Source organism: Aquimarina sp. Aq107 (assembly GCF_943733665.1).
GTDB lineage: Bacteria > Bacteroidota > Bacteroidia > Flavobacteriales > Flavobacteriaceae > Aquimarina.
The window spans coordinates 2767843-2825513 of the sequence record NZ_OX030782.1; the positions used below are offsets into that span (position 1 = coordinate 2767843).

General features: G+C 31.1%; 62 protein-coding genes (1 of these 62 running past the window's edge). 47 read left to right on the forward strand and 15 right to left on the reverse strand.

Annotated elements, in window-relative coordinates; translation table 11 throughout:
* The first annotated feature begins 30 nt into the window (after positions 1-30).
* From NMK29_RS11775 to NMK29_RS11840, 15 genes are all read left to right on the forward strand, one after another.
* A complete protein-coding gene (locus tag NMK29_RS11775; RefSeq protein ID WP_108805593.1) occupies positions 31-675 on the forward strand; it encodes a hypothetical protein in 645 nt (214 codons plus the stop codon).
* Positions 676-697: 22 nt separating this feature from the next.
* Positions 698-1153 carry a DoxX family protein gene (locus NMK29_RS11780; RefSeq protein ID WP_108805594.1) on the forward strand — a complete coding sequence of 152 codons (456 nt, stop codon included), beginning with the start codon at positions 698-700 and terminating at the stop codon, positions 1151-1153.
* Between the two features lie 2 nt (positions 1154-1155).
* Positions 1156-1698 carry an NADPH-dependent FMN reductase gene (locus tag NMK29_RS11785; protein WP_108805595.1) on the forward strand — a complete coding sequence of 181 codons (543 nt, stop codon included), beginning with the start codon at positions 1156-1158 and terminating at the stop codon, positions 1696-1698.
* A gap of 261 nt (positions 1699-1959) precedes the next feature.
* A complete protein-coding gene (locus NMK29_RS11790) occupies positions 1960-2949 on the forward strand; it encodes an AraC family transcriptional regulator (RefSeq protein WP_108805596.1) in 990 nt (329 codons plus the stop codon).
* A 106-nt stretch (positions 2950-3055) separates the two neighbouring features.
* Complete coding sequence (locus tag NMK29_RS11795; protein ID WP_159092373.1) at positions 3056-3424, forward strand: hypothetical protein; 369 nt, start codon at positions 3056-3058, stop codon at positions 3422-3424.
* Positions 3414-3905 carry a DUF1772 domain-containing protein gene (locus tag NMK29_RS11800; RefSeq protein ID WP_108805598.1) on the forward strand — a complete coding sequence of 164 codons (492 nt, stop codon included), beginning with the start codon at positions 3414-3416 and terminating at the stop codon, positions 3903-3905. Before NMK29_RS11795 ends, NMK29_RS11800 begins: the two co-directional genes overlap by 11 nt.
* Before the next feature lie 50 nt (positions 3906-3955).
* Positions 3956-4360, forward strand: coding sequence for a DUF5367 family protein (locus NMK29_RS11805; RefSeq protein ID WP_108805599.1), 405 nt, complete (start codon positions 3956-3958; stop codon positions 4358-4360).
* 63 nt (positions 4361-4423) lie between these two features.
* Positions 4424-5269, forward strand: a complete 846-nt coding sequence (locus NMK29_RS11810; RefSeq protein WP_108805600.1) for an NmrA family NAD(P)-binding protein — start codon at positions 4424-4426, stop codon at positions 5267-5269.
* Positions 5270-5330: 61 nt separating this feature from the next.
* Positions 5331-5495 carry a hypothetical protein gene (locus tag NMK29_RS11815; protein ID WP_159092374.1) on the forward strand — a complete coding sequence of 55 codons (165 nt, stop codon included), beginning with the start codon at positions 5331-5333 and terminating at the stop codon, positions 5493-5495.
* Positions 5496-5497: 2 nt separating this feature from the next.
* On the forward strand, positions 5498-6766 hold the full coding sequence (locus NMK29_RS11820; RefSeq protein WP_108805602.1) for a serine hydrolase: 1269 nt from the start codon (positions 5498-5500) through the stop codon (positions 6764-6766).
* A 37-nt stretch (positions 6767-6803) separates the two neighbouring features.
* A complete protein-coding gene (locus NMK29_RS23800; RefSeq protein ID WP_255411850.1) occupies positions 6804-6929 on the forward strand; it encodes a hypothetical protein in 126 nt (41 codons plus the stop codon).
* 51 nt (positions 6930-6980) lie between these two features.
* On the forward strand, positions 6981-7892 hold the full coding sequence (locus NMK29_RS11825) for an AraC family transcriptional regulator (RefSeq protein ID WP_108805603.1): 912 nt from the start codon (positions 6981-6983) through the stop codon (positions 7890-7892).
* Between the two features lie 3 nt (positions 7893-7895).
* Positions 7896-9068 (forward strand): YHYH protein, encoded by a 1173-nt coding sequence (locus tag NMK29_RS11830; protein ID WP_108805604.1) that lies wholly within the window; start codon positions 7896-7898, stop codon positions 9066-9068.
* A 100-nt stretch (positions 9069-9168) separates the two neighbouring features.
* On the forward strand, positions 9169-9903 hold the full coding sequence (locus tag NMK29_RS11835; RefSeq protein WP_108805605.1) for a class I SAM-dependent methyltransferase: 735 nt from the start codon (positions 9169-9171) through the stop codon (positions 9901-9903).
* Positions 9904-10105: 202 nt separating this feature from the next.
* Positions 10106-11680 (forward strand): beta-1,3-glucanase family protein, encoded by a 1575-nt coding sequence (locus NMK29_RS11840; protein ID WP_108805606.1) that lies wholly within the window; start codon positions 10106-10108, stop codon positions 11678-11680.
* Positions 11681-11948: 268 nt separating this feature from the next.
* Here the strand turns inward: NMK29_RS11840 and NMK29_RS11845 are convergent, their stop codons facing one another.
* Together NMK29_RS11845 and NMK29_RS11850 are read right to left on the reverse strand one after the other, a co-directional pair.
* Positions 11949-12812: an AraC family transcriptional regulator gene (locus NMK29_RS11845; protein ID WP_108805607.1), complete on the reverse strand. Its 864-nt coding sequence runs from the start codon at positions 12810-12812 to the stop codon at positions 11949-11951.
* A 76-nt stretch (positions 12813-12888) separates the two neighbouring features.
* Positions 12889-13515 (reverse strand): putative quinol monooxygenase, encoded by a 627-nt coding sequence (locus tag NMK29_RS11850; protein ID WP_234424352.1) that lies wholly within the window; start codon positions 13513-13515, stop codon positions 12889-12891.
* Between the two features lie 465 nt (positions 13516-13980).
* On the opposite strand from NMK29_RS11850, the gene NMK29_RS11855 reads away from it, so the two are divergent.
* From NMK29_RS11855 to NMK29_RS11905, 11 genes are all read left to right on the forward strand, one after another.
* On the forward strand, positions 13981-15804 hold the full coding sequence (locus NMK29_RS11855) for a glycoside hydrolase family 2 protein (RefSeq protein WP_108805608.1): 1824 nt from the start codon (positions 13981-13983) through the stop codon (positions 15802-15804).
* An 8-nt stretch (positions 15805-15812) separates the two neighbouring features.
* Positions 15813-16328 carry a GNAT family N-acetyltransferase gene (locus tag NMK29_RS11860; protein WP_108805609.1) on the forward strand — a complete coding sequence of 172 codons (516 nt, stop codon included), beginning with the start codon at positions 15813-15815 and terminating at the stop codon, positions 16326-16328.
* Between the two features lie 184 nt (positions 16329-16512).
* Entirely contained in the window at positions 16513-16848 is a 336-nt protein-coding gene (locus NMK29_RS11865; protein ID WP_108805610.1) for a helix-turn-helix domain-containing protein, read from the forward strand.
* The gene (gene nudC, locus NMK29_RS11870) at positions 16841-17746 is read left to right on the forward strand and encodes an NAD(+) diphosphatase (protein ID WP_108805611.1); all 906 of its coding nucleotides are present in this window, start codon (positions 16841-16843) and stop codon (positions 17744-17746) included. The genes NMK29_RS11865 and nudC overlap by 8 nt, the downstream gene beginning before the upstream one ends.
* A 20-nt stretch (positions 17747-17766) precedes the next feature.
* Positions 17767-18060 carry a DUF1330 domain-containing protein gene (locus NMK29_RS11875; RefSeq protein ID WP_108805612.1) on the forward strand — a complete coding sequence of 98 codons (294 nt, stop codon included), beginning with the start codon at positions 17767-17769 and terminating at the stop codon, positions 18058-18060.
* A gap of 61 nt (positions 18061-18121) precedes the next feature.
* Entirely contained in the window at positions 18122-18658 is a 537-nt protein-coding gene (locus NMK29_RS11880) for a GNAT family N-acetyltransferase (RefSeq protein WP_108805613.1), read from the forward strand.
* 67 nt (positions 18659-18725) lie between these two features.
* Positions 18726-19157, forward strand: coding sequence for a VOC family protein (locus NMK29_RS11885; protein ID WP_108805614.1), 432 nt, complete (start codon positions 18726-18728; stop codon positions 19155-19157).
* A gap of 78 nt (positions 19158-19235) precedes the next feature.
* Complete coding sequence (locus tag NMK29_RS11890; protein WP_159092375.1) at positions 19236-19682, forward strand: VOC family protein; 447 nt, start codon at positions 19236-19238, stop codon at positions 19680-19682.
* Positions 19675-19911: a hypothetical protein gene (locus NMK29_RS11895; protein WP_159092376.1), complete on the forward strand. Its 237-nt coding sequence runs from the start codon at positions 19675-19677 to the stop codon at positions 19909-19911. Before NMK29_RS11890 ends, NMK29_RS11895 begins: the two co-directional genes overlap by 8 nt.
* 144 nt (positions 19912-20055) lie before the next feature.
* Positions 20056-20685 carry a hypothetical protein gene (locus tag NMK29_RS11900; protein ID WP_234424353.1) on the forward strand — a complete coding sequence of 210 codons (630 nt, stop codon included), beginning with the start codon at positions 20056-20058 and terminating at the stop codon, positions 20683-20685.
* Positions 20686-20760: 75 nt separating this feature from the next.
* A complete protein-coding gene (locus NMK29_RS11905) occupies positions 20761-21093 on the forward strand; it encodes a hypothetical protein (RefSeq protein ID WP_234424354.1) in 333 nt (110 codons plus the stop codon).
* A gap of 13 nt (positions 21094-21106) precedes the next feature.
* Here NMK29_RS11905 and NMK29_RS11910 read toward each other — a convergent pair whose 3' ends face one another.
* On the reverse strand, positions 21107-21763 hold the full coding sequence (locus NMK29_RS11910) for a class I SAM-dependent methyltransferase (protein WP_108805617.1): 657 nt from the start codon (positions 21761-21763) through the stop codon (positions 21107-21109).
* Between the two features lie 245 nt (positions 21764-22008).
* Here NMK29_RS11910 and NMK29_RS11915 point away from each other — a divergent pair, with 245 nt between their 5' ends.
* The 6 genes from NMK29_RS11915 to NMK29_RS11940 all read left to right on the forward strand — a co-directional run bounded on the left by NMK29_RS11915 (position 22009) and on the right by NMK29_RS11940 (position 26725).
* On the forward strand, positions 22009-22362 hold the full coding sequence (locus NMK29_RS11915; RefSeq protein WP_108805618.1) for a hypothetical protein: 354 nt from the start codon (positions 22009-22011) through the stop codon (positions 22360-22362).
* Positions 22363-22396: 34 nt separating this feature from the next.
* Positions 22397-22867 carry a YHS domain-containing (seleno)protein gene (locus NMK29_RS11920; protein WP_108805619.1) on the forward strand — a complete coding sequence of 157 codons (471 nt, stop codon included), beginning with the start codon at positions 22397-22399 and terminating at the stop codon, positions 22865-22867.
* Between the two features lie 28 nt (positions 22868-22895).
* Positions 22896-23249 (forward strand): hypothetical protein, encoded by a 354-nt coding sequence (locus NMK29_RS11925; protein ID WP_108805620.1) that lies wholly within the window; start codon positions 22896-22898, stop codon positions 23247-23249.
* A gap of 240 nt (positions 23250-23489) precedes the next feature.
* Positions 23490-24539, forward strand: a complete 1050-nt coding sequence (locus NMK29_RS11930; protein WP_108805621.1) for an AraC family transcriptional regulator — start codon at positions 23490-23492, stop codon at positions 24537-24539.
* Between the two features lie 92 nt (positions 24540-24631).
* Positions 24632-26113, forward strand: coding sequence for a serine hydrolase (locus tag NMK29_RS11935; RefSeq protein WP_108805622.1), 1482 nt, complete (start codon positions 24632-24634; stop codon positions 26111-26113).
* A gap of 102 nt (positions 26114-26215) precedes the next feature.
* The gene (locus tag NMK29_RS11940) at positions 26216-26725 is read left to right on the forward strand and encodes a DUF2306 domain-containing protein (RefSeq protein ID WP_108805623.1); all 510 of its coding nucleotides are present in this window, start codon (positions 26216-26218) and stop codon (positions 26723-26725) included.
* A 41-nt stretch (positions 26726-26766) separates the two neighbouring features.
* Here the strand turns inward: NMK29_RS11940 and NMK29_RS11945 are convergent, their stop codons facing one another.
* Positions 26767-27285: a fasciclin domain-containing protein gene (locus tag NMK29_RS11945; RefSeq protein WP_027391861.1), complete on the reverse strand. Its 519-nt coding sequence runs from the start codon at positions 27283-27285 to the stop codon at positions 26767-26769.
* Positions 27286-27406: 121 nt separating this feature from the next.
* On the opposite strand from NMK29_RS11945, the gene NMK29_RS11950 reads away from it, so the two are divergent.
* From NMK29_RS11950 to NMK29_RS11995, 10 genes are all read left to right on the forward strand, one after another.
* The gene (locus NMK29_RS11950) at positions 27407-27961 is read left to right on the forward strand and encodes an RNA polymerase sigma factor (protein WP_108805624.1); all 555 of its coding nucleotides are present in this window, start codon (positions 27407-27409) and stop codon (positions 27959-27961) included.
* The gene (locus NMK29_RS11955) at positions 27961-28746 is read left to right on the forward strand and encodes an anti-sigma factor domain-containing protein (protein WP_159092377.1); all 786 of its coding nucleotides are present in this window, start codon (positions 27961-27963) and stop codon (positions 28744-28746) included. The genes NMK29_RS11950 and NMK29_RS11955 overlap by 1 nt, the downstream gene beginning before the upstream one ends.
* Positions 28747-28793: 47 nt before the next feature.
* The gene (locus NMK29_RS11960; RefSeq protein ID WP_108805626.1) at positions 28794-29624 is read left to right on the forward strand and encodes an AraC family transcriptional regulator; all 831 of its coding nucleotides are present in this window, start codon (positions 28794-28796) and stop codon (positions 29622-29624) included.
* Between the two features lie 57 nt (positions 29625-29681).
* A complete protein-coding gene (locus NMK29_RS11965) occupies positions 29682-30269 on the forward strand; it encodes an SRPBCC domain-containing protein (RefSeq protein WP_108805627.1) in 588 nt (195 codons plus the stop codon).
* A gap of 3 nt (positions 30270-30272) precedes the next feature.
* Complete coding sequence (locus tag NMK29_RS11970; RefSeq protein WP_108805628.1) at positions 30273-30815, forward strand: DUF4287 domain-containing protein; 543 nt, start codon at positions 30273-30275, stop codon at positions 30813-30815.
* A 172-nt stretch (positions 30816-30987) separates the two neighbouring features.
* Positions 30988-31386, forward strand: a complete 399-nt coding sequence (locus tag NMK29_RS11975; RefSeq protein WP_108805629.1) for a heme-binding protein — start codon at positions 30988-30990, stop codon at positions 31384-31386.
* 93 nt (positions 31387-31479) lie between these two features.
* A complete protein-coding gene (locus NMK29_RS11980; RefSeq protein ID WP_108805630.1) occupies positions 31480-32121 on the forward strand; it encodes a fused MFS/spermidine synthase in 642 nt (213 codons plus the stop codon).
* A 32-nt stretch (positions 32122-32153) separates the two neighbouring features.
* Positions 32154-33089: a threonine/serine dehydratase gene (locus tag NMK29_RS11985; protein WP_108805631.1), complete on the forward strand. Its 936-nt coding sequence runs from the start codon at positions 32154-32156 to the stop codon at positions 33087-33089.
* 152 nt (positions 33090-33241) lie between these two features.
* A complete protein-coding gene (locus tag NMK29_RS11990) occupies positions 33242-33601 on the forward strand; it encodes a BlaI/MecI/CopY family transcriptional regulator (protein ID WP_108805632.1) in 360 nt (119 codons plus the stop codon).
* Positions 33601-36336 carry a M56 family metallopeptidase gene (locus NMK29_RS11995; RefSeq protein ID WP_108805633.1) on the forward strand — a complete coding sequence of 912 codons (2736 nt, stop codon included), beginning with the start codon at positions 33601-33603 and terminating at the stop codon, positions 36334-36336. The genes NMK29_RS11990 and NMK29_RS11995 overlap by 1 nt, the downstream gene beginning before the upstream one ends.
* 154 nt (positions 36337-36490) lie before the next feature.
* On the opposite strand, the gene NMK29_RS12000 is transcribed toward NMK29_RS11995, so the two are convergent.
* Genes NMK29_RS12000 through NMK29_RS12015 form a run of 4 tightly spaced genes read right to left on the reverse strand, consistent with a single transcriptional unit; the run spans position 36491 to position 39958 of the window.
* Positions 36491-37399 (reverse strand): hypothetical protein, encoded by a 909-nt coding sequence (locus tag NMK29_RS12000; RefSeq protein WP_159092378.1) that lies wholly within the window; start codon positions 37397-37399, stop codon positions 36491-36493.
* A gap of 29 nt (positions 37400-37428) precedes the next feature.
* Complete coding sequence (locus tag NMK29_RS12005; protein ID WP_159092379.1) at positions 37429-37896, reverse strand: hypothetical protein; 468 nt, start codon at positions 37894-37896, stop codon at positions 37429-37431.
* A gap of 21 nt (positions 37897-37917) precedes the next feature.
* Positions 37918-38988 (reverse strand): alpha/beta hydrolase-fold protein, encoded by a 1071-nt coding sequence (locus tag NMK29_RS12010; protein WP_108805636.1) that lies wholly within the window; start codon positions 38986-38988, stop codon positions 37918-37920.
* A gap of 31 nt (positions 38989-39019) precedes the next feature.
* The gene (locus NMK29_RS12015) at positions 39020-39958 is read right to left on the reverse strand and encodes a nuclear transport factor 2 family protein (RefSeq protein ID WP_108805637.1); all 939 of its coding nucleotides are present in this window, start codon (positions 39956-39958) and stop codon (positions 39020-39022) included.
* 246 nt (positions 39959-40204) lie between these two features.
* Between NMK29_RS12015 and NMK29_RS12020 the strand changes: the two genes are divergently transcribed.
* Complete coding sequence (locus NMK29_RS12020; protein WP_108805638.1) at positions 40205-41365, forward strand: sensor histidine kinase; 1161 nt, start codon at positions 40205-40207, stop codon at positions 41363-41365.
* A gap of 11 nt (positions 41366-41376) precedes the next feature.
* Positions 41377-42111, forward strand: coding sequence for a LytTR family DNA-binding domain-containing protein (locus tag NMK29_RS12025; RefSeq protein WP_108805639.1), 735 nt, complete (start codon positions 41377-41379; stop codon positions 42109-42111).
* A gap of 87 nt (positions 42112-42198) precedes the next feature.
* Here the strand turns inward: NMK29_RS12025 and NMK29_RS12030 are convergent, their stop codons facing one another.
* Both NMK29_RS12030 and gltB read right to left on the reverse strand, forming a co-directional pair.
* Positions 42199-43662: a glutamate synthase subunit beta gene (locus NMK29_RS12030; RefSeq protein WP_108805640.1), complete on the reverse strand. Its 1464-nt coding sequence runs from the start codon at positions 43660-43662 to the stop codon at positions 42199-42201.
* 12 nt (positions 43663-43674) lie between these two features.
* Complete coding sequence (gltB, locus tag NMK29_RS12035; RefSeq protein WP_108805641.1) at positions 43675-48174, reverse strand: glutamate synthase large subunit; 4500 nt, start codon at positions 48172-48174, stop codon at positions 43675-43677.
* A 436-nt stretch (positions 48175-48610) separates the two neighbouring features.
* Between gltB and NMK29_RS12040 the strand changes: the two genes are divergently transcribed.
* Positions 48611-48949, forward strand: coding sequence for a P-II family nitrogen regulator (locus NMK29_RS12040; protein WP_108805642.1), 339 nt, complete (start codon positions 48611-48613; stop codon positions 48947-48949).
* Positions 48950-49010: 61 nt separating this feature from the next.
* Positions 49011-50264: an ammonium transporter gene (locus NMK29_RS12045; RefSeq protein ID WP_108805643.1), complete on the forward strand. Its 1254-nt coding sequence runs from the start codon at positions 49011-49013 to the stop codon at positions 50262-50264.
* 63 nt (positions 50265-50327) lie between these two features.
* On the opposite strand, the gene NMK29_RS12050 is transcribed toward NMK29_RS12045, so the two are convergent.
* The 5 genes from NMK29_RS12050 to NMK29_RS12070 all read right to left on the reverse strand — a co-directional run bounded on the left by NMK29_RS12050 (position 50328) and on the right by NMK29_RS12070 (position 56686).
* The gene (locus NMK29_RS12050) at positions 50328-50666 is read right to left on the reverse strand and encodes a DUF4870 domain-containing protein (RefSeq protein WP_108805644.1); all 339 of its coding nucleotides are present in this window, start codon (positions 50664-50666) and stop codon (positions 50328-50330) included.
* A 172-nt stretch (positions 50667-50838) separates the two neighbouring features.
* On the reverse strand, positions 50839-52020 hold the full coding sequence (locus tag NMK29_RS12055) for a TlpA disulfide reductase family protein (RefSeq protein ID WP_108805645.1): 1182 nt from the start codon (positions 52018-52020) through the stop codon (positions 50839-50841).
* Between the two features lie 47 nt (positions 52021-52067).
* Positions 52068-53615: a M56 family metallopeptidase gene (locus NMK29_RS12060; RefSeq protein ID WP_108805646.1), complete on the reverse strand. Its 1548-nt coding sequence runs from the start codon at positions 53613-53615 to the stop codon at positions 52068-52070.
* A gap of 92 nt (positions 53616-53707) precedes the next feature.
* Positions 53708-54085 carry a BlaI/MecI/CopY family transcriptional regulator gene (locus tag NMK29_RS12065; protein WP_108805647.1) on the reverse strand — a complete coding sequence of 126 codons (378 nt, stop codon included), beginning with the start codon at positions 54083-54085 and terminating at the stop codon, positions 53708-53710.
* A 174-nt stretch (positions 54086-54259) separates the two neighbouring features.
* Complete coding sequence (locus NMK29_RS12070) at positions 54260-56686, reverse strand: T9SS type A sorting domain-containing protein (protein ID WP_108805648.1); 2427 nt, start codon at positions 56684-56686, stop codon at positions 54260-54262.
* A 277-nt stretch (positions 56687-56963) separates the two neighbouring features.
* Here NMK29_RS12070 and mnmE point away from each other — a divergent pair, with 277 nt between their 5' ends.
* A protein-coding gene (mnmE, locus tag NMK29_RS12075) for a tRNA uridine-5-carboxymethylaminomethyl(34) synthesis GTPase MnmE (RefSeq protein WP_108805649.1) crosses the window boundary here: on the forward strand, positions 56964-57671 show its 5' portion. 684 nt of this gene lie beyond the right edge of the window; 708 of the gene's 1392 nt are visible here — the first part of the coding sequence; it begins with the start codon at positions 56964-56966; its stop codon lies off the right edge, out of view.

A 57671-nucleotide genomic window follows, 5' to 3' on the forward strand; every position in this document is an offset into this window, starting at 1 on the left:
TTTCAAGCGCTTCTAACGGAATTTTGAAGCATGAAAAAAATAATGCACATCACCTCTTTTTTAACTTTAAGTTTTGCTAGCTATTTACAAGCACAATTTATACAAGTAGAGTTGTTTTCTGGTTTTGATAAAACTGATTTCACGCTTTACTCTAGTTATACTATTAATAAGAGTGAGACTTTTAGTATTAATACACTGGTTTTCTTTCAGAGATTTAAAGATAAAGAAAATCAAAGCTTTGATGAGATAGGTATTCAACCAACACTATTCTGGAATATTAACAAGCATATATCATTAGGGCCATCGATATATTACAATAGTTTTTCTGGATATTCAGAACGTTTTTCAGCAAAGTTCACGCTGAAAAATCCACAAGTATCATTTGTAGCTATTCCTACAATTGCTCATTCTGAGCAAACGAATGAGAACTATGCAGAAACCTTTATACAGCTTCAATTAAACACCTTAATAAATAATAAAATTTCTCTCTGGTTAAACGGACAGTTTTTAACGGTATGGGATGAATTCGTGAGGCATTCAAGAAGTTTTCAGCAACTACGGATAGGGCTATTATTTAAGGAACATCAATTTGGTGTTGGTGCAGACTTTGACCAGTTTGGACAAAAACCTATAAAAAAATCATCTTTCGGCATGTATTACCGAAAAACTATATAAACAATTTTAAATCTTAGATAGTATGAAAACTTTAGTAAAAAAACTTTTAAAAACGCGCCCAAATATTGGGTTTAGCATTGCTCGATTAACACTTGGTTTAGTAATATTTCCGCATGGTGCACAAAAATTATTAGGATTCTTTGGCGGTTATGGTTATACGGCAACGATGGAATCATTTACTACACAAATGGGATTGCCAAGTATTCTAGCTGCCTCGATAATCATGATTGAGTTTTTCGGAGCTATCTCATTAATTATAGGATTCTTTAGTAGGTTTTGGGCAGTATCACTTACCGGAATGTTCCTAGGCATCATTTTCACTACCCAATTAGAACATGGCTTTTTTATGAATTGGTTTGGTAATCAAGCAGGTGAAGGTTACGAATATTCTCTTCTAATTATCGGTCTATCCTTAATAACAACAATACATGGTAGTGGAAAATGGTCCATTGATCATCTAATCTCTAAAAAACAATAATTATGAAAAAAATAATCACAATAGCAGGCACTAATGCTCAAAAATCTATCAATAAAAATTTACTATCCTATACCACTAGTTTATTAGAAAACGTAGAAATTATTTCAATCGACTTAAACGATTATATTTTACCAATATACGGAGTAGATTATGAAACGGAAAATGGTATACCTACTGCAATTAAAAGACTTGATGAGCTGCTAGGTACTGCCAATGGATTTATTATATCTCTTGCAGAACATAATGGATCTTATGCGGCGGTATTTAAAAATACAATAGACTGGTTGTCTCGGGTAAACATGAAAATATGGAGAGAAAAACCAATGCTTTTAATGGCGACTTCGCCTGGTGATAGAGGAGGTACAACGGTTTTGGAATCTGCTAAGACATATTTTCCATATTTAGGAGCTAGTATAATTGCAGATTTTTCTTTACCCAATTTCTATGATAATTTTTCAGAAAATGGAATTTCTGATACTAAATTAAAAGAAGAATTGAATCAAAAAATACTCCTTTTTAAACAGCATTTAAATAACCAGTTGTAATAACTAAAAAACTATTACCTCTACTAGAAACCATGGTACAAGTGCCTTTTTAAAATTGTTGCTTTTTCAGCATCAATAAGTTCTTTGAAATTATGAAAATTACTTGCTTTGATTAAAACATAGTTTTGCAACAAATTCACTGTATACAACTGGTTGTTAATTGGCAAAGTGAATTCTTAGGATTTTATTACCTTTAATCCTATGTTCGGACAAGACATTTTAAAGAATTAAGAAGTAGTAATTGTAGGTTCAGTAAGAAAGATGAAATACTTTTCTATAAGTCTATACCTCAAGATGATTAATTGCGCCATTGCAGAAGGCATGTCTAGGGATGATTTTATTGATTTATCTACTTCAATAGATGAAGCACAACATCTACAAGTTATTGCTGCAGAGGAATTTCTAGATTTACACGAGCTACTAGATGATAAACTTGGGCCGGGATTTGGGGTTCGGGTAGGCCAACAAATGGTTATTGAGGATTATGGCGTATTAGGACTATCATGGCGCACTTGTTCTAAAGTAGGAGAAATTTTTGAACGTAGTGATCGTTATTTTAAACTCCTCTCGAATACATTTGTATGGAAAATTAAAGAAGAAGGAAACATTTCTCATGTCATACTCAATAGAGAATCACATCGTAGAGGTATGGAATTATCTACAGAAGCTAGTTTATCAGCCACAGTAATCGTACTCCAAGCCATTTCTGAAAAAGATATATCTCCTACCCAAGTTAGTTTTAAACACGGACCATCGCAAGATTTAACTAGCTATAATACTGCTTTTAAATGTCCAATACTCTTTAATCAACCTTGCTATTCCTTAAGTTATAAAACGGCTGACTTAAACTTAAGAACTGCAAAGGCAGATGCAAGTATAAACAGTTACTTACTAAAACAGGTAGATGAAAACACTAAAGGCATCAAAATACTCGGTAATAAATTTGTACGCGATGTAGAATCTCTTATTAAAGATGGTCTTCCTACGGGTATCCCTGCAATTCAAAATATCAGTGAACTCTTAGCTATGAGTAACAGAACACTTACCAGAAGACTTTCTGAGGCAAGTGTCACCTATAGAGATTTAGTTAAAAAGACTCAAGAAAAAATCGCTAAAGATATGCTTCGAGATAAAAATCAAAGTATAGGCGATATAGCCTTTTTAACAGGTTTCTCTGAACAAAGTGCTTTTAATCGTGCTTTTAAAAAATGGACAAACCAAACTCCTTCAGAATTTAGGAAAAACAACTAAAAAATCCTTTTTGGCGTAAAATGTCAAGAGATTGTCTTTAAGTGTCAAAAAACTCTTTTGAACACTTGGCATCTTTGTATCATCAAATTAATAAATCGATATAATGATGATAACAATAGTAAAATTAATAATAGGATTTTTTGCAGTACTAACTATTAATTCAAAAAACACTTACCAATCGATTCAAGAGAATCCGGAATCTATTTCGGGATACACTTTAAATTATGTAGTAAAGGATTCTAAAGTTGAAGCATTTAAAATCTTAGAAAACAAATGTAATGTTTGTCATTACAAAAGGAATAAAAGACGTGTGTTTACATTAGAAAACATGAATCCTTGGGCTAATGATATCTACAAGCAAGTCTTCATAAAAAAAAGAATGCCTAAGGGTAAAAAAATAAAACTCAACTCAAAGGAATATCAAGAATTATTAACGTGGATAACGTCTACAAAAACATCAACTAATGGAATTTAAACTAAAATTTATCGTGTTAATGCTCGGTTTACTATTCACTGGTCTTACAGCTGGTTTATGTTTTACTTGGTCTAATGCTGTTACACCTGGCATTGGTCGACTAGACAACTTAACCTTCTTAAGGTCTTTTCAATCAATGAATCGAGCAATTATAAATGCCCGTTTTATGATAGTATTTTTTGGTCCTGTCATATTACTCTTTGTAAACACCTATTTATTTAAAAACAGTAGTATAAGTTTCTGGCTATTCCTTGCGGCTGCAATACTGTTTTTTGTTGGAATTGGTCTAGTAACCATTTTTGGAAACGTTCCATTAAATGAGGTTTTGGATGCCTCTAATTTAGAAACACTTTCTAAAATTGAATTGCAAGACCTTCGAAATAAATTCGAACAACCTTGGAATTATTGGCATACCATAAGAACAGTATCATCATTTAGCGCTTTTACACTTTTAATCATAGGCATGCTTTATGCAAAATAAGATAAGTCATCAAAATCTAAAACAAATAATCAATCAAAAAACGAACAGTTATGAAACATTTAAGAGCTATTAGTATTGGAATTATTATCTGGGTAATTGGAGTAAGTATTTACACAATTTCCTTCTACATTCCGATTTTAGAAGACCCAGAATTTCAGGCAAATATTTTATTGTCCTTAGGAATTCTACCAGTAGTGTGGTTAGGAGCAAAACTATATTACAGAAAAAAAAGTACTATAACAGGATACTGGTTAGGGGTAGTTTTCTTTTTAACCGCCACCATTTTAGATGCTTTAATTACGGTTCCCTATTTAATAATTCCTGATGGAGGATCCTATTATAGCTTCTTTGCTGCTGCTGGTTTTTGGCTCATTGGAATAGAGTTTATTGTAATGAGTACCACGTATTGGTATACAAAAGTTTTTAGTATAACAAATACTGCAAATTACTTATAAAAGTAAAATCAAAAAAATTAAATAATTAAAACACAATTAATATCAATTTAAAAACGAATAGAAATGAAAACAGAAAACATTTTAGTTATCGGAGGAACTGGAAAAACTGGTCGCCGAGTTGCAGAAAATTTAACAGAATTAGGCCATAATGTACGCGTTGTTGGACGAAAAACAAACCCAATGTTTGATTGGGAAAACACTGATACCTATGACGCCGCTTTAAAAGATATGGATAGAGCCTATATTGTGTATTATCCGGATTTGGCAGTACCTGGCTCTAGAGATGCCATCAGTACACTTACCAAAAAAGCTTTAGAGGCTGGTTTAGAAAAAGTAGTATTACTTTCTGGTAAAGGCGAAACTGAAGCCGAAGCCTGTGAAGAAATCGTAGCAAACTCTGGTTTAAACTATACTTTGGTTAGAGCATCGTGGTTCAATCAAAATTTTAGTGAAGGTGCTTTCTTAGAATTTGTACTCAATGGTACTGTTGCATTACCAATGCCAAATGCAGAAATTCCATTTGTAGATGTCAATGATATAGCAGATGTAGTTTCTAAAGTCATCGTAGATGATAGCTATAACGGACAAACCATAACTGTAACAGGTCCTCAAAAAAGAACTTTTAAGGAGGTGGTTGAAATTATGGCTGAAGCTAGCAACAAGCATATTCAATTTGTACCAATTTCTATTGAAGAATTTAAGGAAGGTATGAAAAAAGCAGGATTACCTGATTCTTATGTATGGTTGTTCGGTTATTTATTCCAAGAAGTATTAGGAAATCCAGAGAACCAAGAAGTTTCTGATGATGTAGCCAAAGTATTGGGCAAACCAGCCATAGATTTTGAAACATTTGCCAAACAAACTGCTGCTACTGGTCTTTGGAATCAAAATGTTACGGAAACATTATAATATAAAAAACAATCATACAATAGGGCCTTTAAGTCAATTAACAATTAAATTATTGGTCCTATTGTTAATTACAAAAAATAATATAACAAATAAAAATATAAAATCAGGTACCATTTTTGGAGCAGGGATTGGACTTTTAGCAGGAATCTTAACCGGTAATATTGCTATTGGATTAGCTCTTGGAGCTGGCGTAGGTTTGGTTTTTGGAACCGTAATTAAAAAATAACAATGAAAAAATTTCTTAAATACACCTCGTTATCAGTTGTCCTAATTGTTGTATGGACTATAATGATTTTTTTAGGTACAGACAAAGGTTGGTGGCATACACCATTCACTGAACAAAAAGAGTCTACAAAGTTTATCAAATCAGTTCACAAAGAACTCAAAAAAGAATTTGTAGGCAGTATGGCAATGGCTATATTTAAAGATGGAGCGCCAGTAACGGAATCTTTCCATTCAAAGAATACTTCAGTTAACCGAAATACCGTGTTTCAAGTAGCTTCTCTTTCAAAATTTGTCTCAGCTATTGGCGTTATGCGATTAGTTCAGGAAGGAAAGTTAGATTTGGATGTTCCCGTATCTAACTACCTTAAACGATGGCAATTACCACCTAGTTCCTTTGATAACAATAAAGTTACGGTTAGGAGGCTTCTTAGTCATACTGCAGGATTGACTGATGGTCTTGGATACTCTGGTTTCGAGAATTTAAAAGATGTGCAATCTTTAGAATCTTCACTTACCAAAGCAAAAGATGCAGACCAAGGCAGAAATGGCAGCACGCAAGTAGGCATTTTACCAGGAAGCGAATGGCGATACTCTGGAGGAGGATTTACATTGCTTCAACTTATTGTAGAGGAAGTGAGTAGGCAGTCTTTTAATCAGTATATGAGAATAGAAATTTTTGAACCCTTAGGAATGCAATCGTCTTTCTATCAATGGGATGAAAAGTTTCGTAACAGACTCTGTGATTTTTATAACGCAGATGGTTCTAAAGCACCACACTTTTATTACACCTCTCTGGCTGCAACATCGCTGTATACAACATTAACCGATTTAGAAAAACTTTTTACTCTTTTTGATGAAAAACAAAGCGCTATAAAGCCATTACAGCCAAAATATCAAAGAATGATGTGGCAAGTTGAAGCAAATAAACTTGGTGCTCCTATATACGGACTCGGCACCTTTCTTTTTGCTGAAATTGACAATGGACAATTTATAATAGGACATGATGGTCAAAGCAATCCACCTATTAATACAGCCTTTCGATATAATCCTACAAATGGAGATGGTGTTATCATTTTGACAACTGGAAACTCCGATTTTGCTACCCGAATTGCAAGTGACTGGGTATTTCTAAATACTGGAAAAGTAGATACTTTACTATTTGCGATGCAACAAAATAAGATGGTCAGTAATGTAATAATAGGTAATGTAGTAATCATACTGCTAATTATAACTATTTCCCTTTCGCGAAAGTACTATAAAAGAAAAGTATAACCCATAAACATAAAATTATATCTACGTCAAACGCGATATGACGTTTGCAGAAAGAAAACCTATAGAAAAAAATAATGCACACTCTAATGCATTTGCTGATTTTACTAATGATTATTTTAAATCTAGTAAAACACTTAATATTAAAGAATTAAAAAAAGCTTGAAATGTTTCTGATAACTAAATAAATTTTAAATGGAATTTTTAAATTAGCTAGATGAAACATTTCAAAACACTATCATCCTTCTTAAATTATATTGAACTCCCTCCTCCAGAGCATCCTATGCTCAGTGTTTTCTCTACTAAAGGTGAAGGTTTTTTACCTTGTCCGAAAGAAAGTTCGCCTCCTATTACAAATGATTGCTATTCCATTAGTTTGAAGAAAATTATTAAAGGTGATTTAAATTATGGAAGAACAAATTATGATTTTACAAATGGTGTTTTAATTTTTATTGCTCCAAGACAAGTTTTACAATGGGATAATAGTGTAATCTATGAACAAAAAGGTTTTTCTCTAAATTTTCATGAAGACTTTCTGAAAGGAACAGAGTTGGCGCAGCAAATTAAGAAATATAGCTTCTTTTCATATTCGGTGAACGAAGCGCTACACCTATCACCAAGAGAAGAAAAACAAATTGAATCCATTGTAGAAAACATTAATATTGAATACCTAAATAATCCGGATGAATTTAGTAAAGAAATTATCATTTCACAATTAAGTACACTTTTAAAATACGCCAAACGCTTTTATGAAAGACAATTTTTAAATCGCAAAGAGCTATCAAATAATCTACTAGAGCAATTTAATCAACAATTATCAAAGTATTTTAATTCGGGACAATTGCAAGAAAAAGGTATTCCAAGTATAGAACAAATTGCAGATCAACTATCCGTTTCACAACGTTACCTGAGTGATACACTCAAAAAAGAATCAGGAAAAACTTCTACTGAACATTTGCAGTTATATTTAATTGATGAAGCAAAGAATGTACTATTAAACCCTGGCAAGACAATTTCTGAAGTTGCTTATGAATTAGGTTTTGAATACCCTCCTTATTTTTCAAGATTATTTAAAAAGAAAGAAGGTATTAGCCCTAAAGAGTATAGAAAAAAACACAAAATGAATTAAAAAATGAAACATGCTTTATTTGTAATATTAACTCTTACAACTCTGATTTCTTGCAAATTAAATCAGGAAAAAAAAGAACAACAAGAACCAAATGGACAACGACCATCTTCTGCGCAATTAATTGATGAATTAGACAGTAACAAAGATGGAAAATTATCCAAAGCGGAAGTCAAAGGACCAATTGCAGATGATTTTAATAATATCGATAGTAATAATGATGGCTTTTTAACTTTAGAAGAGTTAAATAAACAGGAAGATAAACCGCCAAGAACAACAAATACGAATAAGGATTTGTCCAATGAAATTGATTCTTCTATGAAGGTAATTCCAGTAAATACAGATTACTTTATTTCGGAAAACATAATTGACGGTATTCAAAAGGAAATGGTTGAATTAAATGGTATTAAGACTCTATGTTATGTCATCAAAACAAATTCTCAAGCAACTGAACATCAAATGGGTCCTTGGTGCCCTCGACATATTGAAGATGGAATGGAGAAAGCAGGAATTTGGTTTAAAGATGATAAAGTTTATGATGTTTCGGGACACTTTATTGCCGAATTGGCCCAATTTTACAGTGATGACAAGTGGAAATTATATAGAGAAGATGGGACTATTAAAGTAACCGACACTGAAGAAGGATGTTTGGCGGCAGCAAAACCACAAGTAGAGGAAGAATATCATAACTATTGTGTAGAATGTTTGCCTGAATATTTCAAAGATCAAGTAACAACCTTTGTGATTCCGGTAACACCAAGATATATAAAAACTGCTCAAAGTTTTGGAAGAGGTGGAATAGGAATTGCTTTAAATGGAGTTAAATATGATCCACCTGCTCCAACACACGCAATATTAGCGGCACATACAATTGCTCCTTTGGATGACCACGGAGGACATGTAAACCCGCATGGAGGGTATCATTATCACGCAGTCACTGGCTCTACTAAAGAAATTACTCAAACTAATTCGCACTCCTCTATGATTGGATATGCAATTGACGGTTTCGGAATTTATGCTTTAAAAGATAAAAACGGGAATAAGTCTGGAAATTTAGATGAATGTGGTGGTCATTTTGATGATAAACTAGGATATCATTATCACGCAGGCGAACCAGGAGGAAACCAAATTATAAAATGTTTACACGGATTACCTGGGTATACCCAAACAAAAGAGTAGAAAATATAAAACAAAGGCTTTACATATGTGCATTAGATAAGGTACCGTAACCAAATCGTTAGCTGTAATGTCTAGTATCTGAAGTTAATAAAAAAAGGTAATGAACGAACTTTATACCAATTTAGCGGAAGTTTATGAAGCAATGTACTCGTCTTTTATTGATTACAAGGCCGAGTTCGAATTTTATGCAAGTATTCTTAAAAAAAACGATAAAAAGCAAGTACTTGAATTAGGAAGTGGAATCGGGCATTTGGGTAATTTCTTTCAAAAAAATGAATTTGAATATTCAGGTATTGATTTAAGTGAAGGAATGGTCAAAATTGCCAAAAGAAAATATCCAAAGTGCGAATTCTCAAAGGAAGATATACGTTCTTTTAAGTTGGATAAGCAAGTAGGAAGTATGCTAATGGTAGGCAGAACTATCAGCTATCTATTGACTAATAAAGATGTTTTATCCACTTTTCATAATGTATACAATAATCTTAAAGAAAAAGGAATATTTAGTTTTGACTTTATTGATGCTGAAAAATTTATACCTTCAATTCGACATAGGAAAGAAGTCTTTCATAATGCAACTTATGAGAACGAGGAATATCTAAGAAAAAGTATATGGAATATAGACTTAGATAAAGGAATGACCTTTAACTGGGAATCTCACTATTTCAAGAAATCGAAAGATGGCTTAAAAGAAATCGGAATAGATAAATCAGTGATTAGAACTTTTACTAGGGAGGAAATTAGAATATTTCTAGAGCTTAATGATTTTAAAATAAAAGAAATCATATCGAAAGAATCCTATGCATTTCCAACATATGTAATCGTAGCAGAAAAGTGATGTATTATGCGCATAGAATATTTTTTTTTTAATCTTTTAGTTTTATATTATTTTCTTTAAAATCAATTACGGAATTACGTTTTGTTTATATTTAATTTAATTTTATTCTAACAATATATTTTTTTCAATTTTAATTCGTTTATACGTTAAATTAAAAAAACTGCATTTGCTGTTTTAACCTTAAACCAACTAAAATACCTCAATGAAAAAGATCACACTTCTCTTGGTAATTATTACATTATCTGTAATAAAATTAAATGCTCAACTTACTCTTCCATATACTTTTGAAAATAACTCAAGATATGCAGATGAAGATATTTATATTGGATTAGTTGGTAAGATGGAACCTACTGGTGATGTTTGGATGAATATAACTAATAGTTCTTTAGTAGCTATGTCTGCTGATGATAATACTGTAGATGGACCGGAATGGAGCGAACCTGCAGGATGGAAATACCCAGATATTTTTACCAAATTAAGTGAGATTACAGATAAAAAAATTCTAATCCCTCACGGCTTATATGCTTGTAGAATTTTTATTTCCTTTGAATCGCCTATGTATTTACGTTTTCATGAAACAGGTGGTTACGCGGGTGCTAATTTAAATTCAGAATCAGACCCTAATGATGGAATACGTTGGGAGTTGGTAGAATTAACTTGGGGAGATGCTGGTTTATGGACCAATACTAGCCGTGTTGATGCGTATCAATACCCAATGGGATTAGAAGTAAATGGCTTTTCTGGTGGTGTTACAGGAGAAACTTATGAAGAATCCTATAACGAAGCTGTCAACGGAAATGGAACTCCTCAATTTAAAAAAATTGGAGAATTATTATCCCATGATGAAATTTTAGCCGCTTGGGATGAAAATGTGAGTACCGATTATTTGGTTGCTAAAACAATAAAAACCCATTCTTATGACGGAGAACCTATTATAGAACAACCATCTAAAGTAGATGAATTTCCAAAAGATGTTTTAGACAGATACATTGATGATATTTGGGAAACTTATAGTACTCATGATTTACATATTAATATTGGAGATCGAGGAACCTGGGTGGGTAGAGTTAATAATAATAATAACCAATTTGTTTTTACTGATCCTGCTGATGGGACTATTGCCACTATTTATGACAAACCCACTACAGTAAATGCAATAGAAGGTTCTGGCTATTTAGCATATACACCTCATGATGCTAGTGTAAATACTGAAGCATATAATGAAGATTTAATGATTCAGGCACAAATGGCTGCAGCCATAAGTCGACACGCTATTTATACAAGCATCACAGATGAAACTGTTCAATACTCTCACGATGCAACTCGTTTTTTTCAAATAGAACCTTATAATGAATATGTAAGGTTTTTTCATGATGACATCATTAGTTTTGAATCTCAAACATATGCATTTGCTTATGATGACGTTGGTGATCATTCATCTACAATTCAATCTACGTTCCCCACAGAAGTAAAAGTAATTATTGGTGGATATTCTGAAGATAATGTTTTATCTACTTCCGAAACATTAATAAATGATGGGTTAATGATACTGTATCCAAATCCTACAAACGGAAATAATATTACTCTATCTGGTCTAAAAAATGATTTTACAATAAATATTTATACTATTGAAGGAAAACTCATTAAATCTGAAGAAGCTATAAGTACCAAGAATATCCAAATCGAAACCTCTAATTTAACTAATGGCCTGTACCTAGCTGAGATAAATAGTAAGGACAATAAGTATACTAAAACATTCAAGTTTTTAATAAACTAATAAAGTATATAACATCCTGTTTGTAGCAATTCTTAGAATCTAAATGAAATAAAGCTAAAAGTTACGGTAGAAAAAAAAAGTGCTACTGTAATATTTGCATCTATCCATTCACTTTAACTGAATAGATAGAATAAATAAAAGATTAATTTGAATTATTCAAGTAATGTAGAGATCTAGATAAACTGATTGATGAATTACCAAAAACTAGCAAAGTGAGACAATTTATGTGAAAAGAAATACTGTTGACATCTATAAAACATACTCGATATTATAAATTTTCTAATTTAGCAAAGCCCACTGTCTTTCTATAAATATCTGGAGAAACCCCTACCTTCTTTTTAAAAAATCTACTAAAATAAAATTCATCGTCATATCCAAGACTCGCTGCGATTTGTTTCAAAGGTTTTGAAGTCAAGTAAAGTTCACGCTTAGCCTCGATAATGATTCTATTAGAAATTAATGAACTTGGTGTTTGTTTTAAATATTTTTTTACAATTCCCGCCAAAGTTTTTGTGCTAATACATAAAATATCCGCATACTCTTTAGGAGAATGTAACTTAAAATAATTATTCTCAATAGAGTTTATTAAATTTTGTAAAATCTCAGATTTCTCATCAGAAAACTTCGGTACTATATCCTTATCAAAATGTCTTTTCTGTCTTACTCCTTCTATTAAAAATACCTTTAAAAAAGCTACAAGAACTTCATGCTGCGCTATAGAGTCCTTATCCATTTCCTTTGATATTTGATCAATCAAATTAAAAAATAGTGTTTCTTCTAAAATTTCAAAATGTGGAAGATTATGAAAATTATTAAAAAGGATTCCTTCTGTTTCTATTTCATTTTGATGACGATAGGTACAAAAAAAATCAGGATGAAAATTTAATAACCATCCAGAACAAGGATCCTTAGAAGTAATCATAAAAGCCTGATATGGCGACATACAAATCATTTGATTACCTTTCAATTCATAATTAAACATATCAGCATTGAGCCTATAATCACTGCCTTTCAATAAAATAATAGAATAATAATTTTTTCTTTGTAAGTGATCAAATTGACTAAGGTTTTCAAACCTTTCTAGTCTAAAAGCGAGTTCACCATTTTGTTTATCAATAATAGTTTGGGCCATACCTAATCTATTTTTCTTTTAGAATCACGGATTAAAAAGAAAGGAGTGTAAGAAACACTCCTTTCGAAGATAATAATTATTTTGAAGCCAATATATCTATTTTTCGAATGGCGGATGGTTCAAAATTTTCTAGAATAGAAGAAGCATTTTCCATAAGTGCAGCTGCAACCTTACCTGATAAATGTGCATCTCTACCAGAATCTTCTACAAAGGTATCAAAGATTCCATACGTAGTAGCATCAATTTTAAAAGCATACCAAGACAATGTTTTAGGTTCCTCTTCTACTAATTCTCTCCCTATATTAAGCAAGTTTTCTACTTCTGTTGTTTTTACTTCTTTAGATTTCATAATAACCAACAAACCTTTATTTTGTGAACCCAATTTATGATTAGAAGCCAATATGTCTATTGTTCTAATATCCTTACTTGGATCAAAGTCATCCAATAAATCTGCGGCATTAGCTAGTAATGCCTTAGCAACTTCGCCTGTTAAATGTGCTTGTCTACCTTCTTCTACTTTAAAAGTATCATAGATCCCAAAAGTGTTATTATCTATCTGAAAAGCAAACCACGAAACTGTATTAGGTTCTTTTTCTACTAGTGCTAATCCTTGATGTAAAAAATTTTTAACCTCTAGTTCTTTTCCTGATTTAGCTTTCATAATTACTAATAATCCGATAGCTTCTTTTTCTTTGTCTTTCATGGTGCTTGTATTTATAGATTTTGAAAATGTTTGAACTGAAAACCCTAGAAAAAATACTAAGAACGTTAATTTTAATGGAACGTTAGTTTTCATATTTTTTTCGTTTTTTATTCTGTACAAATTTGGGTTGAAATACAGAACTGTGGAATGGATATTTATTACTAAAGCATGGACAATTTTCAAAAAAAGAAATACTATCAAATCTACTATCTCTATAATCATGTATAAACACTTGAATGTTTGGTTTAACAGAAGCTATATTAATTATCTTAAAGTCAATTAGATAGAGACACTAACGTTTATTAAAAACAATTAATAATTATATATTTAGATATAAAATAAAGAAACAGAATTTACATCAACTAATTAATAAAAAGTTTTGCTTAGTGCTTAATCTAAAAATCAGTAATTTTAGTTCTGTATTAACTATAACCTAACTCTTAGAGCCCACTTCTAAAACATCAAATGAAAAAACATATATTAATTCTAGCTTGTTTCTATTTTGTATACGGGATTAAAGCACAGGAAAAAATTATGGTGAATGCCATCAATCGCGAATCCACCTCACTTAATGGTTATTGGAAATATATTGTAGATCCATATGAAAATGGGTTTTACAATTATAGATATGAACCATTTGAAAATCAAGAAAATCCAGGAAACGGTGCTTTCTTTACCAATGCCAAACGTAAATCAAAATCAGATTTAGTGGAGTATGATTTTGATAAAATGGATAGCCTTAAAGTTCCTGGCGATTGGAACTCACAAAAGGAAAAGTTATTCTATTATGAAGGTACTTTATGGTATAAAAAATCGTTCGATTATACTAAAAAACAAGAAGATAGTAGAGTATTTGTCTATTTCGGGGCCTCAAATTATGAAACCGACGTTTATCTCAACGGAAAGAAATTAGGTAAACATATTGGTGGATTTACTCCATTTCAGTTTGAAATTTCCAAATTATTAAAACCTAAAGGGAATTATATAGTAGTTAAAGTTGATAACAAAAGAAAAAGAGATGCTGTTCCTACTTTAAATACAGATTGGTGGAATTATGGCGGAATTACACGAGAAGTAAAGCTTATAGAAACTAGTAGTACGTTTATTTCTGACTATCAACTTTATTTAGACGATGAGGATACTAAAATAATAACAGGTCAAATAGAGTTAAATGGCTTTAAAATAGCAGAACAAGAAATTACAATCAATATTCCGGAATTAGGTATTAATGAAAAATTAAAAACAGATAATAATGGTAAATGTACTATTAAATTAAAGTCCAAAAACATTAGATATTGGTCTCCAGAATCTCCAAAATTATATGATGTAACAATTAGTACGCAAGAAGATAAAATAGCAGATCAAATTGGTTTTAGAACTATCAAAACAAAAGGGGCAGAAATTCTAATTAATGAGAAAAGCTTATTTCTCAAAGGTATTTCTATTCACGAAGAAAGTCCTATCAACGGTGGTCGATGTAATTCTAAAGAAGACGCAAAAAAATTATTAGAATATGCTCAAAGTTTAGGTTGTAACTATGTCCGATTAGCGCATTATCCTCATAATGAGTATATGGTTCGATTAGCGGATAAAATGGGGATTTTAGTTTGGGAAGAAAACCCTGTTTATTGGACAATTTCTTGGGATAATGAAGAAACGTATCTTAATGCTCAAAATCAGATTTCGGAAGTCATCAGACGAGATAAAAACCGAGCAAGCGTAATCATTTGGTCAATGGCTAATGAAACCCCTAATAGCGATGCTAGAAATGAGTTCCTTACCAAACTTGCTAAATTTACCAAAGAACAGGATCCTACTCGTTTGATTAGTGCGGCTTTAGAACAGCACGATTATAACGGTAATCCTAATACAAGAACAATTGACGATCCATTTGCTGAAATTGTCGATGTTTTAAGTTTCAATCAATATATAGGTTGGTATGATGGTGAAATAGAAAAATGTCAGCGAATCAAATGGAAAATTACTCAAGACAAGCCTGTAATAATCTCAGAATTTGGTGCTGGAGCTAAATATGGATTGCATGGAGAAAAAGATGATAGATGGACAGAAGAATATCAGGAATTCCTATATCAAGAAACTTTAAAAATGGTTGACGGAATAGAACAATTAAAAGGAATATCACCTTGGGTTTTAGTTGATTTTAAATCTCCCAGAAGAGTTCTACCAGAAATTCAAGATAACTATAATAGAAAAGGTTTAATTTCGGAAAAAGGTGAAAAGAAAAAAGCTTTTTTCGTCCTCAAAGAATATTACGAGAAAAAAAAATAAGGTAACCAATGAAAATATCATATGGAAAAGCAAAACTAATAGACTCTTTGAGAATATCAGTTTTATTGAAAACAATTTACATTGAAACCTATGCTGTTGATGGAATAACATTTGAGTTTGCAAATTTTATAACTAAAAGGTTCTCTTTAGAGCTTATAGAAAACATCATAAAAGAAAATCCAAATAGACTTATTATTGCTTATCAAAATGAAAATCCAGTTGGTGTTGCCGAAATAATCTATAATAGCACTTGTCCTATTAGAAAAATAAAAGTTCCCGAGTTAAGCAAATTGTATGTTCTAAAAAGATTTTATGGAAAAGGAATTGGATATGGGTTAATTAACGAGGCAGAAAAAGCAGTTAAAGAACATGGATTTACTGAGTTTAATCTTGAGGTTTATATCAAAAATGATAGAGCAATAGCTTTCTATGAAAGACAAGGTTATACATCAATTGGAAATGTGGATTTCCCTATGGAATCTAACACTTATGAAAATCTAGTAATGAATAAAGTATTCAATTAATAAAGCATAGTTATATTCCTATAACTAAACTTTTTTTTAATAAGTATAAAGAATTAAATCATAAAAGAATACACAAGTAATGATATATTCTTCTACCCGATTTTACTGTTAAAAAATAGTAAAACATTTTTCAATTTGCTACACATTATGTAGCTTTGCTATCAATAATGTAGCAAATTAAACTATGTCACTACCCACACCAGGAAAACCAGTTAGAGGTTCGAAATCAGGAAATCATTTAATGGCACTATTTGACTTACTAGGAAGAAGTTGGTCGATGGGAATTATTTGGAGACTACAAGAAGGATCTTGTACATTCAGGGTACTTCAGGATAGGTGTGAATCTATTTCGCCAACAACATTAAATAGAAGATTGAAAGAATTAACTCAATCATTTTTAATCGAAAGAACGATTGATGGATATGCGCTTACCGATAAAGGGAAAGAAATTTTCTTACTACTAAAACCTTTAGAATCATGGGCAAAAGATTGGGCAAAAAATTTTGAAACTAATGAATAGAATACAATCCTATAGTAATTACGACTTTGATAGAGCTGCTGAATTACGTGAAGTTAACACCAAATTTCGAGAGGTTTCGTATATACCAATTTTTAAGAATAACTTTTTTATTGTTACATCAGCCTTAAAAGATGAAGTGTTAATGAATATCCCTTTAGAATTAACTTCTTTTACAACTAAAAAATATTTTCTTGGCGTATCCAATAATAAAGAAATTTGGTGCATTGATTTATCAGAAATTGAGCTTTCGACTATAGCTAATTTCATATCATATTCTAAACTATACTGTGTTCGAGATTGTTTTCATCTTATTAATGAAAGAGAAGCTTCGTTACTAGCATATGCTAAAGGAATCACTAATTGGAACAACACCCATCAATTCTGTAGTAATTGTGGTTCTAGGACAATCAGAGAAGAAAAAGGGCATAGAAGAAAATGTATAAACAATCTTTGTAATTCATTACACTTTCCTAGAATTAATCCAGCTGTAATTGTATTAATAGAATACAAACCAAAAAATGCACCTCCGCTATGTCTATTAAATATGCACGAAAAAGAATATGGTTATATGTGTTCTTTATTTTCTGGATTTTCAGAAATTGGAGAAAGCCTCGAAGACACTGTTAAAAGAGAAATGAAAGAAGAAGTAAATCTAGCGGTCACTAATATAGACTATATCGCTTCTCAACCTTGGTCCTTTCCATCATCATTAATGTTAGGCTTTTCGGCAAAAACAGAAAGCAAAAATTTTACTATCGATAATAAAGAAATTAAAAAAGCACAATGGTTTTCTGCTAATCAAATTAACAAAATGGTGCAAGAAAATAAACTTGTGATTTCTAAAAAGGACTCTATATCAAATTATATAATACAATTATGGGTCGAAAAAAACAGTTAATCTAAATTAAAAAGAAAAATATGAACAAAGTTAATGTAACAATCGTAGCTACAATAAATCAACAAGGCAAAGAGGCATTATCTCATTACTTAGAAAAAGTAGGAATTCTCTATAAAAAAGTAGATGCAAAGCCTGTAAATAAATTTAAGGTCTCTAAACCTTTTATCGGTGATTATACTCCCAGTTTAGTTTCTATAATGGAATTTCCAGATATGAAATCATTACATGATGTATTTGATAGTGATGAATATAAAGAATTACTACCTTACCGTGAAAAAGCTTTTTCTAAACTAGAAGCTTATATTAGTGAATAAGTGTATTCCTATTATAGCTATCGTTTAGTAAACATTTAATTCATTAGAATTCAATTATACAATGAACAAAAAATTTCCGGTTTTAGAATCTAAAAGAGTAATCTTAAGACAGTTTAATGATTCGGACTTAGAAAACGTTTTTAAAGGGCTTTCGCACCCAGATATTATTAAATATTATGGCATTAGCTATAAAAGTTTAGAAGCTACAAGAGAACAAATGTCTTGGTTTGCTGATCTGGAAGAAAATGAAACCGGAATTTGGTGGGCTGTCTGTTCAAAAGATGATGGAAGTTTTCTAGGAGCAGGTGGATTAAATAATATGAGTAAAGAAAATAGAAAAGCAGAAATTGGTTTTTGGCTACTGCCACAAAGCTGGGGAAAAGGTTTCATGACCGAAACAATGCCACTTATTGTTAATTACGCATTCGATACTATTGGATTACATAGAATTGAGGGCTTTGTAGAAACCGAAAACATAAATTGCAAAAAAGCTTTGGCAAAACTTAAATTCAATTTAGAAGGTACAATGCAAGACTGCGAAGTTAAAAATGGAGCATTTATTAGTTTAGATATTTATTCTAAAATAGTTAATGAATGAACTATTCTGTCTAATAATAGTTGACCTTTTAAACTAGCTAAAAATTGGAAAGTAATAGACTTTAAAAATGGTAAGAAAAAATAATGAAATAACGCTCGATTTTTTAGATCACGTAGCCATTAGAGTTAAAGATTTGAAAATCTCAAGTGAATGGTATCAAAAAGTATTAGGATTAAAAGAATACAAACCACCTGAATGGGGCGAATTTCCTATTTTTCTACTTTCCGGAAAATCTGGAATTGCATTGTTTCCTGCTGATTTAGATGATTCTAAACTTAATTTAAATTCTAAAAATGTAAAAATTGACCATTTTGCCTTTAATGTTACGAAAGAAAATTTTGAAAAAGCTAAAGAACGATATGCAGAATTAAATTTAAACTTCAACATTCAGGATCATCACTATTTTCATTCAATTTATACAAAAGACCCAGATGGACACAAGGTCGAATTGACAACTATTGTTGTCAATGAGAATGAATTCTATTCCAAATTCAAATAAAAAACTGCGTCTAATAAAGATTAATATCCCTTTATTTGTTACCCAAAATAGTGCAAGTAATTGGTAAATGGACCAAAAATGAAAATTCAAAAATTAAAGTTATATACAAATAAACTAGTTTTAGAAAAACAATTCTATTCAGAAACTTTAGGGTTTGAAATACTTGAAAGTACAGTAAGCCACTTTACATTAAAAATTGGATGGAGTGAATTAACTTTCGAAAAGTCTGAAAAGGATTATAAGTACCATTATTGTTTTTTAATCCCATCCAACAAATTAAATCAAGCAATAGAATGGATGGAAAAAAGGGTTCCCATTTTAGATTTAGAAAACGGAAGAAAGACCCAGAGATTTGAAAGTTGGAATGCCGATTCATTTTACTTCTATGATGCCAGTGGAAATATTGCTGAATTTATCGTTAGACATGAACTGAAAAACGCTATTGAGTCTGATTTTAAAATTTCGGATGTATTATGTGTAAATGAAATCGGGATTCCTACAAGCGATGTGGAAAAAAATGAATAATCAACTTCAAGAAAAGTTTGGAACAAAATTTTGGAAAGGCGATCCTCTAAGGTTTGGAACAAGTGGTTCGCAAGAAGGGTTGTTTTTACTACCAAACTATAACTTAAAAGATTTTTGGTTTCCTACTTCCATTAAAATTAAACCAGAACCATTTAGTGCTACAATAAATAATAACGATCAAATATTCTATCTAGAATATAAGAATGAAGAAATAAAAAATTACTCTTAAAAAAACAACTCTTAATTAATATAGCTTTTATTAATTGGCTCAATATTTTGAGTTATTAACTTCATTTTTAGTTGAGTATTTACACAAAAAACGCGTATATTTAATTACTAATTCCGCATACTGTCAGTAATTAAATTACAGCACATGAATAGAGCTTTAAACCTTCGGAAAAGTCTAGCTATTTTAGGGATTCCTGTACTGATTATTGTAATCATGATACTTCTAACAAAATCGTCCATATTTACAACAAACTCCAACAGTTTATCTATTGGAATTACATTTGATTTATTATTAACCGTTCCCCTTATATATTTTCTGCAAATTAGAAAAACCAACATTCCGAAAATTACTATTCTTTCATTTGTGATTATCGGTATGATAGTTTGTACACTCATAATTCCGTCCATCAATCAATATTATTTGGATCTTTTTAAGACTTGGATATTTCCTGTTTTGGAACTTTCTATAGTATCATATGTGATTTACAAGTTGACCAAGGTTATAAAGCGTTATAAAGTAAACAAAAATGGATCTTTAGACTTTTTTACTGCCCTAAAAGATACTTGCAGAGAAATACTTCCTAAAGCTGCTGTAATACCTGTAGTCACAGAAATTGCTGTTTTTTATTATGGTTTTATTTATTGGAAAAAAAGAAACCTCAGTAAAAATGAGTTCTCTTATCATAAAAACAGTGGAACAATATCTTTATTAATTGCTCTTGTAATTATTATTAGGATAGAAACAGTTGTATTTCATATTCTTCTTGCAAAATAGAATCTCACTGCAGCCTGGATTTTAACTTTTCTTAGTATATATTCAGGTATTCAGATTATTGGTTTTATCAAATCGATGTATAAAAGACCTATTTCTATCGAAAATGATAAATTATTCCTCCGATATGGAATCATGAATGAGACTACTATTGAGTTATCTAATATTGATAGCATAGAAATCTCATCAAAAGATATTGAATTAGACAAAATCACTAGAAAACTATCATTTTTAGGAGTATTAGAAAATCATAATATGATTATAAGGCTAAAAGAAGAAAACACCTTGATTGGGCTTTATGAAATTAAACGTACTTACAAAAATTTAGCAATACATATTGATGACAAAAATGAATTTAAAAATCGAATAATTAGTGTTTCTAATCGATTAAAACTAGATGCTACTTTATAATATAATACACGATCTAAAAAACTTCATAAATTGTTGTTTTTATAAGTCCTTTACCATCTGCTGTATTAATTGATAGTAACTCTTTTTCTTTTTTTATTTTAAAATTAAAAGGTGGTGCTAATAAATTTATTCCGCTTTGCTTTTTTAATCTGATTCCTTGCCCAGAAATGATATCTGTATTTGGATTAAAAACACCTTTTGGTATATGCTCTGTAAGAATAACATACTTAAAATCATATAGCTTATTCACTACTTGTTTTACTTCCTTATTTGACAAATGTTGTAATACTTGCCGTAGTATCAAACAATCTGCAGAAGGTAAATCATCGACCGCAGCATCTAGACAATGAAACTCTAAATTTTGTTGCTTAAATTTTTCTTTATTGTACGCTATTAGTTCTGCTACTATATCTATTCCAATATATTTCTTACTGTATTCAACCAATTGCTTCCCTATATTAAAATCACCACAACCAATATCACATACGATCAATGGTGTCTTAAACGACGTTAGAAATGATATTATAGCATCTATATAAGGAAGTACAATCTTAGGGTTATGAGATCCATCGCCAGAATAAAAATCAAATTCTGTACCTCCCCAAAGTTTCTTTTCATAAACCTGAGCCATTGCATCTTTTGTTGGCCAAGGAGTTTTCTTTTTATTCATATCTGTTTTTCTATTCGTCTTTAAAAACTGCTCCTGTAAACTATTAAAGGGATTCTCTTCTAAAAATAAAAATATAATATCGAAACAAACTTACAAATTATGAAGTATAACAACCTCTTAAATTGTTTGGTCATTATTATAATGATAGCTTCAAAAAAGTACAATTAGTAGTCTTTTTTTTGTAGCATCAAAACCTTCATTCTACTTCATCTTTGCATTGTATTAATCATTAAATAAACAAAAAGATGAATATTAAAGACCAAGTACAAAAAATGGATGCAATCGTAGCACAAGGTGCTATTGTTGACGCTGTAAAAGATTTTTTTGCAGATAATGCAGTAACTGCTGATTACGGTAATAGTGGAACAAATGGAAAACCTGAAATGGTAAAAAAAATGGAAGGTTTTGCTAATGCTATAGCTAAGGTTAATGGAATTACACATCATCATACCATTGTTGATAAGAATATTTCTGCTTCTGAATTTACTTTTGATTTTGATATGAAAGATGGCAGTAAAATATACTGGCACGAAATTATACGTCGAATTTGGAATGACCAAGGAAAGGTTACTCAAGAAACATATTTTAACGCAGAATAATTAACATCTATAATAACATTTAAATAAAAATATTATGAAACTTATAAAATCATCATTAGTAATAATTGCACTCATTCTTACCGCTAATTTATCTGCACAAGATAAAAAAGCCAATAACGTAGACAATAGCAATATAGCATTACAAGGATATAGCCCAGTATCTTACCTAGATCTAGGTTTAGCGCAGAGAGGAAATAAACAATATAAATCAGAACATCAAAAAATCATTTATTATTTCACCTCATTAGATCAAAAACAAACTTTTGATAACAATCCTGCCAAATATCTACCGCAATATGGAGGATTCTGCGCATTCGGCTCATATGCAGGTGCAAAATTTAGAGTTGATCCAACAAAATTCATTGTTAAAGATAGTAAGTATTATCTATTCTTAAATAATGTAGAGTTAGATGCTAAACAACTATGGTTAGCAGAAAACAATCATAATAAACTAAAAAGTACTGCTGATAAAAACTGGAGTAAACTAAGTAAAACTCACAATTAATTTTCCCATCACTTTAAATTTAAAAATCATGAAATTTGTAACCAAAAGAATACACGCATTTTTAGATTATCCTGTTGCGATTATATTAATATTACTACCATACATACTTGGTTTAGGAAGTTCCAATCCAATGGCGCTATATGTTTCTGTAGCAACTGGGGCTGCAGCTTTTATATTAACCTTATTAACAGATCATAATTTAGGAGTATATCGTATTGTACCATATAAAGTTCATTTAATTGTAGATTTTTTAGTAGCAATTGTATTTATTATCGTTCCTTTTATTTTATCATTCCAAGGAATAGATGCTTACTACTATTGGATAAATGGTGCAATGGTTCTTATAGTAGTAAGCCTACATAAACCAGAAACATCTGCCTGATTTATAAATATTTGATCAAATAGATTGGAGTAATAACATTAATGAGTAATAACCGTTTGAATCCTAATTTAAGCGGTTATTTCTTTTATATATTATAATTAAAAAAGCTATCATTAATATCTTGAATGATTCATTCTAAAACTTCTTACACTTTTATTATCTTGCTTTTGAATAATAAATTTCTTGTTAATCTTGCGGGATCCAATATAAAGGATCCAAAAAGTGTATATTGTAAATTGAATGCATCACGTCGAAAAATTTTCACCAGAACTTAATAAAGTATACTTTATAGAAAAACATACGTTAATCCACATTTTATCGGGTAACGGGAGTATTCAGGTTGATTTTAAAAATTATTTAGACTGGCAAGAAAAAGCCATTTTTTTAGAAAAAGGACAATACATCAAGTTTCTTTCAGACAATTTCACTATCAGAAGAATTGAATTCTCGAACAAAGAGAAATTTTATAATACCGAAGTTCGAGTATTATTTAAACATCTAATATCTTTAGGGTATATTGATTTATTAGAATGTGACGAATGTAATAACTTTTTATCAGAATCAACGTTAACAGATAATTCCTCTAATATTATAGATATTTCTTCAAAACAATGGTACTGGCAAAACCCTTTTAAAGCAAACAAAGAAGAATATCAGATTATTTTTGATATTAAAGATATTATTGATGAAGAATATTCTAATAATTTAACCAGTAGCGATCTAGTAAATCTTATTAATGATAATGGATATAATGCCCAAGCACTTATTAAAAATAAAGTAGGATTGTCAATTAAAAATTTAGTTAGCTCTAAAAGATTACAGGAAAGCCAAAAACAAATTGCTTTTACTGATAAGAATATTCAGGAAATCTCTTATGATTTAGGGTTTAAGGATGATGCTTATTTTAATCGTGTTTTTAAAAATTCAACTGGACAAACACCTAAACAGTTTCGAGAAAACTTCGATTTTGAAAAACGAGATACATTTACCCAAAATATTCTAGAACTTTTACAAAAATATCATACTCAAGAAAGAGCTCTAGAATTTTATGCTGATAAAATGAATCTATCTATTAAAGCGCTTTCTAGTAAAGTTAAATCTAAAATGAATATCACTTTAGGCCAATTAATCAGATTGGAACTTATCAATACTGCAAAATTTATGCTCATTGAAGGGGAATCTATTTCTGAGATATCTAGAACCTTAGGTTTTGAAGAACCTAACCATTTTACTCGGTTTTTTAAACATTATTTAGGCATTTCACCAACGGATTTTAAATCAAGTATTTAAATAAAAAGAATCCTAACTGATAATCTATTTACCAAACGTTTTCGCATCTTAATGATTCATATATTTATAGTTGTCAATCATAAAATCCAAAAATGAAATCAATAATCGCATATAGTTTAATACTGTTGGTAATCCTATCTAGTTGTACTAAAAAAAGTAAACAATCAGATAACAGGGAAGAAAAATTTACATCTGAATTAATAGCATTAAAGAAGTTTTTTCAAATTCCTGGACTTGCCGTTTCTATCCAAAAGAATGGAAATAATATATATCAAAACTATCTAGGTGTATCAGACATAGAAAAACAAACTGAATTAGACTCTACAGTTTTATTTCCTATAGCTTCAATAACCAAAGTGTTTTCAGGAGTTTTAATAATGAAACTTGTAGAACAACAAAAACTTTCGCTAGAAGAACCAATCAATAACTATTTAGACGCCCCTATTCAGCAAGATTCAATTTTAATCAAACATATCCTATCGCATACTTCTCAAGGAAATATTGGAACAGAATTTTATTATAGTTCTCGATTTGGAATACTCACAAGGGTTATTGAGAAAGCCTCCAATAAATCCTTTAAAGAGTTTATGAATCAAGAAATTCTAATGCCTTTACAATTAAAAAACACTTTCTTACTTAAGGATTCACTTCAAATTACTGAAGAAAATCGAAAAATAGCCAAGCCTTATGTCTTGAATGAGGGAACAAAAAAAGGATTTATTGATTTCGGTTATTCTACCTCAGCAGGAATTGTTTCTAATCTAAATGATTTAGCAATTTTTAATGATGCTTTGGATACCAATACACTGATATCAGAAGAATCCAAGAATTTAATGTTTTCTTCTTTTAAAGATGATCTACCATATGGTTATGGAATCTTTAGTCAAGAGATCGAAGATCTACAGCTGGTATGGGCTTATGGTCAATATGATTGCTATTCTAGTTTGTTTCTAAAAATCCCTTCAAAAAAGATTACCTTAACCTTACTTGCTAACAATAATTTATTGAGTGATCCTGCGCGATTAATCTATGGAGATGCTACTTCATCATTATTTGTTATTAGTTTTTTAAAAAATTATATATACAAACACGGTGAAATGGAACTGTTAGAACTGTTAGATACAACCGAGATTGTTTCTACGTACCCTAAAAGTACTTTTCACAGAAAAAAATTATTAGCACAGGCATTGAGTGAATCGTTTATGGCTAGGTTTGATCCAGAAAAAATAAAAACGAGTTCGAAAATATTAGAATACACCTTTTCTCAATACCCAAATTATCAAGAATATGCTGATCTAAACCTTCTTCACAATCTATCGTTTTTAAAGGATGTTTCATTCTATATGGATCTTGGTGAGTTCAATACGTTTGATACTCAAATCGAACTTATTGGAGAAAAGTTGATCAAAGAAACACCTAAAAGTCCTTATGTACATATATATCTCGGCACCTATTATGATAGAAAAGGAAACACCGAAAAAGCAAAATACCACTTTGAAAGCATTGTCAATGCGAAGAATTTTTCAAAAAACTGGTACACTCAAGAAGCACAAAATTGGTTGAATAATCATTAGATTTAATTAAAACTACAATTGAGTCAGAACATATAACAATTCGGTAATTATAATTACTTTCATACTACGTATCGCAGTAGCTTTCGCATAAATTAATATATTATGTTTTTAAGCTCTATAGGTATTGTTCATTTCGCCTCATCAATAATTTCATTATTATTTGGAACTCTAGCTTTAATCAAACCTAAAGGAACCAAAAATCATAAGAGAATTGGTTATATCTATACCATTGCTATGAGCGTTTTACTGGCAACTTCTTTTATGATATATCGATTACACGGAACATTTGGTGTACTACATTGGTTCGCAGTAATTAGCAGCATCACTTTATTATTAGGAATTATACCAATGTTCATAAAAAAGCCAACAAATTATTTACAACTACATCTTAGTTTTATGTATTGGAGTGTGATAGGATTGTACTGTGCATTTTTTGCCGAAGTACTTACGAGAATACCATTTATACTAAAGGTTAATAGCAACATAATCCCTATTTTTTATTCATTAGTAGGAATTGCTACAGCAGTAGTTAGTATAATAGGTTCAATTTATTTTAGAAAATATAAAGAATCTTGGATGAATCTTATAGAAGATTCTACAACTAAAAAATAAGCGCTGTATTTCTACAGCGCTTACAAATAATACAATGACTTTTATTTTGGCATTACAACATCACCAATTACATGAATCACTCCGTTAGAAGCCATTACATCAGTTTTTACAATTTGGCTATAATTACCATTTTGGTCTTTTAGCCATATTTTTCCATCCTTTTTCAGAACTTTTAATTTCGCACCATTCAGAGTAGTTAGTTCCGCTTTTCCACCGCCACTTTTCAATGCTTTTACTACAGCTCCAGCATCAATTTTACCTGATACTACGTGATATGTAAGAATTGAAGTTAACTTTGCTTTATTAGCTGGTTCTAATAAAGAATTTAAAGTTTTAGAATCAATCTTTGCAAAAGCATCATTCGTGGGAGCAAACACCGTAAATGGGCCGTCGCCTTTTAATGCTCCTACTAAATCTGCTGCTTTTACCGCTGTAACCAATGTAGAGAAATCATCTACCGAAGCTGCCACATCTACAATATCTTTTTTTGATTGTGCAAACATCGATTGAGATACTACGAATAAGAAAAGAGTCGAGGTAATAAAAATTAGTTTTTTCATGATTTTATTTTTTAATAATTAAACAATGTTAAACGCGCTTTTCATTATCATATACACAAGTTTGTTTCGTTTGGATGAGTTTGGATGAGATTTTTTTTAAATTTGAAGAAGTCAATAATAAATGAAAGACGATTTAGAGCTCATAAAAAGATTACAGAATCAAGACACAAAAGCGTTGTCTAAGGTCTATGATCTATACTCTGGAGCGATTTATAGTGTAATTTTAAGAATGTGTAAAAATGAACCTTTAGCACAAGAATTATTACAAGAAACATTTATGAAAATTTGGCAAAAAGCAAATACTTATGATTCAGAAAAAGGAAAGTTTTTTACATGGTCCTACCGAATAGCTAGGAACCTTACGTTAAATTCTTTAAGAAAAACAGAAACCCTCATCCAAAATGAGGATTTAAGTGTATATAAAGATAGAAGTACTTCTGAAGAAGAAATAGATACAAACGGGATAGTAGGTTCTTTAAAGAAATTAGAACCTCATCATCAAAAAGCTTTAGAACTTGTATATTTTAATGGACTCACTCATAGAGAAGCTCATGAAGAGATGAATGTACCATTAGGAACATTCAAATCCTATATAAAACAAGCTCTTAAAAAATTGCGTGAATCTTACAAAGAAGAACTTATTATCGTATGGATTATTATTGAAATGATGAGATGATGGATAGGAATACAATAAAAGATACAGGAATACTAGAACAATATCTATTAGGTGAGCTTTCGGAAAAGGAATCTATAGAAGTAGAAAATATTCTAAAAGAGGATGATGAGTTGCGTGAATACTTTGGCAAAATGGAAGATGATATGGAGCAAATAGCTTTAGAAAATGCCATCTCCCCTCCCACTCATTTAAAAACAGCACTATTTAATACGATAGAAAAAGCTACTATACATTCTGATGAAAAAGTAATTCCATTACAAAAAACAAAAAGAACATCTTATAATTTTGCAGTTGCGGCAAGTTTAGCTACACTATTTTTATTGAGTTCTGGTTGGTTATATAATCAATGGAAAGAGACAGAACAGACTATAGTGAATTTACAACAAGAAACAGATAATTTACGAACCAAATTGGTAAATATAGAAGGAGATTTAAAGGAAACGAATGATTGGTATCGAGCGATTAATAAACCCGATGTAGTTCAATTGGTTTTAAAAGGAAATGAAAAATCACCTAATTCTGCTGCTGTTGCTTACGTTAATCATCAAAACAAAGAAGTTATATTAAACCCTCAAGGGCTTTCTAAGCTAAAGAACAATAATACTTATCAAATGTGGGCGGATGTAGATGGAGAAATGATAGATATGGGAGTTATTTCTGCTGATGCTGAAATGATAAAAATGAAATACATAGAAAATGCTGAATCATTAAACATCACTATTGAACCAGCTGGTGGAAACGATCATCCTACGGTAGAACAGCTTATTTCTAATGTGATTTTATAATCTAAAAAATATCTAAGTTTTTATAACCCAAATACTAAATACTCTATATGATTTTTGAAACTCATCAATTGAATGGTCCCATTAGTGAATACATTGAATCTATATTTTATTTTAAAGATTTTATGCCAGATCATTCTATAGAGAGAGTTATACCAACAGGACATGTTTTTATTATATTCGAATTAGATAACATCCCAAGAAAAACATTTGATAATACTACGCTAAAACCAAATAAAACATATACAAAAGCCTGGGTATCTGGCATGCATAAGAACTACATTTCAATCTCAGCACACCCAAAATCAGAAATGTTTGTAATTCAGTTTAAACCTTTTGGAACCTATCCCTTTTTTCATTTTCCTGCGGAAAATCTGAGTGATAAGGTTTTATCTTATGAAGAAATTTTTAAAGAAGAGCTAACAGAACTGAGAGAAAACCTTAAGAAGCAAGAATCATCTAAGGATAAATTCAATATAGCAGAACAATGGTTAATAAATAGATTTAATGATTCTAAAATACCTTCTAAAGAATTGCTCTATGTAATAAAAAAGTTGGAAACAGAACCTGTAACGAATTTTAATGAAGCTATTAATGGCTATCCTTATACTCAAAAGCATCTTATAGATCAATTCAAAAAATATATAGGTGTTACTCCCAAATATTATCAACGAATTTTACGATTTAATGAAATCTTAAAACAAATTCGACAAAAAGAAAGTATCACTTGGTCCCAAATAGCATATCAATGTGGTTATTCTGATCAATCACACTTTATAAAAGAGTTTAATCATTTTTCTGGCTTTAACCCTCAAGAATTTATTAAACAGGAATTTAATAAAGATGAACCTAACTTCTTTCCTTTGGATAGAGAAGGTTAATTTTTTACTATCATAGTACTTTTTGTTTTTATTACTTCGCATTAAATTGATAATGATATGAAAACATCTTTTCTAATAATTCTAATTATTTCACCTTGGTTATTTCTTTATTCGCAAGATCCAAAGTTACAAACAGAAAAAAGAATTACTTCTACCATTGATTCTACAAATAAAAAGGAGCTTGTACTCATACAAGAGTTTATCATTAATGTTCCATTAGATTCTGTTTGGAATGCATATACAACCAAAAAAGGTTGGGAAAACTGGGCAGTGGCATTAGCAGAAGTTGATTTTAAAATCAATGGAAAAATAAGAACCAATTATAATAAAAATGGAAGGATTGGAGATAGCACAACAATACATCTTAATATTGTGAACTATGTGCCCAAAAAAATCATAACACTACAAGCAGAACTTACTAGTAATTTTCCGAATTTTATGAAAAAAGATGAAAAAGATCTTTATAATATTATATCTTTTGAAAATATCACAACTAAAAAAACCAAGGTAACTTCTTATGGAGTTGGCTATAAGAATAATCCAAAATATCTATCCTTAATGAAGTTTTTTATTAGTGGTAATGAAAAATCATATTTGAATTTAATTACATACTTAGAAACTGGCAAACGATCAATTAACTATTAAAATATGGACAAAGCACTACAAACCATGATAAGTAACATGCCTGAAAAAACAGGTAAATCATTAGATGAATGGAAAAAAATTCTACAAGAAAAATCTTTCGCTAAACACGGAGAAGCCATGAAATTTTTAAAGGGCGAACATGGAGTTACACACGGTTTTGCTAATACCATCATTACGCTATCTAAAGAATCAAACGAAACTCCGGATGACTTAGTTACGAATCAGTATAAAGGAAAAGAAACTTTATTACCAATCTATCAAAAACTATTAGCTGTAGTTAATTCTTTTGGCACTGATGTCATAAATACTCCTAAAAAAACAAGTGTCAGCATTATCAGAAAAAAACAATTCGCACTTATTAAGCCAGCAACTAAAACAAGAATAGATCTTGGTTTAAAATTAAAAGACGTACCAACAACAGATCGATTACTAAATTCTGGTCCTTTTGGAACAATGTGTACTCATAGAGTTCAATTAACAACTCTAGATCAAATAGACTCAGAACTTACCGAATGGCTAAAAGAAGCTTATAAAAAAGCTGAATAATAATTAAGCATTTAATGTAATTTAGTATAAACAACTATCTATCATTGCATTACTATATAGTATACAATGATCAATAAAACTTTATATTTTATTTATGAGGTAATTCACATGTTCAGGACAGTTTTATGAAGATATTGCCGTCAAATTAGAACACTCATAAAATAAAATTTAAATGAACATTACATTAGATCAGGCAGAAAAAATAATCACTGCTGCAAAAGCAAAATCAATTGCGCTAAACACTAAAATGAATATTTCTGTTGTTGATGCTGGAGCAAACTTAGTTGCTTTTGCGCGCATGGATGGCGCTTGGTTAGGATCTCTAGATATATCATTAAAGAAAGCAAAAACAGCTCGTTTTTTTGATATGAATACAGGTGTTATTGGAGAGTTATCACAACCAGGAAGCCCTTTATACAATATAGAACATTCTAATGGAGGTTTAATAACCTTTCCTGGTGGAGTACCTATAAAAAACGAAAAAGATGAAATTATTGGTGCAATCGGAGTAAGCGGTAGTAGTGTAGAAAATGATCATGCGGTAGCAGAAGCAGGAGCTACAGCTCTATAATTTTAATAAAAACGTTGATCATCTAAATTCTATTTTAGATGATCTATACGTTTTATTATAATCTTACTCTTAGCCATTATCAGTAGTAGAAATATGAAAAAAATCGTTAGCTATATCTGGCCTTTGACCAAAAAAATTACATCTAAAATCAATGGAACTTTAGAAATTACCTGGATGAATGGTAAAAAGATTCTAGATAGTGAAACAGCTAACTATTCTTACGGTTCATTGCAGCGAATTTTAGATTATGGTTTATCTAAAATATACTTTGATAGTAAAGCAAACATCCTTTTGTTAGGAATGGGAGGAGGAAGTGTCATAGAGACATTAAAAAAGAAGTATAATCATAGAGGACATATTACTGCTGTAGAAATTGATCCTGTTATAATTAGGTTAGCTGAAGAGGAGTTTGATATTATTCAAAGTAATAATCTATCTATTATATCACAAGATGCATATAATTTTATAAATAAATGTAACACCGATTTTGACCTTATTATTATTGATATTTTTATTGATTTAAAAGTACCTAATAAATTCTATTCAATTGAATTTTGGGATACTTTAACAAGACAATTAAAACCAAAAGGAAACATACTTTTTAATGCTGGAATTCAATTAGAAGATGACACAGTCATACAATCAATAATCCATAAGTTCACTAAAGAAATTGAATTTCAATTGCACAATAATGTTTATGGAACAAATACCCTTCTTATAGGTAGGAAAAAATAGTATCTTCGTTTGAGATATTTATTTCATCTATAATGAATGCAAAAAGACTTAGCGATACTGCGCAAACGATAGCATCCTATATCCATAGAACTCCCGTATTAACATCTAGACTTATTAATCAGATATCTGGAGCAGATCTTTATTTTAAGTGCGAAAACTTTCAGAGAATGGGGGCTTTTAAAATGCGAGGTGCTACCCATGCCATTCTTAAGTTATCAGATGAACAAAAATCAAAAGGTGTTGTTACCCATTCTTCTGGTAATTTTGCACAAGCATTATCCTTGTCTGCTCAGATTTTAGGTGTAAAAGCCTATATCGTAATGCCATCTAATGCTCCACAAGTAAAAAAAGATGCGGTTAAAGATTATGGTGGAGAAATCATAGAATGTCCTCCCACTCATAAAGATAGAGAAGAAACCGCAAGTAAAATTCAAAAAGAAAAAGGGGCTACATTTTTACACCCATATAATGATCATAATGTTATATTAGGACAAGGGACTGCTGCATTAGAATTATTAGAGGATCATCCAGGCTTAACATATATATTTGCTCCTGTTGGTGGTGGTGGTTTAATTGCCGGCACATCATTAGCAGCAAACTTTTTTGGAAAAAATTGTAAAGTAATTGGTGGAGAACCTTTTGAAGTTGATGATGCATACCGAGCATTACAAAGTGGTACTTTAGAAATTAATGAAACAACTAATACTTCTGCTGATGGACTTAAGATGCCTCTAGGTAATCTTACTTTTCCTATTATACAACAATACGTTTCGGAAATTATTCGGGTCGATGAAGAAGAAATTATAAGTGCTATGCGTCTTATCTGGGAACGTATGAAAATCATAATAGAACCTTCTTGCGCTGTTCCTTTAGCAGCTTTACTTAAAGAAAAAGAACGTTTTAAGCATCAAAAAATAGGAATTATTCTATCCGGCGGAAATGTAGATCTTAGCAATCTTCCTTTCTAAAATCATTTTAATACTTATTTAACAAAACCATATAAACCCATATTTAAAGGGGCTTACAGTACAAATACTCCTAATAAATTAGTTGAACTCCTAACAAATTAGTTGTAAAACTAATTTGTTAGGAGTATGTTTGTTCTATCAAATTGAAAATCATGCAAAAGTTAGCTAAACGAGAAGAACAAATAATGCAGAGTTTATGGAAACTAGAAAAAGCATTTATTAAAGAAATTATTGAAGAACTACCAGATCCGAAACCTCATTATAATACCACTGCTACTATTGTAAAAATTTTAGAAGAAAAAGGTTTTATCAGTCATAAGGCATTCGGTAATAGTTTTCAATACTATCCTTTAATTTCAAAAAATGATTATCAAAAAGACGTTTTAGGAGAAGTTGTCAATAATTACTTCGATAACTCACCACTAGCATTGGTTAAATTCTTTGCTAAAGAAGAAAAAATAAATACCGAAGAGTTAGAAGAAATTATTAAACTCATTAAACGCAAAAAATAATGACTTACATAATCTACAGTTCAGCACTTATAGGTTTGTCTTATTTGATATATAGATTATTCCTATCTAAAGAGACTTTTTACAACCTAAATAGAGGAGTATTACTTAGCTTGATGGTAATCTCATTTTCTATACCTTTTATCTCCGTCCCAGAAAGTATATCTTTTAAAACAACCTTATTTCAGAAAGAAATTGTCGAAAATCCTACAACTAATTCTCTAGAAGTTGATGTTTATAACAATGAAAATCCAGTAAGCTTTTCCGAGAATACTACTACCGACATTGTTACTGATTCAATCAATCCTTCTATTATTTCTTTGGATTGGAAATCAATAATCCTCTATATCTATATTTTAGGAGTAATGGCATTCGGAGTTAATTTTTTAATTCAATTGATTGTATTATTATACAGGATGATAAAGTTTCCTACTATCGAAGTAGATGCATACAAAATTGTAGAAACGAATACTAATCATGCTCCCTACTCTTTTTGGAATAAGATATTTATCAATCCAAATCAATACAATCCAGATACATATTTGCAAATATTAAAACATGAACAACTACATATTTCTGGAAAACATAGTTTAGACATGTTATTGGTAGAATTATTAGTCACTGTACAATGGTTTAATCCATTTGCTTGGTTATATCGTAAAGCGATTGACAATAATCTAGAATATCTTACAGATCATGGTATGCTTATTAAAGGGGAGGATAAAGAAGTATATCAAATGAATTTATTAAAAGTATCAACCCCAGATATGCCAACAGGTTTGGCAACAAGTTACAATCAATCATTTCTCAAAAAACGAATCATTATGATGAATTCCAAAAAATCAACAGCAAAATCAGGATGGAAATACCTAATCATTATTCCATTACTGGCAGTAACCGTATTATCTTTTAATCCGGTCAGTATTAACACATCAATTGACGAGTCTATTTCTAATGAATTAGAAACTCCAAGTGATGAACATTTTAAAGAGTCCAAGTTTAAAAATGACTTTACCAGAGGAGCATGGGATGCAGAAGAAGGAGGTGGTAAACTATGTATTATGTATAGAAATGCAGAACCTCTAAAAAGAAGTTATTGGTCTATAACACGTTGTTATGACCCTTCATTTTTTGCCAATTTTCCATCTGGCAGCAAACAAAAATTCGAAATTACACGAGATGCAGGAACCATGGTATTTAGTGGTCAATACGAAAACGGAATAGGCGATGGAAGATATACTTTTACACCTAATACCAGTTTTAGCAACGCATTATCTAAACAAGGATTTAAGGCAGATAATGAAGAGCTTGTGCATTGTTTTCTTACTGATTTTGATAATTCTTATTTGGCTTATCTAAAACAAGAAAACCTTTCTTTAGATCAAGATGATTTTGAAGATATTATACACAAAGGACTTTCTTTAGAAAAATTGAAAATGTACAGAAAAGAATTATCCAAATTAGGGTATACAGATTACACTATGAATGAGGTAAGTAAATTAAACCTATTTGATGTAGATGTTTCCTATATAAAATTCATTAATAACGTTAATGGTCAACAAGCTACATTAAAAGAAATTACCAAAGCTAAAATTCATAATTTATCTCCAGAATTTATTAAATCTTATAATGACAATGGGTATAAAAAGATGTCCTTAAATGACTATATGAGACTAAAGATTCATAATGTATCTCCTGATTTTATCGCAGATTTTAAAAAAGAAGGATACACAAATATTTCAGCAAAGGAGGCACAGAACCTTAAAATCCACAATGTGACTCCACAATATGTGCAAGCTTATAAAAACGCTGGATACAAAAGCATTACTTTAAAAGAGGCTAAAAACCTAAAAATACATAATGTAACTCCAGCATTTATAACCAGTTTTAAAACATCGGGTTATCCAAATATCACATTAAAAGAAGCTAGAAATCTAAAAATACATAATGTAACACCAGACCTTATAAAATCATATAAAAAAGCAGGGCAAACCAATCTTTCTCTAAAAGAAGCTATCAAATTAAAAATTCATGGAATTTCTCCTGAACAAGCAAAAGCTGCTCAACAAAACGGACAGTCAAGTTCTTCTACAAGTAGTTCGGGAAAAGGATATCAAGAAGTTAAACAAAATCCTAATGATTTTATAAAACAATTTAAGGCACTTGGTTATGAAAACGCTTCTGTAGATGATATCATTTCACTTAAAATTCATAACGTAACTCCAGATTTCATAAAAAAATATCACGCCGCAGGTTATAAGAATATTCCTTTAGATAAAGTTGTAGGTTTAAAAATTCATAATGTGACTCCAGAATTCGTTAATACCTTTAAAAAAGCTGGATATAAGAATATTTCTATAGATGAGGCAATGTCATTAAAAATACATAATGTATCGCCAGATGTTGCTAAAGAGTATAAAAATATTGGATATAGTAATTTAGATATTGACGATTTAATGTCTTTGAAGATTCACAATATTTCTCCTGAATATATTAAAGAATTTAAGAAAACTAGGTTTGGTAACCTTCCCTTAGATGATATTATGTCTTTCAAAATACATAATGTAACTCCAGAGTTTATAAAAACATTTGAAGATCTGGGTTATAAGAATATCACAGAGGACCAAGCGCAAAGTTTAAAAATTCATGGAGTAACTCCAGAGTTTGTAAAATCATTAAAAGAACAAGACAATGATGTCTCTCTTGATCAAGCAATAAGAATAAAAATTTATTTCTAAGCGAAGCTATAGAAAACTAATCAATCATTTATACATTCATCAATCATTAAAAATGCTGTTACTTATAATCTGTAACAGCATTTTTATTAATCTTAACCGATTAAACAAGCATTATAAATCATCTTATATAATCAAAATCTATATAAAACTTAGATTATTTGTGGATATGCAATCCTATTTGTCTATGTATTCTGAGTGAATTGTCTTTTTCTCTTCTCCAATATGAAATCCCTGATCCTGCGGTATTACCTGAAAATCCTGGCACTGTCCAATCTACATAAAACCCTCCATATTTGATGTATCCATTTTCTACTTTATCATATGCATACGTCATAATCTCAAGAGAATCAATTTGTACTGGATTCTTATAATATGCTTTATAATGATCCAACAAAACAGCTTTTCCTGTTTTAATGGTATCGGCGAATGGTAAATACATGGTATCATCAGTATATGAATCTGCAGTTTTTTCAGGAATTCTAGCTATTACATTACTTTTTCCCAAAGTTGTATAAGCCATCAATTCTCTTGGCACTTCAATAGTTTTAGATATAGATGTACTAGCTTCTGGGACCAAAAACACTTTAGGATCATCAATATGCTCTAGATATCCAAATGCTTCTGCTCGTATCTTTAATTTTCCATTAGTCTTCTTTTTCCAAACATTAAAATACTTTCCATTTAATTTTTTCGAGTTTTCAAAAACTTTGGTAAACAACCCTATTTCTATAATTCTGTTAGAAAATTCTATAACATCGATCGTTTTCCTATGATATTCTTTAACATTTTGTCTCGCAAATATGATGTCATAATATAGTTTAATATTATCACTATGTACTATTAATGGATTGTAATCCGTAAATAACAAAGATTCTTGATCATACAGATCTTGTATTACTTCAAAAGAACCTGTCTTTATTGCTGTACTAATTCTTTTATTATATTCTCGCAAAAGATCTTCTACCCTTTCTGATTCTTGTAATTTATTAATCTTATTACTTTTTGAGTTTTCACAAGCCAATAACATAATTAATATAATAGTTAGGAATATAAAATTTTTCATGTTCTGTCTTTTAAAATTCTCAATCTTGTTTATGAAGTCATATTAAAAATCACTTTCCAAATTTTCAAAGAATCATCTTTCATCCTTCTAAAAATAAATAAGTTTTTAGTACTAAAAGTGTTTGATGTTTCGGTATTTGCTGGATAGAAAACTCCAGTTACTTTGCCCTGCATCACCACTATTTCTTGATAAGAGTGTATCTCTGTTATTTCATGTTTCATATCAGCAAAACCAAATTCTTTTTCTTTATCAATATGTGCTATCAAGGTCATTTTATCAGTAATTAAAGACTGATTCGGAGCCATATGAACGAGATCATCTACCCAAACTTTCATTTTATCTTCTGCAGAAATAGTATGATTATCTAATATTTTTAAAATAGCCATCACGGATTTCTGATCTTTTTCTGTAGAAAAATTTTGTTTTTCTTTTTGATTATTACATCCTGTTCCTAACAATATAATTATCAATATTATTGTGATATTTTTTATCTGCATAAGTATCAATTTAAACATTCATTAAAAGGATAAGTGTTTGTTTAAAAAAGGTAAAACTCTTGTGGCTAAGCGCCCTTCATCTCCCCAATACTTATTCCAAGGATCTCCCACAAATTCTTCTCCCTTATGATCTACTCCCAAATCCATCAGTTTTTTACTAAACCTACGATTAGAAATTACGTGTGCTTGTGTTTGATCAAATCTTGCCCAATCAAATGCAATTGCGGTAAGGTTTCTTAAATTATCAGCATACTCATCCAACCGTTCATCGAGATGAAATTCTCTTTGCTCTTTTCTTATATTTTTTGGATGAAGTTGTAAAACGTTATTTTCATCTTTTTCAAATAGAAAATCGCAAAACAAAGGAGATCTATTTGGATTAGGAAGAAATGCCTGGCATACACTAGTAAAAATCTTAGTCCTAATATCATCACCTACTTCTTCATAAGATCTTGCCACCAACACTTTATCCCAATCAACGCCCAAAGAAATTCTTGGTAAATACCCCGAACCAGTAGCTACTGGATGCAATGCATAAACAATATTAAAAATTTCTGGATACGCCATAGCAACTTTTAATGCTCCTCTTCCACCCATAAAATGACCGATTACCGCTCTGCTATTTTTATCAGAAATAGTTCGATACTTGTTATCTATAAAGGGAACCAATTCTTCAGTAATAAAATCTAGCCAAAAACCACTTGTACTTGAATTTTCAAATAGACTTCCAATGGTTGGCGATGTGAAATCAGGCACTACCAGAATAAATTTTTTAGATTTATTTTCTATGATATTCTTATCAATTATTTCTGGAGTTTTATGATCAGAAACCACCTGATTTGGATTTTCAAATAAACTATGGAAATAATAGACTACTGGATATTTATTTTTTGATGATGAATAACCTGGCGGAAGGTAAATTTTAATATTTCTATTAGTATTTAATCCTATTTTATTTTTAGCTAGAATCCTGGACTCAATAGTGTCATCTATAATACTACCCTTTATTTTATATTGTGCAGAAGTAGTATGAATACATAAGAATATTAGACAGGATGATATTGATATTTTCTTCAAAAAAGCAGTATACATAATAGAGTTCTTTATGGATGGATTAATTTATTTAATAGTTATAATCATACGTTGATATCTGTCTTACAATTTTTAAGGTTCCATTAGATGCTCTCTGCCATATCTTTATTCCTTTACCAGTACTAATGCCAGAATGTTCATTATTTCTCCAATTGGCTATATGACTCGCATAATTCACTACATAATCTCCTAAGTCATTTATGTAGTTGTTTCTAATATTTAGTTTCTCGAAAACTGGAAGTTCTACAACGTGATCTTTGATAAACTTATCTAGTTCAGCTTTATCTTTAAAAACTGGCTTATAGCTAAAAAAAGCGATCGCATCATCGGCATATAATTGCGCCCATAATGTATGATCTCTTTGTGCTATAAATTCCTCTGTGAAATGATTAATACTTGCAATTTCGAATCTAATGTTACTATTTATCGGAAGATGCTCCTGATATGCCAAAATAGTACCTGGAATATTATCAAACTTTAATTGTTCAGTAATATCGGTATGATGGTTATAATTCCATATTTCTGAAAGTAAGGAAATGTTATTTTCTTGTTTTACCCATATATTCATATATTTTCCATTAAGTTCTTCGACTGCACCTCCCTTTTTTAATCGAATTTTCATAACAAATTCACCTAATACGCAAATCTGAGATCCTAAATCCAGAGTTTCAATATTCTTTCTTTTGTACTCGATAATAACAAATCGATCAAAGAATGCTTTGTAATATCGCATTGCATTCTTTTTTCCTATAAGTGTTTTTTGAAAAGCGGGCATCAGATAAATGTCATCAGAATAATAGCCTTCTATCATCTCTGGAGTAGCGTTTATCATTGCTTTATTACTATCCTCAACAAACCTATTTAGAGCAGTATTAATATCATTCTCACTGATCATTTTAGTCTGAGCTATTATCATTAAGGTATGTAGTAAAAAAAATAGCCAGAATAGTCCATCTCTAATTTGTTTCATACAGTTTTAGTTTTAGTGGTTTCAACTAAAATATTCTGAAAACGAACATAGTAACTCCTGAAATTGACAAAATCATTATAAGTATTGATATATAACAAAAATGACGTATTTGCTTTCATAAAAGAGCACTAAACAAGATCAACACACTTTCATCAATAATTTGAATACGTTCATCAATAAATTAGAACCTCAACTCATGTTTAAAAACTATTTTCTTATTTTAATAGATTGTAAATGATATCATTTATGTCGATACAATTAAATACTATAAAAAACTCTAAAATACTTATTGGTTTATACCATTATAAGGCACATCATCTAGTGTTTTGGTTTGTTTATCATTATATGTGGTGGGCAATTGGTATTGGCAGTGCTAAAGAAGCTGCTTATAACATTTTTTTTTCGCCATATAATGTAAAATTTTTGTTCTATTTTATTTTTCAAGCTGCAGCTGTATATTTTAATTTATACTACTTGATACCTAAGTTTTTAGAGAAAAGAAAATACTTCACATACCTCTCCTTTTTTAGTTTAACCATATTAATTACTGTATTAATCATTACTGCTGGTTATTTTGTTGCAGCTTATGTTTCTGATACTACCCTTACTGAATTATTTGGTGAGCAAACCTTTGTTTCTCTATTAAAATCAGGTCCTTTATCTTCTACACTGGCTAGTATGACATTGGCGATGAGTATAAAATTGACTGAAAAATGGATTAAATCGCAGCAACAGCAACAGTTATTAGAAAAAGAAAAAATAGAAACAGAGCTTAAATTTTTGAAATCTCAATTTAATCCTCATTTCTTATTTAACACTATCAATTCCATTTTTGTTTTAATTCATAAAAACCCGGATATGGCCTCAGAATCATTAGCCAGCTTTTCAGATCTTATGCGGTATCAATTATATGAATGTAATGAAGCCAAAATCCCTCTAGAAAAAGAGATTGATTATCTTCATAATTTTATTAATCTTGGGAAACTTCGTCTTGACCAAACAGTAAAAGTGACTACTTCGATCAAAGATCAAATGTACGGTGATTGGTCTATAGCACCCTTTATTCTAATGCCATTTGTAGAAAATGCTTTTAAACACGTTTCTCAAGGTATGGATCAAAAAAACTGGATTGATATAAAACTTCATAATACAGAAAATGAAATCATATTTGAAATAACAAACTCTATTAATTCCTATGATAATTATACAACGGAAGATCTTATGAAAAATAATGGAATTGGATTAAAAAATGTACAAAGAAGATTAGATTTAATCTATAAAGATCAATATAATCTTTATACCAAAAAAACTAAAGAATTATATCGAGTAGCACTTAAATTAAAGTTGAACTCACACTCAGTTTCTTCTGAAGATGTAATTACATCTATGGCGACATTACAATCTTAAAAAAGATAATTATGGTTTTAAAATGTATTGTAATTGATGATGAACCACTGGCAAGAGAATGCATAACAAATTACATTAATGAAGTAGATTTTTTAGAGTTACAAGGAACTTGTAGTAACCCTTTGGAAATTACTAAAATTAAAAACACTCACGAAGTAGAGTTACTTTTTTTAGATATTCAGATGCCTAGAATGAATGGAATAGAATTTTTAAAATCTATGAAGTCTAAACCTTTGGTAATAATCACAACTGCTTTTCCCAACTATGCTTTAGAAGGTTTTGATTTAGATGTAATGGACTATTTGCTAAAGCCGATCACCTTTACTCGTTTTTTTAAAGCGGTATGTAAAGTAAAAGAGCAATACATTCTCTTACAAAATAACACTAATATAAACTCTAACAAAGAAAATAAAACCGCCAATTATGTTTTCATAAAATGTGATAGCAGTTATAAGAAAATATACTTTGACGATATTCTGTTTATTAAGGCTATGCAAAACTATGTAGCATTCCATACATCTGACGGAAAAAAGCACCTCTCATTAATCCCCCTAAAAGAAGTAGCAAAACAACTTAATTCTGAAATGTTTATGCAAGTTCATAAGTCATTTATTATACATATTCATAAAATTGAAGCTATCGAAACAGAAGGAATATCCATAAAATCTCATCATATTCCATTAGGTCGAAATTATAAAGAAGCTATTATGAAAAAGATAGTAAATGATAAAATTTTAAAAAGATAATCACATTCTAACCTTGCAAAAAGGCTGCTAACGGAATAGTTAGCAGCCTTTTATTAACACTAATATTGAATATTAGATTCTAAAAAACTAAATTCTTGGTAAGTCTCCATCCCCTTTAAGAGGTAAATTAGAACTTCCCATAAGATATGTATCTATATGATATGCCGCTTGTCTACCTTCTGCGATAGCCCAAACAATTAATGATTGTCCTCTTCGCGTATCACCCGCTGCAAAAACACCTTTTACGTTGGTAGCATAATTTTCTTCTGTAGCTTTTATATTTGTTCTTACATCCATATCAATACCTAATTGTTCTGCAATTGTAGGTTCTGAACCAGTAAACCCTAATGCCAATAAAGCTAACTCACATTTCCATTCTTTTTCTGTATCTGGAATCTCTTTTAAAGTAAAACGACCATTCTCTTTTACCCATTCAACTTCAGATGTTATTAAACCTCTAAGATTACCATTTTCATCTCCCAAAAATTCTTTTGTAGAAATACTCCAATTACGTTCCACTCCTTCTTGATGTGAAGAACTCGTTCGTAATCTCATTGGCCAAAAAGGCCATGGTTGATTAGCAGGGCGTTCAACAGTACCTTTACCCATGATTTCAAAATTCGTCACAGATGTTGCACCATGTCGTACAGAAGTTCCAATACAATCTGATCCTGTATCTCCACCTCCGATTACGATTACATCTTTATCCGTTGCAAGAATTTCTTCGCCTAAATCTTTAATCCCATCGACTCTACGATTGTTTTGTGGAAGAAAATCCATAGCCTGAACCACTCCTTTTAGATCAGCTCCTTTTACCGGTAACTTACGTCTTACTGTAGCACCTGTACATAATACTACAGCATCAAAATCAGCTTTTAGTTGATCCGCTTTAACATCTTTACCTATATGTGTATTTGTTTTAAAAACAATACCTTCTTCTTCTAAAACAGCAACTCTTCGATCGATTACATTTTTTTCCATCTTAAAGTCAGGAATCCCATATCGTAACAATCCTCCTACCTTTTCATCTCTTTCGAAAACAGTTACTAAATGTCCAGCTCTATTTAACTGTTGGGCAGCAGCAAGTCCAGCAGGTCCAGAACCTATAACTGCGACTGTCTTTCCTGTTCTCTCTTTAGGTAGATTCGCTTTTACCCATCCATTTTTAAAAGCTTCTTCTACTATATTTTTTTCAATATTTTCTATCGTTACAGGATCTTCATTAATCCCTAGAACACAAGCTTCTTCGCAAGGTGCTGGACATAATCTACCCGTAAATTCTGGAAAGTTATTAGTCGAATGTAATATTCGAGCTGCCTTTTCCCATTTACCACGATATACAGCATCATTAAAATCAGGTATTAGGTTTCCTAATGGACATCCACTATGACAAAAAGGGATTCCGCAATCCATGCATCTTGCACCTTGATTTTTAAGCTTACTTTCCTCCATTGGCACAGTAAACTCCTTATATCCTTTTATACGATCTTTAACAGGCTGGTACTGTTCAATCTCTCTTTCAAATTCTAAAAATCCAGTTATCTTTCCCATGTCTATTATCGTTTATGCTTGTGCTAATTTTTCTTCTTCTAATCTTTTTAAAGCCTGCTTGTATTCCTCTGGAAAGATCTTAATGAATTTTGGTAATTCGCTCTCCCAATTCTCGAGAATTCTCTGTGCTAAAGGGCTTAGTGTTGCATTATAGTGTGATTCAATTAAGTTTTTAAGTTCTATCACATCTTCTGGTATTTCTACAGGATCCAAGTTTAGCGCTTCTTTATTACAATGCGCTTCGAATGTCTTTTTATCATCATATATATATGCAATACCTCCAGACATCCCTGCTCCAAAGTTTCTTCCTACTTCACCAAGGATAACGGCAACTCCACCAGTCATATATTCACATCCATGATCTCCAATACCTTCTACAACAGCTCTGGCTCCTGAGTTACGAACACAAAAACGTTCTCCAGCCTTACCATTGATAAATACTTCTCCATCTGTTGCTCCATATAATGTAACATTTCCTGTAATTACATTGTTTTCTGGAACAAGTGTTGCTTCATCCGGAACTTTAATAATTAACTTAGCTCCAGAAAGTCCTTTCCCTAAGTAGTCATTTGTGTTTCCATTTACGATCATTGTTAATCCCTTGGTTGCAAAAGCTCCAAAACTTTGTCCAGCTGCACCTGTGAAATTTAATTTTAGGGTACTTTCAGGTAACCCTTGAGCCCCATAAATTTTAGAAATTTCATTACTCAGAATAGCACCTACTGCTCTATCGGTATTTGTAATGTCAAAGTCTAAAGTGGTCTTTTCTTTTCTAAACAACGCTTGATGCGCCTGTTCTATAATTTCAAAATCTATAGATTTTCCTAATCCATGATCTTGTATTTCGGAATTGTATATACCTACTCCTTCTGAAGCTTCTACCTGATGTAATATTGGTGAAAGATCAACTCCTGCAGTTTTATAATGTTCGATAGCTTGCTTACGATCTAATTTATGTACCTGTCCTACCATTTCATTAATCGTACGGAAACCAAGTTGAGCCATAATTTCTCTTAGCTCTTGAGCTACGAAATACATGTAATTTACTACGTGTTCTGGTTTTCCTTTAAACTTCTTACGCAATTCAGGGTTTTGAGTTGCTATACCTACAGGACAAGTGTTTAAGTGACAAACACGCATCATAATACATCCAGAAGCTACTAAAGGAGCTGTGGCAAATCCAAATTCTTCTGCCCCTAACAGACAAGCTACTGCTACATCTCTTCCTGTTTTTAATTGTCCATCACACTCTAATACAATACGACTACGTAGATTATTCCCTACTAAAGTCTGTTGTGCTTCAGCTATTCCTAATTCCCAAGGCAATCCAGCATGTTTTAATGATGTTAATGGTGATGCTCCTGTTCCTCCATCAAATCCAGATATTAATACTACGTCTGCCTTTGCCTTTGCTACTCCTGCTGCAACAGTTCCTACTCCTACTTCTGAAACTAATTTTACATTAATTCTAGCATCTCTATTAGCTGATTTTAAGTCATAAATTAACTGGGATAAATCTTCAATAGAATATATATCGTGATGTGGTGGTGGTGAAATTAATCCAACATATGGAGTAGAATTACGAGTCTTAGCAATCTCAGGATTCACTTTTGGACCTGGTAATTGACCTCCTTCTCCTGGTTTAGCTCCTTGAGCCATTTTTATCTGTATCTCTGCAGCATTTGTTAAATAATTCGAAGAAACACCAAATCTACCTGAAGCGACTTGCTTGATAGCGCTATTTTTCCAATCCCCATTTACATCTTTATAAAAACGTAGTGGATTCTCTCCTCCTTCTCCCGAATTACTTTTTCCGCCAATACGATTCATAGCGACCGCTAGGTTTTCATGTGCTTCTTGACTTATTGACCCATAGGACATCGCTCCTGTTTTAAAGCGTTTTACAATTTCTGTCCAAGGCTCTACCTCATCTAGTGGAATTGGATCATAGTTAGAGAATTCTAATAATCCGCGAATGGTCATTAAACTTTTAGACTGCTCATTAATTAAACTTGCATATTCTTTATAAGTTTTAGGATCATTATCTCTTACTGATTTCTGAAGTTTAGCTACAGAAAGCGGATTAAACTGGTGTTTTTCACCATTTCGTCTCCATCTATATTGTCCACCTATTTCTAAATCTAAATCTGCATCTACTTCTCTTTCTATATATGCTCTTTTATGACGCTTAGCAATTTCCTTTTCGATTTCGTACAATCCAATTCCTTGAATTCTAGTAGCAGTATTCGGAAAATACTTATCTACTACTTTAGTATTAATCCCAATACATTCGAAAAGTTGAGAACTACGGTAAGAATTTAAGGTAGAGATACCAATTTTATTCATCACCTTCAATACGCCTTTACCTACAGCCTTATTGTAATTATTAACCGCTTCTTCTGCAGCTAACTCTGTAATATTATTGTCTTCAATTTGTTCCTTGATAATTTCATTTACCATATAAGGATTTATAGCACTGGCCCCATATCCAAATAATAAAGCAAAGTGATGTACCTCTCTTGGTTCTGCAGATTCTATTATGATACTTACTTGAGAACGTTTCCCTAATTTCTGTAGACCACTATTTACAAAAGAACAAGCTAATAATGCCGGAATCGGTGCTCGATGCTTACTTATATTTCTATCAGAAAGTATTATAATATTACTTCCATCATCAATTGCCTCAGATACCTTTTGTAAAGTAGCTTCTAAAGCATCTTCTAACCCATTAAGTCCTCTATTAATATTATATAACATAGAAACAGAGGTTGCTTTAAAGCCTTTATCTGAATATGTTTTGATCTTATCTAAATCTTCTTTAGAAATTACTGGATTCTGAATCTTTAGCTTATTACAATGCTTTTCATCAATATCAAAAATATTGTGATCTGCTCCTAGTGTCAAACTAATATCTGTAATCAGTTCTTCTCGAATTCCATCTAAAGGAGGGTTGGTTACTTGTGCAAATAACTGTTTAAAGTAATTGTAAATTAATTGCGACCTCTGAGAAAGTACAGCAATTGGCGTATCTGATCCCATAGAACCAATTGGTTCCTTTGCTAATTGACTCATCGGAACGATAATCGTATCAATATCTTCCTGAGTGTATCCGAATACTTCTTTACGTTTATCAATAGTTTCTTCACCTAAAAATAAAGGACAATCATTGTAAGCAATATCTTTTAGGTGCACTAAATTATTATCTAACCATTCTCTATATGGATGTTTTGATGCAATCTCTTCCTTTATTTCCTCATCATTAACAATTCTACCTTCGTCCATATTTACCAAGAACATCTTACCAGGTTCCAATCTACCATGAAACTCTAAATTGCTTGGTTCTATATCTACTACACCTGTTTCAGAAGACATAATTACATATCCATCTTTAGTAACAGTATAACGAGAAGGTCTTAATCCATTTCTATCCAATACTGCTCCAATATAATTACCATCAGTAAACGGAATAGAAGCTGGACCATCCCATGGTTCCATAGCACATGAATTATATTCATAAAATGCTCTTTTAGCTTTAGACATTTCTGAGTTCTTTTCCCAAGCTTCTGGCACCATCATCATCATAACTTCTGGAAGTGATCGTCCAGTCATTAATAATAATTCTACAACCATATCCATAGATGCAGAATCCGATTTTCCCTTAAGAACTACTGGCAGTATATTTTTAATATCGTCTCCAAACCAATCACTGGCTAATAATTCCTCTCGGGAACGCATTCTGGTAACATTTCCTCTTAAAGTATTAATCTCACCATTATGACACATATATCGGAATGGTTGTGATAAATCCCAAGTAGGAAATGTATTTGTAGAAAAACGTTGGTGTACCAAGGCTAACCTAGTTACCACTTTTGGATCCATAAGATCTGTATAGTACAATTTAATATCTTCTGGCATTAATAAACCTTTAAATATTAAAGTCTTTGTAGATAAGCTTGGTAAATAAAAGAACTTATTCTCTGACAGTTTAGAACTGTATATTTCATGTTCTGTAACCTTACGAGCAGTAAATAACTTTAAATTAAAGTCAAAATAGCTCTGCTCCTTATCACTTTTGCCAATAAAAATTTGTTTAATCGAAGGTTCTGTAGTTGCTGCTATTTCTCCTAAATGTACTGTATCAACAGGTACGTCTCTCCATCCCAAAAGAACAAGACCTTGATCGGTGATATTTTTTTCAAAAGTATCAATACAGTATTGTCTTTGATTTTCTTTTTTAGGTAAGAACACATTACTTACAGCATATTCTCCAGACTCAGGTAAATTAAATGAACAATTTTCTATAAAGAAATCATGTGGTATATCTATCAGTATTCCCGCTCCATCTCCTGTTTTTCCATCAGAGCTTACAGCTCCACGATGTTCTAATTTTTCAAGAATTTCTAATGCCTTATGAATAATATCATTAGACTTTTTCCCTTCCAAGCTACAAATAAATCCGGCACCACATGCGTCGTGTTCGAATTCTGGCAGATACATTCCTTGTTTCTTCATATTATTTCCGATCTAAAGTGTTTCAAGTTGTTGAAATTAACAAAACCTTAAGGAAGGAGAAAGAAAAACCGATTATCGAACATCACTTTTTGGAGCTCGATAAAAAAAGTACTATTTAACTAATAGAATCCTAAAATAAAGACTTCAAATTACGAATTTAATAACGTAGTTTTTGGCAAAAAACACCAAATAACATAGGGGTTTACAGCAATTTAGGGTCAATAAACACCAATGAAAACGTTTTCGTAAAAAAACAGAAATCTCCTACTGAGAAATTCTCAGTTATTTCTACAAAAAATACATACCCCTAATTTTTTAGGGGGTAAATATTTCAAAATGATAAAAATACCATGATTACCCTTTAAAATTTTGAGGCTAAAAAGTAATTCACATATTTTTGACACAGATTTAACATTAATTTTAACTTTTAATCTTTATGAAGAAAATAGAAGCAATCATCAGAAGATCAAAATACCGCGTTGTAAAAGAAGCTTTACACGAAAAGGGTATTACATTCTTTTCTTATTGGGATGTTACTGGTGTGGGTAATGAAAAAAAAGGACACGTGTATCGTGGAATATCATATAGTACAACAGACATCCAAAGACGCTTTTTATCCATCGTGGTAAACGACGAGTTTGAAGAAGCAGCTGTATCTGCAATTCTTGAGGCTGGTAAAACTGGAGAAGTCGGAGATGGAAAAGTATTTGTATCCGATATAAAAGAAGCATATAGAATTCGTACTTCCGAAAAAGGAGGCTCTACACTATCCTAACCACCACACACACAAATTACCAACTGAAAACAAAAAATAACTTTTAATAGTCAATTATATAATGGAAATGTTAACTATAAACAACGTATGGATGATGGTGTGTACAGCACTAGTCTTTTTCATGCACTTGGGTTTTTCTTTTTTAGAAATTGGATTAACTCGTCAAAAAAACACAATCAATATTCTTTTCAAAAACGTATTCATCATCTGTGTAGGTTTATTACTATACTGCCTAGTAGGATTTAATTTGATGTATCCTGGATTTGAAAAAGATGCTGCCGGATTTATTGGATTTGCAGGATTCGGTTTGAGTTCTCCTGTTGTAGAAGGAGCTTTAGACTTAACATATAATGAAGGATACACATATTGGACTGATTTCTTATTCCAAGGAATGTTTGCAGCTACAGCAGCTACAATAGTTTCTGGAGCTGTTGCGGAACGTATTAAGCTAGGAGCTTTTATGATTTTTACTATCATATATGTAGGAGTTGTATATCCAATTGTAGGTTCTTGGCAATGGGGAGGTGGTTTCTTATCATCATTCCAGATTGGCGAAGCTGAAGGTTTTTATGACTTTGCTGGTTCTACCTTAGTTCATTCTGTAGGAGGATGGGCTGCTTTGGTAGCTGTATGGTTATTAGGATCTAGAATTGGAAAATTTGGTTCTGACGGTAAGCCAAACGCTATACCAGGTCACAACATTCCGTTAGCTGCTGCCGGTGTTTTAATTCTATGGTTAGGATGGTTTGGATTTAACGGTGGTTCTGTACTTTCTGCTGATGCCGCTGGAACATCTCTTACTCTAGTAACGACATCTCTTGCTGCCGCTGCTGGTGGAGTTGTTGCTTTTTTAGTTTCAACGTTATTATACAAAAACTACGATTTAACAATGTTCTTAAACGGTATTCTTGGTGGATTAGTAGGAATTACTGCTGGTGCTGATCAAATGACCCCAACAGATGCTGTATTAATTGGAGCTATTGCTGGTGCTATCATAGTATTTGGTGTAGCATTGATTGACAAATTAAAGCTAGATGATCCTGTAGGAGCTATTACTGTTCACTTAATCTGTGGTATTTGGGGAACCTTAGCCGTTGGAATTTTTGGGGCAAAAGCTGGTTTTGATCAATTCTTAGTACAAGGAGTTGGAGTATTAGCTGCTGGTGGGTTTTGCGTACTAACTTCTTTCATCATCATATTTGCTTTAAAGAAAACTATTGGAATTAGAGTTTCTGAGAAAGAAGAAATAGATGGTCTTGATGGTCACGAACACGGAATGGATGCTTATCCAGATTTTAGAATTAATCAACACTAAAATTTAAATTCTCAACTTATATATAAAGAGGGACGATTATAAATCGTCCCTCTTATTTATTTATTATTTTATAATTTCCATCGACAAAGGATACGATGGTTCCTCTCCATTACTAGCTTTAATTGCATTTATTATTGGAAATACCAAACATAGAATACCAATAACGATTAATCCTAAAACTCCTAATCCAAATAATAATATTAGTGGTATACAAACAATCGCATAAATAAACATACTTATCTGAAAATTCATAATTGATTTTCCATGATTATCCATTGCTAACACCTGTTCTCTTTGCGTTAACCAAAGTATCAATGGTACTATAAATCCACCGAATCCGGTTACAAGGTCTAATAATTGCGATAAATGGGTAATAACGAGTAATGATCTGTCTTGTCTCATGATTTCTTTTATTTTTGGTTGATGATTGTTTTATAAAATTGCTAATTAAATTAGCAACTTATACATATATGACGAAATATTGAGCAAAACGTTACAGTTATACCCATACATAAAAGAAAAAGATTCGAATTACATTAAATCCGAATCTTAAAACTTATTTTAATTAGATAGGTTAAATCCCTAATGCAGCCTCTATATTTTTTATCAGCGTTTCTTTTTCTAACCCCATACGTATATATAAAATTTCTTTTTGCTCATTTAACAAAACAAAAGTTGGAGCTGCAGAAGTGCCATATAATGAAGCTGTACCTTTCCCTAAATACAAAGTAGGTATTTCTATCTTTTGTTTTTCTACATACTCCTTTAACCCTTTATCATTTGATCTAGTAAATTCTATTCCATAAACATCTAATCCTTTTTGTTTGTACTTTTTTTGTATTTCATTTACATGAGGCACAGCTTCTACACATCCACCACAATTAGGAAACCAAAATTCTAATAATGTAAGTTTATTATTTATTTTGGATAAAGAAATCGTATCACCTTCTAGACTGGGTAGAGTAAAATCAGGTGCTTTTTTTCCAATGCTACCTTCCATATTCATTCTTTCTCGTTTATAGAATTCTCTCTCACTCATTGTTAAATATCCTTCAGGAAACCTTTCATAACTCCAAATTAATGTATCCCTATTAGCATCAACATTAAAATCACTTAATTTTGATATGATTACCTGATCAGCTAAAGAATTACTTGTACGAATATATATAGGTAGTTTATTACTTTTAGAAATTGCAATTTCATAATTATAAACATAACCTTTCAATTCATCTTTTACATTAACCAATTTACCATTTGAAATGTACCTATCTGAGATGGTAAAATTAAACGAGTGACATGCTAAATTATTAATAACCATATCTTTTCTTTTTTCTAGGATAATTGTAGGGTCACTAGTTAATATTGGTAAAACCTTTTTTAATTCCAACAGAGAACGTAAGCCAAAAATTGAACTATTCACTTGATAATCCTTAGGATCATTTTCATACAAAACTCTTTCTTCTTTAACAGAACTATAAAACACTTTTTCTCCGTCAAAAACCTGTTCATCTCCATCTTCGGTTACAAAATGATATCTAGCTCCTAGCAAAGTATCTTTGCTAGTAAAATCATAATAGCAACTCCCTTTAAAAACATTATTTCTATCATCTTTTTTAGGAAGAAATGTTACTTGTGCATTATACGATATAGTTTCTAATGTATTTAATTTTGTTATAGTTTGGTCCAGAATAGTTTTATCTGATTTATTACAACTAAAAAATAAGGTTACTAATACTCCTAAAAACAGCTTTTTCATAATTTGATTGAATTAAATTGTGTGAATTATTTTTGATCGAATCTGTCTTATTTTATTCGATATTTAACGAGTTCATAAAAATTTTCTCCTGAAATTTTTCTTAAATAAATAAAATACTTGTCTGCATATTTTTTGTTAAGAACGGAATCGTTTAAATATAATAAGTCTCCATTTTTAACTTGAAAAACAACTTGCGATGTATCATAATTAGTTTCTAATAAATTATCCTTCTGAAGTTCTAAAATCATTTCTTTTACAAACGCAATATCATCTGATTTCAATAGAGATTCTCCAAAAGCTTTTGGATACTCTCTTCTTAGTTCTTTCTGTTTCTCTTTCGGCAAACGTTCATCACCTATATAGATATCTCCTAACACGGCAAAATCAATATACCTTACAATTTCATCTGGAGTGAACATACAATAATTACTTAATTCATTAAGGAAATGCAACCAATCCGAATTGTCCTTTTTCTTCCGCATCTTACCTATTACCTGCTTTTTTTTCTTATCAAAATGTATCACTTCTATGTACGAACCTTTATCAATTCTTTCTATACTGAAGTTATTCTCTAACTCATTATTTTTAAGAATCCCATCTTCATAATACGCATACTCTTCTTCGCAATATAAATGCAAGTGACGGGATGGATCGGACTGAAGAATAAGCGTATCTGTATTAACATATACTCTCGGATATACGGCAATATCATTTCCTAAGATTTTTTTGGATAAATTACTTTTAGTAGAAATACTAAATCCAAATCCTATAAAAAGAAAACCAATAAAAAGAAGTCCAAGAATACTATTTTTATAAGAATTATTCTTCTTACTGTCTGTCTTAAACCAAGTAAGGTTTTTAACTCTATTGTACACATTTTGATTACCAAAACTTAGAGACAAATCGTAATGTAATTTATAAGAACGCTGTAATGCTTTAGCATAAGACAATGTAGAATACCCCTCTTTAATTACATTAAAATCACAAGATACTTCTCTTTCGTTTTTTATTATTTTAGAAATATGAATTATGAAAGGGTTAAAAAAGAAAATAGTCTCGACACAAATTTGTACTAAGTTTATCAAAAAATCATTTCTTTTTATATGTATTAATTCGTGAAAAAGGATCAATTCTAACTCTTCTTCAGAAAAAGTAGTTACGGCTTGTATCGGAAAATAGATTATTGGACGCCAATACCCAATAGTAAACGGATGACTGCCATTCTTGATAAATTTAATAAGAACGTCTTTTTTGATTTCTAATTTCTCAATAAGGCTTTTCTTTAGCTCTAACAAGCCGTAATCGACAACTCCTGATTCTTTAACACTGTATACAGCTTTAGTTTGAAAGAAAAGCTTAAGAATACTTATACTCAAACCAAAAAACCAAAACAAACAAATTAAATACTTATTTGTAACAATAAATAATTCAAGTTTATCTACTACATTGAAACCTATCGATTTTTGCTCTATTATAGAAGTTAGTTGAAGTATTTTTGGTTTCAACCATAGATCATACATCGAGTCATAACCAAATGATATAATAACTAAAACTAAAAAATAATAGCAAGGACACATAATATCTATAATTTGCATATTTCGGTTGTATCAACTGTAGAGAAATCTGGAGAAGTAACCAAAATACTCCGCCAATCCAGATTGAGTCAAACAAAAGATTTAATAAATTACTATAAAGAATCTCCAGCATCCTTTTCTATTTTTTTAATCATTTCTTTGATCGCTTCTAACTCCTCTTTAGAAGGTTTTGCATTACCTAAGAAACTTTGAGCAAAACTAAGTTTAGATCCTCCAAAAAGACCACTGATCATTTTTTTAATACCTGATTCTTGTGCTTTTTCTTGATCAACTAAGGGAACATAAATATGTTTTTTACCTTCTTTCCGTCTTTCTAAAAAACCTTTATCAAACATGATCTGCATCAGTTTTAAAGTAGTTGTATATCCACTACTACTATTTAATTTCTCATGCACCTCTTGCACCGAAGCTTCCTTACAATTCCATAGAATAGTCAGAATATCAAACTCTTTATCTGTATATTGTTTCATACTACGAATTATTTCGTAACAAATCTACGAAATAATTCGTAGAAAGCAAATAAAATTTGTTTTGCTTCTTTTAAGTGACTTAAAATCATTAAAGAACACTTACAAAAAAAGCACCCTAAAACTTAGGGTGCTTCTCTATTATAATAGTAACTAAATTTAATTCTATATCATTTATTAATTGATTATTAGTTTTTGTGTTTTAGATTCCCCATCGCTCTCTATTCGAATTAAATAAATACCTAATCCTAATGATAAATTCTTAGCAGAAATCGTGTTTGCTCCTGGTTGAAGTTCTATCTCAGCTTGTTTTTGACCTAGAATAGAAAATACTGTCGCATTTGCTTTTTTAACAAACGGATTAAGATATATCGAAAAATTATTCGTCGTTGGGTTCGGTGCAATTCTTACGTCATTAAATATACCTTCTGGTTCATCTCCTAAAATCGCTTCAGTAGATTCTAAATCAGCGATTATACTTTCTGCAGTAGCTGATTGTCCACAAGAACCTTCATAAATTTTAACATCAGAAAAAGTAGAATTATTTCCACTACCTGCATCATTATCATTTATAAATACCAATCTATCCATGTCTCCTGTATAAAAATTACCTACAGGAATAATATATGTTTTGGTTCCGCCTGCATAATCATCAAAATTAGTAACTCCATAATTCTGTGAACCATGAACTTTAAAGTATCTACTAGAAGTTAAAGAATTATCATCTTCAAAACCAACTCCGTGGATTTCTCCTTGACTACTACTACTAAAAGTAAACTCGATAACCGTATTGGCAGTTACATTATAGTTAAAAGGAATGTATTTCCAAGTATTATTAGTCATTGATATAGAAGCTCCTCCATTACCTATAGAAAAGTTCCCAGCAGCATCTTGATTAGAAAAACCTGTAATCGCAAAATCATTAAAATTCAATGAATCACAAGTTGGTGGTGGCGGTGTATTCCCATTAGTTATACTTAAATCATCAATTGTAATATCTCCTTGCCAGCTTGTACCAGTTACTACATTTAATCGTAATTGCACACTAGAATTACCTGCATATGCAGAAAGATCTACACTTGCAGTATTCCAATCCGCTCCTTGATCTCCAGATCTAGTAAATACACTACTCCAATTTCCAGAATTATTAGTTCTAGCTTCTATGTTTAATGTTCCTACCGCGTTTCCTGTCATATGATATTGAAAACTTAATGTTGGTGAAGAAACACCATTAAAATTTAAACAAGGTGCGTTTAAGATTGCTTGCTTATTTGGATATCCAGTTCCATTTCCAGATGCTTCTACATAAATGTAAGAGCTTCCATCAACTGCTCCACTTGGTCCTGTTCCATTAGAAGGAGTCCCTCCTGAATTTACAGTCCAATTAATATCATCACTAGATGATTGTGACCAAGCTCCAATTGATCCTTCAAAACTTTCGTTATAAGGAAAAGATGATACATCCCCTGAACACTCATCTGACGGCGGTGGTGGTGGCGTACCTAATCCCATAGCATCCCAGAAAGCAGGTATAGTAGCTCTTTCTCCTGAGTTAGATCCTCCAGATCCAGAACATCCTCCGTAGGCATGAACTCCAACAGCATTTCCTGTTGCAGTATCTATTATTGGACTACCAGAGTTTCCTCCTGTAGTATCTGTTCTATATCTAACAAAGGTATTTGTCGAAGAACTTAATGGTCCAGTATGAATTTGTTGTGTTTGATTATCAATTCCGGTATCTGTTCCAAAACCAGTTATTGTGATATTTGCTCCAGGTGCATCTTGCACTACATTGTATGATGCTCCTTGTGCCTGAATTGGTGTTTGGCCTGTTTGAGAATTCGCGAACCCTTCAAAAACTGCCCAGTCATTTGCCTGACTTGGACTACTTGGATAAGGTGACACAAAATTTCCTATTGGATATTGATCCTCTGGTCCAGGATGAACTATTGTTCTATCCGGGTTTGATTTTGGCACATTAAATTCGATTACCTGAGCACTGCTACCTACACAGTGACCTGCAGTAACTAACCTACCATTAGTAATTATCCAACCTGTACATCCAACAGGAACCATTCTTCCAATAGCGTCGTCTGCAGAATCTACCCTATCATCGCTAGATCCACATTGTGATTTTACAGTAGGATCAAGTTCCCCAACACTTAATTCCGAAATATTAATTCCAACTGATGAATCATTTGCCGCTACAGATAAAGTAATTGTAACAGCATCTCCATTAAAATAAGCACTAGAGTTATTCCAGTCCTTTATAGTTTTAGATGTTAAGGTCTGAGTCGCCCCATCTAATTTTGAAGTAATCGTAATCGTACTATGATTACCTAAATTTACATCTTTAAAAAAAAGACGTAACCAAGTAGCTCCTGTTTCCGAAACTTCTTCCGTAATTACTTGCGAGTTATTCTTACCTACAACTCCATCTGATTTTAAGGTTAAATTATAAGGAGTTTCATGTCTCGCTAAACTCTGTGTCTGAGCATAATTGACAAAAGGAGTTAGCATAAATACTGCGCAGACGGCAGCAATAATTTTGTGTTTTAATAGTAGTTTCCTAGTATTAAATGAGTTTGTGCTGTGAAAATTCATAAAAATAAAAGTTTTAGTATATAGAAATTAAATTTAGTTACTAAATCAATTCTGTCTAAGATTAGTTACTTCCTAAACATATATTCCATATAAATGTATTTTAGAAATCACTAAATTACATCTACTTTATTTCCTTTTATTTTTTTATTCAAAATCTATTAAATCTTGACCCCAGCACTAAAAGTAAGGAAGAAAATTTTGTTTACAAAAAAGTTTGAAGTCTAAAATGAAACGTAAGATTATATTATGTCTATTTTTGTACTTTCATAAGTAAAATATGATTTCACAAGATACCATAGTTGCTTTAGCTACTCCTGCGGGAGCTGGTGCTATAGCAGTAATTAGAGTTTCAGGAAAAGATGCTGTTACGATTTGCGCACCGATATTTCGTTCCATTAAAGGAAAAGATCTAAATAAACAAAAAAGTCATACGATACATCTAGGTCATATTATTGATAATGAGCGTGTATTAGATGAAGTATTACTCTCTTTGTTTAAAGGAACGACTTCTTATACAGGAGAACCTACTGTAGAAATATCCTGTCATGGATCGAGCTACATCCAACAAGAAATTATTCAGTTATTACTTCGTAAAGGATGTAGAACCGCTAACGCCGGAGAATTTACATTAAGAGCATTTATTAATGGTAAATTAGATTTATCACAAGCAGAAGCAGTGGCAGATCTTATCGCTTCTGATTCTGAAGCTTCTCATCAGATTGCTATGCAACAAATGCGTGGTGGCTTTAGTAATGAAATTCAAAAACTTCGGGATGAGCTCCTTAATTTTGCATCATTAATAGAACTAGAACTTGATTTTGCTGAAGAAGATGTAGAATTTGCGAATAGATCACAGTTTCAAGATTTAATCTCAAGAATTACAAAAGTTCTAAAACGATTGATTGATTCTTTTGCTGTTGGAAATGTAATTAAAAATGGTATTCCGGTTGCGATTGTAGGAGAACCTAATGTTGGTAAATCTACG

Coding starts and splice junctions, on each gene's coding strand:
- NMK29_RS11790 (WP_108805596.1), top strand. CDS start 1,960: ATGAAATACTTTTCTATAAGTCTATACCTCAAGATGATTAATTGCGCC.
- NMK29_RS12070 (WP_108805648.1), bottom strand. CDS start 56,686: ATGAATTTTCACAGCACAAACTCATTTAATACTAGGAAACTACTATTA.
- NMK29_RS11950 (WP_108805624.1), top strand. CDS start 27,407: ATGAAAGACGATTTAGAGCTCATAAAAAGATTACAGAATCAAGACACA.
- NMK29_RS11930 (WP_108805621.1), top strand. CDS start 23,490: ATGCATCACGTCGAAAAATTTTCACCAGAACTTAATAAAGTATACTTT.
- NMK29_RS11830 (WP_108805604.1), top strand. CDS start 7,896: ATGAAACATGCTTTATTTGTAATATTAACTCTTACAACTCTGATTTCT.
- NMK29_RS11835 (WP_108805605.1), top strand. CDS start 9,169: ATGAACGAACTTTATACCAATTTAGCGGAAGTTTATGAAGCAATGTAC.
- NMK29_RS11820 (WP_108805602.1), top strand. CDS start 5,498: ATGAAAAAATTTCTTAAATACACCTCGTTATCAGTTGTCCTAATTGTT.
- NMK29_RS12055 (WP_108805645.1), bottom strand. CDS start 52,020: ATGAAAAAGCTGTTTTTAGGAGTATTAGTAACCTTATTTTTTAGTTGT.
- NMK29_RS11900 (WP_234424353.1), top strand. CDS start 20,056: ATGAATAGAGCTTTAAACCTTCGGAAAAGTCTAGCTATTTTAGGGATT.
- NMK29_RS11850 (WP_234424352.1), bottom strand. CDS start 13,515: ATGAAAGACAAAGAAAAAGAAGCTATCGGATTATTAGTAATTATGAAA.
- NMK29_RS11800 (WP_108805598.1), top strand. CDS start 3,414: ATGGAATTTAAACTAAAATTTATCGTGTTAATGCTCGGTTTACTATTC.
- NMK29_RS11905 (WP_234424354.1), top strand. CDS start 20,761: ATGTATAAAAGACCTATTTCTATCGAAAATGATAAATTATTCCTCCGA.
- NMK29_RS11845 (WP_108805607.1), bottom strand. CDS start 12,812: ATGGCCCAAACTATTATTGATAAACAAAATGGTGAACTCGCTTTTAGA.
- NMK29_RS11810 (WP_108805600.1), top strand. CDS start 4,424: ATGAAAACAGAAAACATTTTAGTTATCGGAGGAACTGGAAAAACTGGT.
- gltB (WP_108805641.1), bottom strand. CDS start 48,174: ATGAAGAAACAAGGAATGTATCTGCCAGAATTCGAACACGACGCATGT.
- NMK29_RS11795 (WP_159092373.1), top strand. CDS start 3,056: ATGATAACAATAGTAAAATTAATAATAGGATTTTTTGCAGTACTAACT.
- NMK29_RS11940 (WP_108805623.1), top strand. CDS start 26,216: ATGTTTTTAAGCTCTATAGGTATTGTTCATTTCGCCTCATCAATAATT.
- NMK29_RS11920 (WP_108805619.1), top strand. CDS start 22,397: ATGAAACTTATAAAATCATCATTAGTAATAATTGCACTCATTCTTACC.
- NMK29_RS12065 (WP_108805647.1), bottom strand. CDS start 54,085: ATGAAACAATATACAGATAAAGAGTTTGATATTCTGACTATTCTATGG.
- NMK29_RS11785 (WP_108805595.1), top strand. CDS start 1,156: ATGAAAAAAATAATCACAATAGCAGGCACTAATGCTCAAAAATCTATC.
- NMK29_RS11865 (WP_108805610.1), top strand. CDS start 16,513: ATGTCACTACCCACACCAGGAAAACCAGTTAGAGGTTCGAAATCAGGA.
- NMK29_RS11860 (WP_108805609.1), top strand. CDS start 15,813: ATGAAAATATCATATGGAAAAGCAAAACTAATAGACTCTTTGAGAATA.
- NMK29_RS11965 (WP_108805627.1), top strand. CDS start 29,682: ATGAAAACATCTTTTCTAATAATTCTAATTATTTCACCTTGGTTATTT.
- NMK29_RS11910 (WP_108805617.1), bottom strand. CDS start 21,763: ATGAATAAAAAGAAAACTCCTTGGCCAACAAAAGATGCAATGGCTCAG.
- NMK29_RS11960 (WP_108805626.1), top strand. CDS start 28,794: ATGATTTTTGAAACTCATCAATTGAATGGTCCCATTAGTGAATACATT.
- NMK29_RS11975 (WP_108805629.1), top strand. CDS start 30,988: ATGAACATTACATTAGATCAGGCAGAAAAAATAATCACTGCTGCAAAA.
- NMK29_RS11775 (WP_108805593.1), top strand. CDS start 31: ATGAAAAAAATAATGCACATCACCTCTTTTTTAACTTTAAGTTTTGCT.
- NMK29_RS12030 (WP_108805640.1), bottom strand. CDS start 43,662: ATGGGAAAGATAACTGGATTTTTAGAATTTGAAAGAGAGATTGAACAG.
- NMK29_RS11805 (WP_108805599.1), top strand. CDS start 3,956: ATGAAACATTTAAGAGCTATTAGTATTGGAATTATTATCTGGGTAATT.
- NMK29_RS11825 (WP_108805603.1), top strand. CDS start 6,981: ATGAAACATTTCAAAACACTATCATCCTTCTTAAATTATATTGAACTC.
- NMK29_RS12015 (WP_108805637.1), bottom strand. CDS start 39,958: ATGAAACAAATTAGAGATGGACTATTCTGGCTATTTTTTTTACTACAT.
- NMK29_RS11855 (WP_108805608.1), top strand. CDS start 13,981: ATGAAAAAACATATATTAATTCTAGCTTGTTTCTATTTTGTATACGGG.
- NMK29_RS11915 (WP_108805618.1), top strand. CDS start 22,009: ATGAATATTAAAGACCAAGTACAAAAAATGGATGCAATCGTAGCACAA.
- NMK29_RS11890 (WP_159092375.1), top strand. CDS start 19,236: ATGAAAATTCAAAAATTAAAGTTATATACAAATAAACTAGTTTTAGAA.
- NMK29_RS12050 (WP_108805644.1), bottom strand. CDS start 50,666: ATGAGACAAGACAGATCATTACTCGTTATTACCCATTTATCGCAATTA.
- NMK29_RS23800 (WP_255411850.1), top strand. CDS start 6,804: ATGACGTTTGCAGAAAGAAAACCTATAGAAAAAAATAATGCACACTCT.
- NMK29_RS11995 (WP_108805633.1), top strand. CDS start 33,601: ATGACTTACATAATCTACAGTTCAGCACTTATAGGTTTGTCTTATTTG.
- NMK29_RS12040 (WP_108805642.1), top strand. CDS start 48,611: ATGAAGAAAATAGAAGCAATCATCAGAAGATCAAAATACCGCGTTGTA.
- NMK29_RS11985 (WP_108805631.1), top strand. CDS start 32,154: ATGAATGCAAAAAGACTTAGCGATACTGCGCAAACGATAGCATCCTAT.
- NMK29_RS12010 (WP_108805636.1), bottom strand. CDS start 38,988: ATGTATACTGCTTTTTTGAAGAAAATATCAATATCATCCTGTCTAATA.
- NMK29_RS11990 (WP_108805632.1), top strand. CDS start 33,242: ATGCAAAAGTTAGCTAAACGAGAAGAACAAATAATGCAGAGTTTATGG.
- NMK29_RS11980 (WP_108805630.1), top strand. CDS start 31,480: ATGAAAAAAATCGTTAGCTATATCTGGCCTTTGACCAAAAAAATTACA.
- NMK29_RS11780 (WP_108805594.1), top strand. CDS start 698: ATGAAAACTTTAGTAAAAAAACTTTTAAAAACGCGCCCAAATATTGGG.
- nudC (WP_108805611.1), top strand. CDS start 16,841: ATGAATAGAATACAATCCTATAGTAATTACGACTTTGATAGAGCTGCT.
- NMK29_RS11955 (WP_159092377.1), top strand. CDS start 27,961: ATGGATAGGAATACAATAAAAGATACAGGAATACTAGAACAATATCTA.
- NMK29_RS11970 (WP_108805628.1), top strand. CDS start 30,273: ATGGACAAAGCACTACAAACCATGATAAGTAACATGCCTGAAAAAACA.
- NMK29_RS11925 (WP_108805620.1), top strand. CDS start 22,896: ATGAAATTTGTAACCAAAAGAATACACGCATTTTTAGATTATCCTGTT.
- NMK29_RS12060 (WP_108805646.1), bottom strand. CDS start 53,615: ATGCAAATTATAGATATTATGTGTCCTTGCTATTATTTTTTAGTTTTA.
- NMK29_RS11895 (WP_159092376.1), top strand. CDS start 19,675: ATGAATAATCAACTTCAAGAAAAGTTTGGAACAAAATTTTGGAAAGGC.
- NMK29_RS12005 (WP_159092379.1), bottom strand. CDS start 37,896: ATGCAGATAAAAAATATCACAATAATATTGATAATTATATTGTTAGGA.
- NMK29_RS11935 (WP_108805622.1), top strand. CDS start 24,632: ATGAAATCAATAATCGCATATAGTTTAATACTGTTGGTAATCCTATCT.
- NMK29_RS11840 (WP_108805606.1), top strand. CDS start 10,106: ATGAAAAAGATCACACTTCTCTTGGTAATTATTACATTATCTGTAATA.
- NMK29_RS12045 (WP_108805643.1), top strand. CDS start 49,011: ATGGAAATGTTAACTATAAACAACGTATGGATGATGGTGTGTACAGCA.
- NMK29_RS12020 (WP_108805638.1), top strand. CDS start 40,205: ATGTCGATACAATTAAATACTATAAAAAACTCTAAAATACTTATTGGT.
- NMK29_RS11945 (WP_027391861.1), bottom strand. CDS start 27,285: ATGAAAAAACTAATTTTTATTACCTCGACTCTTTTCTTATTCGTAGTA.
- NMK29_RS12000 (WP_159092378.1), bottom strand. CDS start 37,399: ATGAAAAATTTTATATTCCTAACTATTATATTAATTATGTTATTGGCT.
- NMK29_RS11875 (WP_108805612.1), top strand. CDS start 17,767: ATGAACAAAGTTAATGTAACAATCGTAGCTACAATAAATCAACAAGGC.
- NMK29_RS11880 (WP_108805613.1), top strand. CDS start 18,122: ATGAACAAAAAATTTCCGGTTTTAGAATCTAAAAGAGTAATCTTAAGA.
- NMK29_RS11885 (WP_108805614.1), top strand. CDS start 18,726: ATGGTAAGAAAAAATAATGAAATAACGCTCGATTTTTTAGATCACGTA.
- NMK29_RS12025 (WP_108805639.1), top strand. CDS start 41,377: ATGGTTTTAAAATGTATTGTAATTGATGATGAACCACTGGCAAGAGAA.